This window comes from Bradyrhizobium sp. WSM1743, assembly GCF_000473065.1.
Lineage (GTDB): Bacteria > Pseudomonadota > Alphaproteobacteria > Rhizobiales > Xanthobacteraceae > Bradyrhizobium.
On record NZ_AXAZ01000061.1, the window covers coordinates 1 to 53,207 of the forward strand.

General features: G+C 64.3%; 52 protein-coding genes and 1 pseudogene. 24 read left to right on the forward strand and 29 right to left on the reverse strand.

Annotated elements, in window-relative coordinates:
- Nucleotides 1-222 (reverse strand): helix-turn-helix domain-containing protein (locus YU9_RS42765; protein ID WP_036018408.1); only part of this gene is annotated, 222 nt, incomplete at its 3' end.
- 100 nt (nt 223-322) lie between these two features.
- On the opposite strand from YU9_RS42765, the gene YU9_RS46295 reads away from it, so the two are divergent.
- On the forward strand, nt 323-493 hold the full coding sequence (locus tag YU9_RS46295) for a hypothetical protein (protein ID WP_245266558.1): 171 nt from the start codon (nt 323-325) through the stop codon (nt 491-493).
- A gap of 163 nt (nt 494-656) precedes the next feature.
- Here YU9_RS46295 and YU9_RS0128870 read toward each other — a convergent pair whose 3' ends face one another.
- Nucleotides 657-1,217, reverse strand: coding sequence for an SET domain-containing protein (locus tag YU9_RS0128870; protein ID WP_027575927.1), 561 nt, complete (start codon nt 1,215-1,217; stop codon nt 657-659).
- Nucleotides 1,218-1,380: 163 nt separating this feature from the next.
- On the opposite strand from YU9_RS0128870, the gene YU9_RS0128875 reads away from it, so the two are divergent.
- Nucleotides 1,381-1,983 (forward strand): hypothetical protein, encoded by a 603-nt coding sequence (locus YU9_RS0128875; RefSeq protein ID WP_027575928.1) that lies wholly within the window; start codon nt 1,381-1,383, stop codon nt 1,981-1,983.
- A 20-nt stretch (nt 1,984-2,003) separates the two neighbouring features.
- Here the strand turns inward: YU9_RS0128875 and YU9_RS0128880 are convergent, their stop codons facing one another.
- Entirely contained in the window at nt 2,004-2,732 is a 729-nt protein-coding gene (locus tag YU9_RS0128880; RefSeq protein ID WP_027575929.1) for a TetR/AcrR family transcriptional regulator, read from the reverse strand.
- A 106-nt stretch (nt 2,733-2,838) separates the two neighbouring features.
- Here YU9_RS0128880 and YU9_RS0128885 point away from each other — a divergent pair, with 106 nt between their 5' ends.
- The 7 genes and pseudogenes from YU9_RS0128885 to YU9_RS0128915 all read left to right on the forward strand — a co-directional run bounded on the left by YU9_RS0128885 (nt 2,839) and on the right by YU9_RS0128915 (nt 8,316).
- The gene (locus tag YU9_RS0128885) at nt 2,839-4,236 is read left to right on the forward strand and encodes a carotenoid oxygenase family protein (protein WP_027575930.1); all 1,398 of its coding nucleotides are present in this window, start codon (nt 2,839-2,841) and stop codon (nt 4,234-4,236) included.
- A 126-nt stretch (nt 4,237-4,362) separates the two neighbouring features.
- On the forward strand, nt 4,363-4,626 hold the full coding sequence (locus YU9_RS0128890) for a hypothetical protein (protein WP_027575931.1): 264 nt from the start codon (nt 4,363-4,365) through the stop codon (nt 4,624-4,626).
- A gap of 76 nt (nt 4,627-4,702) precedes the next feature.
- Nucleotides 4,703-5,278, forward strand: a complete 576-nt coding sequence (locus YU9_RS0128895; RefSeq protein ID WP_027575932.1) for a hypothetical protein — start codon at nt 4,703-4,705, stop codon at nt 5,276-5,278.
- A gap of 12 nt (nt 5,279-5,290) precedes the next feature.
- Nucleotides 5,291-5,845, forward strand: a complete 555-nt coding sequence (locus tag YU9_RS0128900; RefSeq protein WP_027575933.1) for an inner membrane-spanning protein YciB — start codon at nt 5,291-5,293, stop codon at nt 5,843-5,845.
- Nucleotides 5,846-5,950: 105 nt separating this feature from the next.
- On the forward strand, nt 5,951-6,247 hold the full coding sequence (locus YU9_RS0128905) for a hypothetical protein (RefSeq protein WP_027575934.1): 297 nt from the start codon (nt 5,951-5,953) through the stop codon (nt 6,245-6,247).
- 14 nt (nt 6,248-6,261) lie between these two features.
- Nucleotides 6,262-7,181: pseudogene (locus YU9_RS51190) on the forward strand (SH3 domain-containing protein).
- Nucleotides 7,182-7,341: 160 nt separating this feature from the next.
- Entirely contained in the window at nt 7,342-8,316 is a 975-nt protein-coding gene (locus tag YU9_RS0128915) for a DUF3616 domain-containing protein (protein ID WP_027575935.1), read from the forward strand.
- Between the two features lie 54 nt (nt 8,317-8,370).
- Here the strand turns inward: YU9_RS0128915 and YU9_RS0128920 are convergent, their stop codons facing one another.
- Nucleotides 8,371-10,026, reverse strand: a complete 1,656-nt coding sequence (locus tag YU9_RS0128920; RefSeq protein ID WP_027575936.1) for a fumarate hydratase — start codon at nt 10,024-10,026, stop codon at nt 8,371-8,373.
- Nucleotides 10,027-10,238: 212 nt separating this feature from the next.
- On the opposite strand from YU9_RS0128920, the gene YU9_RS0128925 reads away from it, so the two are divergent.
- The 3 genes from YU9_RS0128925 to YU9_RS0128935 all read left to right on the forward strand — a co-directional run bounded on the left by YU9_RS0128925 (nt 10,239) and on the right by YU9_RS0128935 (nt 11,966).
- Nucleotides 10,239-10,712 carry a hypothetical protein gene (locus YU9_RS0128925; RefSeq protein ID WP_027575937.1) on the forward strand — a complete coding sequence of 158 codons (474 nt, stop codon included), beginning with the start codon at nt 10,239-10,241 and terminating at the stop codon, nt 10,710-10,712.
- Nucleotides 10,713-10,999: 287 nt separating this feature from the next.
- Complete coding sequence (locus tag YU9_RS49245; RefSeq protein WP_194393053.1) at nt 11,000-11,173, forward strand: hypothetical protein; 174 nt, start codon at nt 11,000-11,002, stop codon at nt 11,171-11,173.
- Between the two features lie 118 nt (nt 11,174-11,291).
- On the forward strand, nt 11,292-11,966 hold the full coding sequence (locus YU9_RS0128935; protein ID WP_027575938.1) for an isoprenylcysteine carboxylmethyltransferase family protein: 675 nt from the start codon (nt 11,292-11,294) through the stop codon (nt 11,964-11,966).
- Between the two features lie 32 nt (nt 11,967-11,998).
- Here the strand turns inward: YU9_RS0128935 and YU9_RS0128940 are convergent, their stop codons facing one another.
- From YU9_RS0128940 to flgB, 10 genes are all read right to left on the reverse strand, one after another.
- Nucleotides 11,999-12,706: a glutathione S-transferase gene (locus YU9_RS0128940; RefSeq protein ID WP_027575939.1), complete on the reverse strand. Its 708-nt coding sequence runs from the start codon at nt 12,704-12,706 to the stop codon at nt 11,999-12,001.
- A 181-nt stretch (nt 12,707-12,887) separates the two neighbouring features.
- A complete protein-coding gene (locus YU9_RS0128945) occupies nt 12,888-13,568 on the reverse strand; it encodes a lectin (RefSeq protein ID WP_027575940.1) in 681 nt (226 codons plus the stop codon).
- A 143-nt stretch (nt 13,569-13,711) separates the two neighbouring features.
- Complete coding sequence (locus tag YU9_RS0128950; protein WP_027575941.1) at nt 13,712-14,725, reverse strand: Tim44 domain-containing protein; 1,014 nt, start codon at nt 14,723-14,725, stop codon at nt 13,712-13,714.
- A gap of 357 nt (nt 14,726-15,082) precedes the next feature.
- Nucleotides 15,083-17,665 (reverse strand): cell cycle histidine kinase CckA, encoded by a 2,583-nt coding sequence (gene cckA, locus YU9_RS0128955; RefSeq protein WP_027575942.1) that lies wholly within the window; start codon nt 17,663-17,665, stop codon nt 15,083-15,085.
- A gap of 154 nt (nt 17,666-17,819) precedes the next feature.
- Nucleotides 17,820-18,899 carry a flagellar biosynthesis protein FlhB gene (gene flhB / locus YU9_RS0128960; protein WP_027575943.1) on the reverse strand — a complete coding sequence of 360 codons (1,080 nt, stop codon included), beginning with the start codon at nt 18,897-18,899 and terminating at the stop codon, nt 17,820-17,822.
- A gap of 13 nt (nt 18,900-18,912) precedes the next feature.
- Entirely contained in the window at nt 18,913-19,683 is a 771-nt protein-coding gene (gene fliR, locus YU9_RS0128965) for a flagellar biosynthetic protein FliR (RefSeq protein ID WP_027575944.1), read from the reverse strand.
- An 18-nt stretch (nt 19,684-19,701) separates the two neighbouring features.
- The gene (gene fliQ, locus YU9_RS0128970) at nt 19,702-19,965 is read right to left on the reverse strand and encodes a flagellar biosynthesis protein FliQ (protein ID WP_011088555.1); all 264 of its coding nucleotides are present in this window, start codon (nt 19,963-19,965) and stop codon (nt 19,702-19,704) included.
- A 139-nt stretch (nt 19,966-20,104) separates the two neighbouring features.
- A complete protein-coding gene (gene fliE, locus YU9_RS0128975) occupies nt 20,105-20,413 on the reverse strand; it encodes a flagellar hook-basal body complex protein FliE (protein ID WP_027575945.1) in 309 nt (102 codons plus the stop codon).
- A gap of 16 nt (nt 20,414-20,429) precedes the next feature.
- Entirely contained in the window at nt 20,430-20,855 is a 426-nt protein-coding gene (flgC, locus tag YU9_RS0128980) for a flagellar basal body rod protein FlgC (protein ID WP_027575946.1), read from the reverse strand.
- 36 nt (nt 20,856-20,891) lie between these two features.
- A complete protein-coding gene (flgB, locus tag YU9_RS0128985) occupies nt 20,892-21,296 on the reverse strand; it encodes a flagellar basal body rod protein FlgB (RefSeq protein WP_027575947.1) in 405 nt (134 codons plus the stop codon).
- A gap of 355 nt (nt 21,297-21,651) precedes the next feature.
- On the opposite strand from flgB, the gene YU9_RS0128990 reads away from it, so the two are divergent.
- Both YU9_RS0128990 and fliP read left to right on the forward strand, forming a co-directional pair.
- Nucleotides 21,652-22,626, forward strand: coding sequence for a flagellar biosynthetic protein FliO (locus tag YU9_RS0128990; RefSeq protein WP_027575948.1), 975 nt, complete (start codon nt 21,652-21,654; stop codon nt 22,624-22,626).
- Nucleotides 22,623-23,381, forward strand: a complete 759-nt coding sequence (fliP, locus tag YU9_RS0128995; RefSeq protein WP_027575949.1) for a flagellar type III secretion system pore protein FliP — start codon at nt 22,623-22,625, stop codon at nt 23,379-23,381. Before YU9_RS0128990 ends, fliP begins: the two co-directional genes overlap by 4 nt.
- 191 nt (nt 23,382-23,572) lie before the next feature.
- On the opposite strand, the gene YU9_RS0129000 is transcribed toward fliP, so the two are convergent.
- The 3 genes from YU9_RS0129000 to YU9_RS0129010 all read right to left on the reverse strand — a co-directional run bounded on the left by YU9_RS0129000 (nt 23,573) and on the right by YU9_RS0129010 (nt 29,106).
- The gene (locus YU9_RS0129000) at nt 23,573-27,286 is read right to left on the reverse strand and encodes a lipopolysaccharide assembly protein LapB (RefSeq protein ID WP_036018411.1); all 3,714 of its coding nucleotides are present in this window, start codon (nt 27,284-27,286) and stop codon (nt 23,573-23,575) included.
- 230 nt (nt 27,287-27,516) lie between these two features.
- The gene (locus YU9_RS0129005; RefSeq protein WP_051380558.1) at nt 27,517-28,371 is read right to left on the reverse strand and encodes a tetratricopeptide repeat protein; all 855 of its coding nucleotides are present in this window, start codon (nt 28,369-28,371) and stop codon (nt 27,517-27,519) included.
- Between the two features lie 108 nt (nt 28,372-28,479).
- On the reverse strand, nt 28,480-29,106 hold the full coding sequence (locus tag YU9_RS0129010) for a FecR domain-containing protein (protein WP_371259212.1): 627 nt from the start codon (nt 29,104-29,106) through the stop codon (nt 28,480-28,482).
- A gap of 393 nt (nt 29,107-29,499) precedes the next feature.
- Between YU9_RS0129010 and YU9_RS42775 the strand changes: the two genes are divergently transcribed.
- Nucleotides 29,500-33,600 carry a VCBS domain-containing protein gene (locus tag YU9_RS42775; RefSeq protein WP_245266564.1) on the forward strand — a complete coding sequence of 1,367 codons (4,101 nt, stop codon included), beginning with the start codon at nt 29,500-29,502 and terminating at the stop codon, nt 33,598-33,600.
- Nucleotides 33,601-33,620: 20 nt separating this feature from the next.
- On the opposite strand, the gene YU9_RS0129020 is transcribed toward YU9_RS42775, so the two are convergent.
- The 5 genes from YU9_RS0129020 to fliL form a co-directional block, all read right to left on the reverse strand.
- Entirely contained in the window at nt 33,621-33,818 is a 198-nt protein-coding gene (locus tag YU9_RS0129020; protein WP_027575953.1) for a hypothetical protein, read from the reverse strand.
- Nucleotides 33,819-34,352: 534 nt separating this feature from the next.
- Nucleotides 34,353-35,114, reverse strand: a complete 762-nt coding sequence (locus YU9_RS0129030; RefSeq protein ID WP_027575955.1) for a MotE family protein — start codon at nt 35,112-35,114, stop codon at nt 34,353-34,355.
- Between the two features lie 9 nt (nt 35,115-35,123).
- Nucleotides 35,124-35,570, reverse strand: coding sequence for a DUF6468 domain-containing protein (locus YU9_RS0129035; RefSeq protein WP_027575956.1), 447 nt, complete (start codon nt 35,568-35,570; stop codon nt 35,124-35,126).
- Complete coding sequence (gene fliM / locus YU9_RS0129040) at nt 35,567-36,769, reverse strand: flagellar motor switch protein FliM (protein WP_027575957.1); 1,203 nt, start codon at nt 36,767-36,769, stop codon at nt 35,567-35,569. Before fliM ends, YU9_RS0129035 begins: the two co-directional genes overlap by 4 nt.
- 19 nt (nt 36,770-36,788) lie before the next feature.
- A complete protein-coding gene (gene fliL / locus YU9_RS0129045) occupies nt 36,789-37,286 on the reverse strand; it encodes a flagellar basal body-associated protein FliL (protein ID WP_027575958.1) in 498 nt (165 codons plus the stop codon).
- A gap of 381 nt (nt 37,287-37,667) precedes the next feature.
- On the opposite strand from fliL, the gene flgF reads away from it, so the two are divergent.
- From flgF to flgH, 4 genes are read left to right on the forward strand one after another with little or no spacing between them, the layout of a single operon-like run.
- Entirely contained in the window at nt 37,668-38,429 is a 762-nt protein-coding gene (gene flgF / locus YU9_RS0129050) for a flagellar basal-body rod protein FlgF (protein WP_027575959.1), read from the forward strand.
- 16 nt (nt 38,430-38,445) lie between these two features.
- Nucleotides 38,446-39,234, forward strand: coding sequence for a flagellar basal-body rod protein FlgG (gene flgG, locus YU9_RS0129055; protein ID WP_027575960.1), 789 nt, complete (start codon nt 38,446-38,448; stop codon nt 39,232-39,234).
- Between the two features lie 10 nt (nt 39,235-39,244).
- A complete protein-coding gene (gene flgA, locus YU9_RS0129060) occupies nt 39,245-40,384 on the forward strand; it encodes a flagellar basal body P-ring formation chaperone FlgA (protein WP_027575961.1) in 1,140 nt (379 codons plus the stop codon).
- Between the two features lie 3 nt (nt 40,385-40,387).
- Entirely contained in the window at nt 40,388-41,149 is a 762-nt protein-coding gene (gene flgH / locus YU9_RS0129065) for a flagellar basal body L-ring protein FlgH (protein WP_027575962.1), read from the forward strand.
- 313 nt (nt 41,150-41,462) lie between these two features.
- Here flgH and YU9_RS0129070 read toward each other — a convergent pair whose 3' ends face one another.
- From YU9_RS0129070 to YU9_RS0129080, 3 genes are all read right to left on the reverse strand, one after another.
- A complete protein-coding gene (locus tag YU9_RS0129070) occupies nt 41,463-42,242 on the reverse strand; it encodes a 2-keto-4-pentenoate hydratase (protein WP_027575963.1) in 780 nt (259 codons plus the stop codon).
- 461 nt (nt 42,243-42,703) lie between these two features.
- Nucleotides 42,704-43,069, reverse strand: coding sequence for an RNA polymerase-binding protein DksA (gene dksA / locus YU9_RS0129075; protein ID WP_085966600.1), 366 nt, complete (start codon nt 43,067-43,069; stop codon nt 42,704-42,706).
- Between the two features lie 216 nt (nt 43,070-43,285).
- Entirely contained in the window at nt 43,286-43,897 is a 612-nt protein-coding gene (locus tag YU9_RS0129080; protein ID WP_027575964.1) for an NAD(P)-dependent oxidoreductase, read from the reverse strand.
- A gap of 176 nt (nt 43,898-44,073) precedes the next feature.
- On the opposite strand from YU9_RS0129080, the gene YU9_RS0129085 reads away from it, so the two are divergent.
- Nucleotides 44,074-44,445 (forward strand): helix-turn-helix domain-containing protein, encoded by a 372-nt coding sequence (locus YU9_RS0129085; protein ID WP_027575965.1) that lies wholly within the window; start codon nt 44,074-44,076, stop codon nt 44,443-44,445.
- Nucleotides 44,446-44,616: 171 nt separating this feature from the next.
- Here the strand turns inward: YU9_RS0129085 and YU9_RS0129090 are convergent, their stop codons facing one another.
- The gene (locus YU9_RS0129090) at nt 44,617-45,030 is read right to left on the reverse strand and encodes a flagellar assembly protein FliX (protein WP_027575966.1); all 414 of its coding nucleotides are present in this window, start codon (nt 45,028-45,030) and stop codon (nt 44,617-44,619) included.
- 298 nt (nt 45,031-45,328) lie between these two features.
- Here YU9_RS0129090 and YU9_RS0129095 point away from each other — a divergent pair, with 298 nt between their 5' ends.
- The 4 genes from YU9_RS0129095 (at nt 45,329) to YU9_RS0129110 (ending at nt 47,847) form a co-directional block, all read left to right on the forward strand.
- Entirely contained in the window at nt 45,329-46,453 is a 1,125-nt protein-coding gene (locus YU9_RS0129095) for a flagellar basal body P-ring protein FlgI (RefSeq protein WP_027575967.1), read from the forward strand.
- Nucleotides 46,453-46,821 (forward strand): flagellar assembly peptidoglycan hydrolase FlgJ, encoded by a 369-nt coding sequence (flgJ, locus tag YU9_RS0129100; protein ID WP_027575968.1) that lies wholly within the window; start codon nt 46,453-46,455, stop codon nt 46,819-46,821. The genes YU9_RS0129095 and flgJ overlap by 1 nt, the downstream gene beginning before the upstream one ends.
- Before the next feature lie 11 nt (nt 46,822-46,832).
- Entirely contained in the window at nt 46,833-47,330 is a 498-nt protein-coding gene (locus tag YU9_RS0129105; protein WP_027575969.1) for a hypothetical protein, read from the forward strand.
- Between the two features lie 157 nt (nt 47,331-47,487).
- The gene (locus YU9_RS0129110; RefSeq protein WP_027575970.1) at nt 47,488-47,847 is read left to right on the forward strand and encodes a hypothetical protein; all 360 of its coding nucleotides are present in this window, start codon (nt 47,488-47,490) and stop codon (nt 47,845-47,847) included.
- 46 nt (nt 47,848-47,893) lie between these two features.
- On the opposite strand, the gene flaF is transcribed toward YU9_RS0129110, so the two are convergent.
- The 3 genes from flaF to YU9_RS0129125 form a co-directional block, all read right to left on the reverse strand.
- Nucleotides 47,894-48,262 (reverse strand): flagellar biosynthesis regulator FlaF, encoded by a 369-nt coding sequence (gene flaF / locus YU9_RS0129115; RefSeq protein ID WP_018642830.1) that lies wholly within the window; start codon nt 48,260-48,262, stop codon nt 47,894-47,896.
- A gap of 295 nt (nt 48,263-48,557) precedes the next feature.
- Nucleotides 48,558-50,846: a DUF1522 domain-containing protein gene (locus YU9_RS0129120; protein ID WP_027575971.1), complete on the reverse strand. Its 2,289-nt coding sequence runs from the start codon at nt 50,844-50,846 to the stop codon at nt 48,558-48,560.
- Nucleotides 50,847-51,065: 219 nt separating this feature from the next.
- Nucleotides 51,066-53,207 (reverse strand): DUF1522 domain-containing protein (locus YU9_RS0129125; protein ID WP_027575972.1); only part of this gene is annotated, 2,142 nt, incomplete at its 5' end.

The following is a 53,207-nucleotide window of genomic DNA, read 5'->3' on the forward strand; positions in this document are numbered from 1 at the left end:
TGCTAGCGGCTTGAGCTTGCGGGGGCCAGGTTTGGGTCCGGGCTTCCGGTTCAAACCGTCCGGCCCATCGGCGCTCCAGGCTTTGATCCAGTCATGAAGAATCTTGCGGGATATCCCAAGCTCGCGGGCCACAGGAAGGACGCCTTCGCCCCGCTCAACCCGCTTGATCGCCTTCAATTTGTAAGCCGTCGGAAACTGACGCTTCTTTCCTGGTCCTGCCACAGGTCATCCTCGAAATGCCTGTCACTGTAATTATCGTGTCTCACTTCAGGGGTGCAGTCCAGTGCACTAAATCTGGCCGCTGTCGCGGCTATGCTGCGGCATGGCTCGTCTTGCCCGTGTCGTGATCCCCGGCCATCCCCACCATGTCACCCAGCGTGGCAACGGTCGCGGTCGCACGTTTTTCGAGGAGGGCGACTATGCGCTCTATCGCGATCTGCTGGCGGCGAATATGTGGGGATTGCGGAAGAGCGGGAGCGCGGTGGCGGCGTGAGGCCGCCATCCACAGCTGTCGTCGCCCGGCCTTGTGCGCAATTGCGCACCGGACCGGCGCGCCGGCATTCCAAGGACATTCGTGGGAAACGGAGAAGCCGCGGCGTACGGGATGCCCTGGTCGAGCCGGAGCAGGACGGCGGAGTTGGGGGCTCGCCCTGGCGCTACGCCCTTGCCCGGCCCGCCTTGCCGGGGAAGTGCTTGCCGTTCAACTTCTTCTTTTTCGCCGTGCTTTTCGCGCCCGCCTTCTGCGCCTTGCGCTCGGCGCGCGCCTTCACCTTGGCGGCTTCCGCCCTCGCCTCGGCGCGGAGCTTCTTGCGCTTCTTCTCGCAGGAATCACACTTGCAGCCGATCGGCTTCAGATAGGCTTTGAAATAGTCGGTGCCGTAATCGTAGTTGATCTCGTCGCCCGGCTCGATGTTCTTGATGGCGCGGATGAAGACCTTGCGTTCGCGCGGACGGACGTCGGATTCTGCGTTAGGGCGGCAGGAATGATTGATGTAGCGGGCGAGGTTCTTGCGCACCGATCCGTCGATGGTCCAGCGGCCGTTGAGCTCGAACAGATATTTGTTCTCGATCTCGTCCTGCTCGGGAATCCGCGAGTCCAGGATCGGTCCGAAATAGCGGATGATCCGGGTCCCCTTCTTGATCGGCTTGGTGGCGAAAAGGCCGAGTCCGGTCTTGGAGCGGCCGACGCGATAAGGTTTGTTCGAGGTAGCTGGCATGATCAGGAGAATGAGAACGCGAACGAGGCCGGATCGGCTTAAAGCGAAGCCGCTCTTCTAGAACGATTCCGCGCCGCTGTCAGGTATATCACGTCACTGTTTGAACCTTGCCCACAATCAAGACGTCTGATGGTACGGAGTTCCCACTGCATCGAAGCCACATATGAACCGCATTACCAGCATCGGCTTGGCCGTCTTGATGACTTGCATCGGCCCAAACAGCGCTGACGCCCAATCCGCGGGCAGCACCTACACCTCGACGGCACCAAAAGATTGCCGCCAGATCGGCAAGCCCAGCGCGCCCGCCGGCACCATGCGGCTGTGTCCGGGCAAGGACGGCCTGATGGTGCTGATCGCCGAGGACGATCTTCGCGAAATCGTCTCGGTCGGCCACAATCGCAAGGCCGCAGTCGAGGAACCGGCGGCGAAGATCTGGTTTGCCCCGTTCAATTCCTCGGAGACCACCGTCGAATGGCGCGCTGCCGGCGCAAAGCCGTTTGCGATCATCCAGCGCTGGCACATCGCCGACAATGCCGATTCCGACAAACGGGGGCGGCCGAACACCAAGGCCATGCTGGTCGTGACCCGGCTGCCGCCGGGCACGGTCTGCCACGTCGCCTATGTCGATGCCATCGCGAACCCTGATGCCAACGAGCTCGCGCGCAAGGCGGCGGACGATTTCGCCCGCGGCTTCACGTGCGGCAAGGACGAGGTGAAGATCATCGGTACGCGCGGCCGCGCCGTCGAGCTCGCGACCATGCACTAGCCGTCGCGGTTCACCAGCCGCTACACGGGAAGCTTCGAAGCCACGGGCGCCGTCAGCATCGCCTCGAGCAGCCTCTCCGCCGTCGTGCCCTCGGGCAGGCGCTCGAGGATGTCTTCGAGCCGACCGTCGAGCAACAGCATGGTGAAACCGTGCACCAACGACCAGGCACGCGCGATCGCGGCGCCCTGGTTCAGCGTCAGTGCGTCGCCACTGATCTGCTCCTGCCGCATCGCGCCGATCGCATTCGCAAGTCCGGCGAAAGAAGCTTCGGCCGCCTCGTGCAGCGAGGGCCTGGAATAATCCAGCCGCTCAGTGCGGAACATGATGCCGTACATGCCGGGATGGGCCTGCGCATAGGCGACATAGGCTTTCGGCCGCGCCAGCGCGCGCTCCAGCGGCGTGGTGGCGGTGTCACAGGCCGACCCCATCGCCGCGTTGAACTGGCGGAAGCCGACGGCCGCAAGCTCGCTGAGCAGACCGGTGAGATCGCCGAAATGGTGCGTCGGCGCGGCATGCGAGACGCCGGCCTCGCGCGCCACCGCGCGCAATGTCAGGCCGGCAAGCCCGTCGCGCTCAAGCACCCGTTCGGCGGCCTGGAGCAGCGCTTCGCGCAACGCGCCGTGATGATACGGCGTCTCGGTCTTCGCGCTTCCCGCGCGGCGCGCCGGACGCGATGCTGCTGTCTGGGTCGCTCTTCTGGGGGCACGCGAGCTGCGCGCCGCTTCGCCCTTGGTGTCAGTCTTGGCCATTTGCAAGCTATATGACGCAATATTGACAGTGTAAAGATTTCACTTGACGAAAGCTGCAATCGGGCTTATCCAATCTTTACGATGTAAAGATAAGCGAGGATTCGCCGTGCAGCACGACGCCATGGCCGAGCGCCGCAACAATCTCGCGCCGATCCCGTTCGAGGCCGACGCGCCCTTCCTGAAGATCATCGGCGAATTGCCGCGCGAGCTGAACGGCACGCTATATCGCAACGGCCCCAATCCGCAGTTCGATTCGCCCGGCGCGCACTGGTTCGTCGGCGACGGCATGCTGCACGCTTTTCATCTCGAGAACGGCCGCGCCAGCTACCGCAACCGCTGGGTCCGCACGCCGAAATGGCTCGCCGAGCACGACGCCGGCCGCGCGCTGTTCGGCGGCTTCGGCCGCAAGCTGCCGAATGCCCCGGCCCACCTCACCGACGGCGGCGTCGCCAACACCAACATCATCTTCCACGCCGGCAAGCTGCTCGCGCTCGAAGAAGCGCATCTGCCGACCGAGATCGAGCCTGGCACGCTGGCGACGCGCGGCTATCACAACTACCAAGACCGCATCGCCGGCAGTTTTACCGCGCATCCGAAGATCGATCCCGTCACCGGCGAGCTCGTGTTCTTCGGCTACAACGCGGCGGGTCCGCTGACGCCCGCCCTCTCCTACGGATCGATCGACGCCTCCGGCAAGGCGACGCGCTTCGAGCGGTTCGAGGCACCCTATGCCAGCATGGTGCACGACTTCATCGTCACCGCGAACCATGTGCTGTTTCCGATCCTGCCAATCACCGGCAGCATGGAGCGCGCGATGAGCGGACGGCCGCCCTATGCCTGGGAGCCGGACAAGGGCGCCTATGTCGGGGTGATGAAGCGCAGCGGCACGGCGAAGGACATCGTCTGGTTTCGTGCCGAGGCCTGCTACGTCTTCCACGTCATGAATGCGTGGGAGGACGAGAACCGCATCGTCGCCGACGTCATACAGTTCGAGGAAGCGCCGCTGTTTCCGCATCCCGATGGACGGCCGACCGACCCGGACAAATCGCGCGCCCGCCACTGCCGCTGGACCTTCGATCTCTCAGGGAATACCGACCGTTTCCAGCAAACATATCTCGACGATCTCACCGGTGAATTCCCCCGCATCGACGATCGCCGCGCCGGACTGAAGAGCCGCCACGGCTGGTACGCTTGCGCCAATCCGCGACTCCCGATGTTCGGTGCGCTGTCGGGCATCGTCCATGTCGACGGTAACGGCCGTCGGCTCGGCCATTATCTGCTGCCGGCCGGCGACACCATCTCCGAGCCTGTTTTCGTCGAGCGATCCAAGGATGCAGCCGAGGGCGACGGCTGGCTGCTCGCTGTGGTCTGGCGCGCGCGGGAAAACCGCAGCGACCTCGCCGTGTTCAATGCGACCGATATCGAAGCCGGCCCAGCCGCATTGGTGCAGCTCGGTCACCGCGTGCCCGACGGCTTCCACGGCAATTGGGTGGGTGCGGCATAGCGCTCGTCATTCCGGGGCGCGCCACTTGGCGCGAACCCGGAATCCATTTCGCGACACGTGTTGCTGCCCGATGGATTCCGGGCTCGCGCTGACGCGCGCCCCGGAATGACGAAAGAGGAGTTTTCGATGCACATGCCCTCGCTCACCGCAGTTTGCCTTGCCGTCCTCGCGCTGACCGGTGCTGCGCTCGCATTCCAGATGATCCGGCTGCGGCGGAGCCGCCATACCGTCTTCAACGGCGGCATCTTGCTCTGCCTCGGCCTTTTGATCGCCTCCGCACTGCCGCTCCTGTCGCGCCTGCCCTGGGCGGAATTGGCCGAGGAGGCCTCCGACCAAGCCGTTGCAGCCCTTTACCTTTTGGAGGTCGCCTACGTCATTTTGACACTGTAAAGATTTTGCTTGACCCGGGCCCGACCCGGAAGTAGTAATCTTTCCATTGTAAAGATCAGCTCGACCGAGGCGGCCCATGGCGATTTTCCTGATCCTCGCGCCTTACGGTGCCTACACCTTCCTGATGCTGGTGACTTCGACCACGATCAGCGTGTTTGCGGCATCGGCGATCTGCCTCGCCACCGTCGCGGTCGATGTCGCGCGCGGGCGTTCGGTGAAGATCCTGGCCGCGGGCTCCGCGATCGTGTTCGCCGCAATCGGCCTTTACCTCGCACTGATCGATCCCGCGCTCGGCACGCTCGGCGTCAAGCTGTCGATCGATATCGGCATCCTCCTGATCTCGCTCGGCTCGATGCTGGTCCGCCATCCCTTCACACTGCAATATGCGCTCGAGTCGGTGCCGGCCGAGACCGCGGCAATGCCGGGCTTTCTCCGCGCCAATTACATCATCACCGCCGCGTGGACAGCAGCAGCGCTGTTGATGGCGGCCGCCAATCTCGTGCTGCTTTACATCCCCGGCCTGCCGCTTTGGTCGAGCCTTGCGGTCGCCTTCGCCGCCCGCAACAGTGCGATCTACTTCACAAAGTGGTATCCCGAGTATCGCCAGATCAAGTACGGTACGCCGGCCCGCGCTCTTCCCGACGCCCGCTGAACAGGATCGACGATGAAGGACGTATTCGCCCGTCTCGCCTCCGACTTCCTCTCCGCCATCGTCTTCCTGGCCGTCTACCTGATCACCGACAACGTCGTCCTGGCGACGTCGGTGGCGATCGCCGGAGCGATCGCGCAGGTGATCTACGCCCGCGTCAAAGGACGAGAGCTCAACTACATGACCTATGCGAGCCTCGCGCTCGTCGTCGTGCTGGGCGCGATCACGCTGCTGACCAATGATCCACGCTTCATGCTGGCGAAACCCTCGATCGCGCATTTCGCGATCGGACTCATCATGCTGAAGCGCGGCTGGATGCTGCGCTACATGCCGCCGATCGTCGCCGAGACCGTTCCGGAATATGTCACGGCTGCAGGCTATGCCTGGGCGGGGTTGATGTTCGTGATCGGCGCCGGCATGATCGTGGTCGCCTCCACGGGCGATCTGAAGCTGTGGGCGTTCTACATCACCGTGGTTGCCGGCGGCACCAAGATCCTGGCCTTTGCCGTGCAGTACGCCGTTCTGCGCCTCATCGTCACCAGCCGCCGGCGTGCCGCCGCCCGCGCCTAAATGCCCTATCGCAGGGTTAGGCAGGAACTGCGAGTTGGGCTATAGGCTCGCTCAGGACGGCCGCGGATCGTCGCGGACCGCCGAAATTCGTTCGGGAGACGGGGAATGGCCGTAGACGGCAACTGGAATCTGACCATGACGACGCCGATGGGCGAGCGCCAGGCGACGCTGAGCCTGAAGGCCGCGGACGGCACGCTCACGGGCACGCAGGGCGCGGAAGGCAATACCGCCGAGATCTTCGACGGCACCGTCTCTGGCGACAACGTCTCCTGGAAGGTCTCGATCACCAACCCGATGCCGCTCACGCTCGAATTCACCGGCACGGTTTCCGGCGACAGCATCAGCGGCGAGATGGGCATCGGCCCGATGGGCAGCTTCCCGTTTACGGGCGCGCGGGCGTAACGCACGTTGCGCCGATGCGTGCGCTTCGTCTCATCGCAGCGACAATCCTGTGTGTCGCGACACAAGCAGCGCGCGCGGATGACAGCGAACCGGCGTGGCGCGCAAGCGCGCTCGCTCTGGTGCCGTCAGGCTATGTTGCCGGCACTGCTTATCGAACCGCAGGTGCGACCGGCTATCTCGCGGTCTACCCCGCGACATCGAACGATCCGAAGACACCGGCAAGCGCCTTTGCGGTGCGCCAGGCTCTGGTCGTCACGCTGACGGCGGATGGGACGCGAGCAACGTCAGCCGAGCTGAGGCCGCGCACCGAGCCGGATCCCGACAACGACGACAACGATTTCGCCAGGCTGCACGCCGAGCTCGCCGCCAAGCGCGCAACGCTCCCCGATGGCACCGAGCCCTGCGGTCTCGGCGCCTGGTCCATCGACAAGGACCCCAGCGGCCTCAACGTGCGCGCCGAGCCGTCGGTCAAGGCGCGCGTGCTCGGCACCTTGCCGCCGCCCTACCGGCTCAAGCTTGGCGGCGCTGAGAACACGCCCGAGGGCGGCTGGCTGACCGAATTCCGCATCGTCGGCTTTAGGGACGGCTGGTTCTGATCGAAGGCGCGAGGCCGCCCGGCAAGGACTACGAGGACGAGAAGCGATATCCGCGCAGCGCGCCAAAACCCTATGCCGGCCGCGGCTGGGTCGCCTCGAACAAGGTCGGCGCGAATTACGCCAATGGCTATACGCGCGCGGGCGGGCTATTCCAGGCGCCCTTCGTCGATGCCAAATGGATGCCGGCCCAGCGCGAGCTCGGCGGTCCGATCGACGGCGACGGCGGACCGAAGCGGCTCATGGCGTGCAGCGGCTTCTGGGGCCTGGTCGAGAGCCATGACAGCGTCCGCGGCTGGTGGCGCGCGCTTTGCTCCAACCAGGTCACGAATTGCAGCTGACCGAAGCGAGCGCTCCGCGACATTCTTTCCCTTGCCTTTTATGCAATTCAGGATTGTATCCTGGGATGACGCCCGGGAGGCAAGAATGTCCGATAGCATCGCGCGTTTGACTCACCGATCAGTGTCCGCCGCGTTCGTCTGCACTCTCTTGGTGGCAACCATGCCGGCCGCGCGCGGCGAGCATTTGCCGCCGAAGGTTGCTCCGGAGGCAACGACTTGGAAGCCCGCCTCGATTTTTGAAAAAGACAGCAACGACGAGCTCAAGAAACAGCCGCGCATGAACCTGAGCGGCGCAGCGTGCGTCCCGACCACGCCCAAATTCACGTCATGCCTGATTGCCAATGACGAGAAGAAATATGCGCAGTTCTTCTCGATCGAAGGCAACCTCCTCGTTCCGAAGGATCTCATCCGGTTGTCGGACGATGACGACGACCCCGATGCCGAGGGCGCCGCTTATAGCGAGGGCTTCTTCTATGTGACCGGCTCGCATGGCCGAAGCCGACACAGCGACGAGAAAAACCTGTCGAGTTACACCGTGTTTCGGATCGCCGTGGATCCGAACACCGGAGCTCCCAAGACCAAGCCTAACGCCGAAAGCGTGGACGGCGTGGAGGCGAGCTCGCGCCTGCGCAAGGTGCTCAAGAACGACGACCTCGTCGAGGCGTATTTCGACGAGCCGCTTGCGAAAGGTGGTATCAACATCGAAGGAATAGCGGTCAGAAACAACCGCATGTATTTCGGACTGCGAGACCCTTCGCTGAAGCATCACGCCTACGTCGTCAGCGTCGATGCAAATGCGCTCTTCACCAAGCACGACTATCTCAAACCCGACACCGCCGCGCTCGAACTCGGCAAGCATACCGGAATCCGGGACCTCGCGGCGGTCAGGGACGGCCTGTTGATACTCGCAGGCCCGACGCGCGAGGAAGAGGTTCCCTATACCGTCTGGCTGTGGGACGGACGCAGCGAGACGGCAGCCAAGCCCTTGGCCACGCTTGATCTGAGCAAGGTGGAGAAAGGCGCCAAAGCGGAAATTCTGCTTCCCCTCGAGGAGGACGCCACCAGCTTTCGCGTCCTCGTCATGTTCGACGGCGTCGAAAACGGCGGCGCCATATCGTTCAGGATCAAGCGCTGAGCGCAGGCCGCAGTCGTCCGCCGGTCCGGGACCGCCGGACGACGCTGAACCCGATCAGCCCAAATTCAACTCCTTGAAGAAGTCGTTGCCCTTGTCGTCGATGATGATGAACGCCGGGAAATCGACGACTTCGATGCGCCAGATCGCTTCCATGCCGAGCTCGGGATATTCGAGCACCTCGACCTTCTTGATGCAGTGCTCGGCGAGGTTCGCCGCGGCGCCGCCGATCGAGCCGAGATAGAAGCCGCCATACTTCTTGCAGGCCTCGCGCACGGCCGGCGCGCGGTTGCCCTTGGCAACCATCACCATCGAGCCACCGGCGGCCTGGAATTGGTCGACGAAGGAATCCATGCGGCCAGCGGTGGTCGGACCGAACGCACCGGAGGCATAGCCCTCGGGCGTCTTGGCGGGGCCGGCGTAGTAGACCGGGTGGTTCTTGAAGTAATCCGGCAGCGGCTCGCCCTTCTCCAGCCGCTCGCGCAGCTTGGCATGGGCGCTATCGCGCGCGACGATCATGGTGCCGGTCATCGAGACCCGCGTCTTGATCGGATATTTCGAGAACGTCGCCAGGATGTCCTTCATCGGCTGGTTGAGGTCGATCTTGACGACCTCGCCGCCGAGCGCCTCTTCGACCTCAGGCAGATATTGCGCCGGATTGTGCTCGAGCTCCTCGAGATAGACGCCGTCCCTGGTGATCTTGCCGAGCACCTGGCGGTCGGCCGAGCAGGACACGCCAAGCCCGATCGGCAGCGAAGCGCCATGGCGCGGCATGCGGATCACGCGCACGTCGTGGCAGAAATATTTGCCGCCGAACTGGGCGCCGACGCCGAGCGACTGCGTCATCTTGTGGATTTCCTTCTCCATCTCGACGTCGCGGAAGGCGTTGCCATCGGGCGAACCGTGGGTCGGCAGCGCATCGAGATAGCGGGCCGACGCCAGCTTCACCGTTTTCATGCATAGCTCGGCCGAGGTGCCGCCGATCACGATTGCGAGGTGATAGGGCGGGCACGCCGCGGTGCCGAGCGTCAGGATCTTCTCTTTCAGAAAGGCGAGCAGCCGGTCCTTGGTCAGCACCGACGGCGTGGCCTGGAACAGAAAACTCTTGTTGGCGGAGCCGCCACCCTTCGCCATGAACATGAACTTGTAGGCGTCATCGCCCTCGGCGTAGATCTCGCACTGCGCCGGCATGTTGTTGGCGGTGTTCTTCTCCTCGTACATGGAGAGCGGCGCGACCTGCGAGTAGCGCAGATTGCGGCGCAGATAGGCATCGCGCGCGCCTTCGGACAGCGCCGCCTCGTCGTCACCGTCGGTGATGACGTTGCAGCCCTTCTTGCCCATGATGATCGCAGTGCCAGTGTCCTGGCACATCGGCAGCACGCCGCCGGCCGCGATGTTGGCGTTCTTCAGGAAGTCGAGCGCGACGAACTTGTCGTTCGGGCTGGCCTCGCTGTCCTCCAGGATCGCGCGGAGCTGCTTCAGGTGTCCCGGACGCAGATAATGGTTGAGGTCGCCAAAGGCCGCCTCCGACAGCGCCCGCAGAGCCTCGCGCGAGACCACCAGCATGTCCTTGCCCAGGACCTTCTCGACCCTGACGCCCTCGGACGAGATCTTCTTGTACGGCGTCTCGTCCTTGCCCAGCGGGAACAGCGGGGTGTGCTTATAGGGCGGAACGGGCTTGGACGGGTCGGGGAAGGCGGTGGGAGCGTTCATGGGCGAATCTCGGGGTTTGGGGCCACGCGCGGGCCCTCGCGTAGAAGCGTTCTAAGCTCATTTTGGACGGAAAAGAAAGGGACCGGTACGCATGAGAGAGCGCGGCCAGGGGCTCGGGAAGGCATTGACACAGCACGTGGAAAGGCCGGGATCCCACCCTTGCGCTTCGCCTCCGCCGACGCTTGAATGCGCGTCCTAAGGGGCTTTTCATCATGATTTTGAAACTGAACGTCCGCGGCGCGATCCTGGTCGCCGCCGCCATCACCGGCCTTGTGACCCTCTCCTCGCCTGCCCGCGCCGATCGCTGCGACGACAGCGCCAAGGAGCTGGCGAACCAGATCGACCGCCTCAAGGTGAATTTCCGCGCTGCCAACATCGTCTATCTCTCGCATCCGGCGGCCAAGGAGCTGTCGGTCGGCTGCCGCGGCGACAAATATTCCATCGAGCTCTATGCCAAGGGTGATCGCAAGCCGAAGCCAGAGTTCTATGCGCTGGTCGGATCGATGGCGGCGATCGTCTTCACCGTGACGAAGGACGACACCACGACGGGCTCGACACGCTGCCTCAAGCGGATGGGCCTGTTGCGCGGCGACAAAATCAACATGCGCTACCGGCGCCTCAACATGGAATGCACGCGCACCAAGACGGAGGCTTCCATCGCGATCACGCGCGGCAAGGACGAATAGGCGGGACACTCGCCGCAAATGCGGCGCGAAAATGTCGCGATGCCGTCCGCCGCATACTCCGTCATTGCGAGCGCAGCGAAGCAATCCAGACTGTCTCCGCTGAGGGACTCTGGATTGCTTCGCTACGCTCGCAATGACGAGGAGACAGCCGCGGCCTCTCCAATAGTGTGCGTGCGGAAGCAAAACGGATCACTCCACCAATTTCCTCGCATTTTAGCGATTTCCTTGAAGGAAATTTCGCTCCTCGCAGGGCAGGCTCGATTGTTCCCATGTGTGAGGATTTGCGGATGAAGGTTTCCACCGTTGCGCCGCCGCCGATCGCGATCGTGGTACCAAACTACGACACGACCAAGCAGCAAGACGATCAGACCAAGGTCAAGGACGAGGATCCGACCTTTAAACCGCAACCGCCGGCGCCGCTGCCGCCAGGTCAGGGCACGCGGATCGATCAGCTCGCCTGACCAGGTTTGCCCAGGCTGAAAGCGCCCGATCCGCTCGGTCGGGCTTTTGGCGCGTCCGGCCGCATCTTTGCCGGATAGCTGAACCAATATCGTGCGCGCCCGCTTCTGGGAGCTGCGCATGATCGCACGCCTCTTGCTGCAGAATACGATCTTCACCGTTGCGATGGGCGCGCTGTTGTTCGGGGCCGCCGGCACGCTGTATTGGCCTTCGGCCTGGGTGTTCCTCATTACCTGCGCCCTGCTTGGTCCGCTTTGCGGCTGGTGGCTGTACCGGCTGGATCCAGCACTGCTGGCCGAGCGTCTGCGTCCGGTCATCCAGAGGGACCAGCCACCGGCCGACAAGGCCTTCATCACCGTCTTCATCATGGTGATGCTGGCCTGGCTGATCGCGATGGGGCTGGACAGGCGTTCGCTTGCATCCGACATGCCGCTTGCCTTGCTGATTCTCGGCTTCGTGCTGTTCCTGCTCTGCACGCTGCTCACCATGTGGGTCTTCCGCGAGAACTCATTCGCGGCGCCCGTGGTGAAGCTGCAAGCCGAGCGCGCGCAGCGCGTGATCTCGACAGGGCCCTACGCGTATGTACGCCACCCCATGTATAGCGGCATGATCCTGTTCTTCATCGGACTGCCGTTGCTGCTGGGGTCGTGGTGGGGACTTGCGATGATGCCGCTCTTCCTCGTCTTGTTCGCGGTCCGCATCCGGATCGAGGAGCGCACGCTGCGCGAGGGCTTGCCGGGCTATGCCGATTATTTCGCGCGGGTGCGCTATCGCCTGGTGCCGGGCGTGTGGTGAGGGCGGCTGGCGCCAGCCAGCGTCCGGACTGACTAATCGTCCAGCACGCGATAGCGGCGGAAGATGCCCTGCTCGTTGAAAGGAATGCGGCGGTCGCTCGCCAGATACGCCTTGATATTCGGCCGCGCAGCGACGCGGTCGTGCAGGCCGACAAGGCCGGGAATGTCCGTCTCGAACGCCTTCATGCGCTTCGGAAACGCGTAGCGCAGCCCGGCGACGATCTGGAACAGCGAGAGATCGACGTAAGTGAGCCGGCGGCCGGTGAGATATGCGCCGCCATTGCCGGCGAGCAGCTGCTCGAAATAGCCGAGATATTTCGGCACGCGCTCGTCCCAGAACTCGGCCGTGCGCTTCTTCGCCGGCGCCTTCTGGTCCTCATAATAGAGCGAGGGCCCGAGCGGATGATGGGTGTCGTGGATCTCGACGACGAGGTCGGTGATGGTGAGCTGAAGCTGGTGCACCCAGAGCCTGCCGGCTTCCGTCTTCGGCGCAAGCCCATGGCGAGCGCCGAGGTAGAGCAGGATGTTGGCGGTCTGGCCGATGACGAGCTTGCCCGCTTTGAGGAACGGCGGCGCAAAGGGCGGCGTGGCTTTCTGCGCGTCCATCATCTTCATCATCGCAGCCGTTCCGCGCGGACCGCGCGCGACATCGACGTAAGCGGCCCCCGCCTCCTCCAGCGCCAGCCGCACATATTCCCCGCGGCCCTGGATCTCGGGCCAGTAGTAGAGCTCGTATTTCATGGGAGACAGTCCTTTGAGACGCGCGCAGGACAAGCCTAGCACGCGACGCAAGTTCCGTCGTCATGAGGCGGAACACCGGCCCCGCGCGTCATTGCGAGCGCAAGCGAAGCAATCCAGAATCTTGCCGCGGAGACAATCTGGATTGCTTCGCTCCGCTCGCAATGACGGAGGAGAGAGCGCCTCAATTCGCCGCGAAACAATACAACAGGCCGTCGCCGCCCGTGCTCTTCAAGTCGGCCTGCGAGCAGCCGCCATCGGGACCGCGCGAGGGGTGAGAGCTGTTCCAAGATTTCGAGGGCTCGTCGTCACGCAGGCCCCGGCGATCGAAATGGCCGACCATCGCGGCGCCTTGCGTGCTCGACGTCCAGTTCTTGCAGGTGCGATCGTCCGGACCGGCAAACGCCGTACCGTCTGGTTGCGATCCCGTGAGGATGTCATGCCGGTTCGGCTGGTCGCCAGCACCAGTGATCCCCTCACCCTTCTCGGTGAGCGCGGTCTGCTTGGTCAGATTGTTGGCGGGGCCGTGCAGGTCAGCCACGTCCTTGGCGATGACCGCGCCCTTGGCGTTCTGCCAGGGTCCCTTGCCGATGCGATCGCGGGCGTTCACGGCCGGCTTGCCGTCGGCGGCCTGCGTCGAGAGGTAGGCGCGCCAGGTCTTGGTGCCGGCGCCGGCGGCCTGAGCGAGCTTCTGGCACTGCGCATCGGCTCCCTCCAGGCCGCCGAGATCGGCGCCCTTGCCCGGGCCGTTGGAGGTCACGAAGAACGTCATATCAGTTGATTGCGCGTGCAGGGATGGCGCCGCGAGCAACGCCAACGTGAGCGCGACCCCTGAAATCGTCACGGATCTCTCGATACGGAGCATCTTGTCCTCCCAGGAGTGTTTTTTGTTCGCCGCCTGACTTCAACCCGAGGCTCACCCGCTTATTCCCATCCCGCGATACGAGACGTCCAAAGAAAAAGGCGCCGTGCCGGAGCACGACGCCTTTGTCTTCAATCTCCAACCGATCAGTTGGTCTGCTGGATCGCCGACAGTTCCCAGCCGGTGCCCGGCCGGCGGGCGAAGGTCCAGATCTCGGTCGCCTCGCCGGGCTGCTCGCTGCCGGCGACGATTGCGCCGGTGTTGCGGTCGACCGTCTTATCGGTGAGCGCGAAGCGCAGCGCCACCGTGGCGTAGTCGGTCTCGCCTTCGCGCCAGGCTTCCGCGAGGTCGCCTTGCAACAATTTCACGTTGCTGACCTTGTTGACGACGTTGCGCGCGCGGTTCTGCGCAAGATCCTGCTCGAAATACGAGACCATTTCCGGCGTCGCGAGCGTGTGCAGCTTGGCCACGTCCTCGTTCGACCAGGCGGCCTGGATCTCGCCGAGCAGGCGCTCGAACGCCTCATAGTCGTCCGGCTTGATCTCGAGCGGCGCATTGTTCGCGCCGAAGCCGAAGCCGCCAAGTCCACTGCCAAGACCGCCACCGAGGCCGCTGCGATAGTTCGTCTGCGATCCAGGCGCTGCGCCTGCATCCGCATTGGCATAAGCCGCCCGCGGGGCGTGACGGCGCTGCCACCAGGACATTGCCAGCCGCACCACGAGCACCACGAGCGCGATCTGGATGATCAGGCCGAGGATAGAGGACAGGCCGCCGAGGCCACCGAACAGGCCGCCCCCGAACAGCATGCCGAGCAGGCCGGCGCCGAGGAAGCCGGCGGCAAGGCCGCCCAGGAAACCGCCGCCGCGGCCGAACAGGCCACCACGCGCAGGCGCGGAAGCAGCCGAATTCATGCCTGCGCCCGGCTGGGTGTAGGTGCGGTTGAACTGCGAGGTCGAGCCCGGCGCGGTCGTGGTCGACGGCGGCGCCGAATAGGTGCGCGAGCCGCGCGAACCCGACGACATGCCGCCACCAACGCGCGCGTCGGCGGACGAGATCGCCAGTGCGGTCGGCAGCGCAAGCGCCAGCACGACGGCGATCATCTTGAAGAGATTGCGGGAGCGTAGCGAGAAAGTCATGTGCGTTTCCCAAATCCCCGGCATGGGGAGGTGCGCCTAAGATGGGCAGACTTCCCGAAAAGTGAAGCCGGTTTCGGAACTTGTGGCTGCGGCCCTCAGTCGCGGGGATGCGGCAAAAGCCCATATTTGGCGGGGATTGGCCGCGTGCACGGGGGAACCGTGGTCGCGGGTTACCGGCGATTTAGGAGTGTTCTTCCCGCTTTTTCCCGCGTTATTGCGAGCGCACCTCACTCACCCGTCATTGCGAGGAGCCCTTGCGACGAAGCAATCCAGAATCTTTCCGCCGAGCAGTCTGGATTGCTTCGCTTCGCTCGCAATGACGGCGTTGAAGGAGTTGGGCGCAATGACGGAGAATGTAGGAACGGCGTGCCGCCCCTCGCCTCACCCCTGCTTCGTCATCGTCTCCTTCACCGCGGCCACGAGCTGGCTCAGTGTGAAGGGCTTCGGCAGGAAGTCGAACTGCTGGCCTTCGGGCAGGCTCTTCTCGAAGGCGTCCTCGGCATAGCCGGAGACGAAGATGAACTTGATGTCGGGGTTCTTTTCTCGCATCGCCTTCAGCAGCGTCGGGCCATCCATCTCGGGCATGACGACGTCGGAGACGACGAGATCGATCGCCCCACCCTGCTCCTCGAGCACCTCCATGGCCTCGACGCCGTTCTCGGCCTCGACCACGGTGTAGCCGCGCGAGCGCAGGCCGCGGGCATTGAGCGCGCGCAGGCCCTCTTCGTCCTCGACGAGAAGGATGGTGCCCTGACCCGTGAGATCGGTGCGCGGCTTGGCCTCCGCGGCCAGCGCGGCCTCCTTCGCAGCGTCGTTGGTCGCGCTGACCACCGCTGCGGGCTGCTCGACCTGCACCTCCGGTTCGGCGATATGACGCGGCAGGAAGATGTGGAACGAGGTGCCCTGCCCCGGCTCGGAATCGACGTAGATGAAGCCGCCGGTCTGCTTGACGATGCCGTAGACGGTGGACAGGCCGAGCCCGGTGCCTTTGCCCACTTCCTTGGTCGAGAAGAACGGCTCGAAGATCTTGTCGCGGATATCGGCGGGAATGCCGGTGCCGGTGTCGGCGACCTCGATCCGCACATAGTCCGCCGCGGGCATGCCCTTATAGGCGAGCTTTGCCGCTTCTTCTGCGGTGACGTTGGCGGTGCGGATGATCAGCTTGCCGCCGTCGGGCATGGCGTCGCGCGCGTTCACCGCGAGGTTGACGATCACCTGCTCGAACTGGGAGACGTCGACCTTCACCGGCCAGAGGTCGCGGCCGTGGACGAGGTCGAGCTTGACCTTCTCGCCGATCAGCCGGCGCAGCAGCATGGTGAGATCGGACAGCGCGTCGCCAAGATCGAGCACCTGCGGCCGCAGCGTCTGCCGCCGCGAGAATGCCAGCAGCTGCCGCACCAAGGTCGCGGCGCGCGTCGCGTTCTGCTTGATCTGCATGATGTCCTGGAACGACGGATCGGTCGGCTTGTGCGCGTTCAGCAGGAAGTCGTTCGCCATCATGATGGCGGAGAGCACGTTGTTGAAGTCGTGAGCGATGCCGCCGGCGAGCTGGCCGACCGTCTCCATCTTCTGCGACTGGTTGATCTGGTTCTCCAGCGCACGCCGCTCGGTGGTCTCGAGCATGTGCACGATGGCGGCTTCCGCCTCGGTCTCGGCCGAATCCACCGGCGTCACGAAGAACTGGCCCCAGCGCTCCTTGGCTCCTTCCAGCGCCACCTCGACCGGCGCGATGTCGGCCTTGCCTTCGGCAGCCTGGTTGATGGCCGCGATCAAAAGGTGCCGGTCGCGCGAATTGACCGCGCGGAAGATCGACTTGGAGGCGCTGTCCAGTCCCAGGGCCTGACTGAGCTTGGCGTAGCGCGCGTTGGCGCGCACCACGTTGCCGCCGCGATCGACGGTCGCGATCGCCATCGGCGTGTGGTCGAAGAAACGCATGAAGCGCACTTCGGCGGCGCGGTCGGGATCGCTGCGCTCGTCGCGGGCACGGCTGATCACGAGCGTGCGCGACGGCCCCGGCGCGCCGTCGGCGCCGAAGGCGAGCTTGTGATACAGCCGCACCGGCATGGTCTTGCCGGTGCGTATGCGCAGGTCGATGTCAAAGACTTCGGTCTTCACCTCGCCGGGCACCGCGACGATCGAGGTCAACAGCGAGGCGCCGTCGCCAGAGACGATGTCGGTGAGCTTCAGGCCGCCCGAGCCGATCTCGGCGAGGTCATAGTCGAGCCAGTTCGCCAGCGTCGCGTTGACATAGGCGAGCTCGCCGGCCGGATTGACCGAAAAGAAGCCGCAAGGCGCGTGATCGAGATATTCGATCGCGTGCTGGAGCTCCTGGAACACGTCCTCCTGGCGCTCGCGGTCGCGGGTGATGTCGGCGATCGACCACACCGCATATTTCGCCTCGCGCTTGCCGGTGCCGAGGGGGCGCACGCGCATGCGCAGCCAGCGGCCCTGGTTGCCGTCATGGCCGGAAATGCGCACCTCTTCCTGCTGCCGCTTGCCCTCGCGGGCGGCCTTGAGCAGCCGGAACACCGCTTCGGAGACGTCAGGGTTGCCGATGAAGACTCGCTCGACGGGGCGCACATCCTGCGGGCCGCTGGCGCCAGTCAGCGTCAGATAGGCGGCATTGGAATAGACCACGTGTCCGCGTGCATCGGTGACTGCGAGCCCGTCGAACGCGTGGTCGGAGATGCGGCCGATGATGGGATCATCGAGATTACGATCGGCGAAGCGGATGATGCCGGCGGCGAAGGCGAACAGGTTGAACAGGCCGACCATCGCCAGCACGGCGAGGATGCCGAGGATATAGGGCTGCGCCTGCGCGCGCCCGAGCGTCATCAGCCCGACGGCGACCGCAACGAGGCCGGCGGCCACCAGCAGCACCAGCGCAATGCTGCCCGAGCGCGGCGACGGCTCGTGCGCCGCAACGGGCTCGCGTGTGAGGTCGTGGTCGGTCTCGGCGGTCATCTCAAGCTGGCGCGGCCTGTCGGCAGAGAATCAACGCGCCACGGGGCGCGTGGGGTCCTCCCTGCCTGAATCGGACCCTGAGGTGCAAGGGCAGCAGGGGCGAAAGGTACGCTGATTCCCAGATTACGGCCATTTCCGGTATTTTTCGGGACTTTTACCCCCGCCCGGCGCTGAATCCGCGCTTCAGCCGCATGACGTAGCCGATGACTTCGGCGACGGCATGATAGTGCTCGGTCGGGATTTCCTGGTCGATGTCGACCGTGGCGTAGAGCGCGCGCGCCAGCGGCACATTCTCCACGATCGGAATGTCGTGCTCGCGCGCGATCTCCCGGATCTTGAAGGCGAGGTTGTCGACGCCCTTGGCGACGCAGATCGGCGCGGTCATGCCGCGCTCGTAGGACAGCGCCACCGAATAGTGGGTCGGGTTGGTGATGATCACGGACGCCTTGGGAACCGCCGCCATCATGCGCTTCTTGGCGCGCTGCTGCCGCAGCTGCCTGATCTTGCCCTTGATGTGCGGGTCGCCTTCGGACTGCTTGAACTCTTCCTTGATCTCCTGAAGCGACATCTTCTGCCGCTGGAACCAGCTGCGGTACTGGAAGAAATAGTCAGCGATGGCCACGATCGCGAGCGCCGCGACCACCGCGCCGAGCAGATGGATGGTCATGCTGGTGGTGGCGCCGAGCATGGCCGCCGGATCGAGCCTGACCATCGCCTCTATGCGATGCCGCTCCGGCCACAGGATCATGGTCATGACGACGCTGACGGCGACCAGCTTGCCGATGCCTTTGAGGAAATTAGCGGCCGCCTGTTTGCCGAAGATGCGCTTGAAGCCGGCGCCTGGCGAAATCTTGTTGAATTTGGGTTTCAGGGATTCGGCCGACCAGACCAGGCGGTGCTGGAGCATGTTGCCGGCAATGGCCGCCAGGACCAGCATCAAGAGAGGCACGCCGACCGCGGCGAGCACGGCGAACTCGATCTGCTGCGTCAGCGCCAGCAGGGCCCTGCCGTCGGTCTTGATCATCCAGGAATTGGCGAGCAGGTTGCGCATCGGCGTCAGCAGCCCGCTGCCGACCGAGCCCGAGAAGGTCGAGACCACGAGCGTGCCACCCGCCATCATGAACCAGGTGTTGATCTCCTGGCTCTTGGCGACGTCGCCGCGCTCGAGCGCATCGTCGAGGCGCTTTTGCGTCGGGTCTTCTGTTTGACTTTCGGGATCGTTGTCGTCCGCCATCGATCGACCCCTGTTATTTGAGCGGCATCATCTGGTGCATGACACCGATGAAATAGTCGAGAAAGGTGCCCATCATCGCGGTGAGCACCACGGCGAGCACCAGGAAGCCCGCGAAGATCGACAGCGGCACGCCGACGAAATAGACCTGCATCTGCGGCATCAGCCGCGCCAGCACGCCAAGGCCGATGTTGAAGACGAGGCCGAACACCAGAAACGGCCCGGAGAGCTGCAGCCCCAAGCGGAACGCGGCGGCGAAGGCACGCGTCGCCAGCGAGGCGACGTCGCCGCTCGATACGGTCTCGCCCGGCGAGAAGATCGTGTAGCTGTCGTTCAGCGCCGCGATCACCAGATGGTGGCTGTCGGTGGCGAACAGCAGCGTCACTCCCAGCATGGTCAGGAAATTGCCGACCAGCACGCCCTGCTGTCCCTGCGTCGGATCGACCGAGGTGACGAAGCCGAGGCCCATCTGCTGCGCGATCACGGAACCCGCGACCTGGAGCGCCGACAGCGTCACGCGCGCGGTCGCGCCCAGCACGATGCCGATCGCGATCTCATGCAACATCAAGACCAGCAGCGGCGCCAGCGAGCCCATGTCGACCTGATAGGCGTTGCGATGCAAGGGAAGGATGATCAGCGTGAGCAGCAGCGCGATCGACAGCTTGATCCGCGTCGGGATGTTGGTCTCGCCGAGGCCCGGCAGCAGCATCACCATCGCGCCGACCCGGGCGAAGGCGAGCATGAAGGAAGCGGCGAGCGCCGGCAGCAGCGAGACGTCGATGCGCATGGTTCACGCATCTTAGCCTCAGCCGCCGATGATTCGCGACGAGATCCGCAGCATGTGGGCGTGGAGCGAGTCGGCCATGAACGGCAGCGCCAACAGCATCGTGGCAAAGATGGCCAGGATCTTCGGCACGTAGATCAGCGTCTGCTCCTGGATCTGCGTCAGCGCCTGGAACAGCGACACGATCACGCCGACCACGAGGCCGACCACCATCAAAGGCGACGACACGATCACGATGGTCCAGATTGCGTCACGCGCGACGTCGAGGGTCTCGGGTCCGGTCATTTGGGAATTCTCACTGTAAGTTATTTCTGTCATTTTGGGGCTCGCGAAGCGAGAACCCGGAATCCATTTAGCCACAGCGTTGGTCGCACCATGGATTCCGGGTTCGCGACTTCGTCGCGCCCCGGAATGACGGCGCGAGTCAGATCGGCATCTTCATGATGTCTTCATACGCCGCGATCACGCGGTCGCGGACCGAGACCAGCGTGGACACCGCAACGTCGGTGTCGGCGACTGCCGTCACCACGTCCATCACGTTAGCCTTGCCGGCGGCCATCGCCACCGTCTGCGCATCGGATTTGCGGCCGGACTCCATGACGCTGCCGACGGCGTCTTTCAGGAGCGAGGCGAAGGACTGTCCGGTCGCTTCGCTGCCCTTGCCGGCACCGCTGTTTTCCAGCACGCGCGCAAGGTTGGCATAGGCGTTGGCTGCGATTGTCGGTGATGCCATGGCTCAAATGTCCTGTTCAGCTCTTGAGGATGTCGAGCGTGCGCTGGATCATCCGGCGCGTCGCACTGATGATGTTGAGATTGGCCTCGTAGGACCGCTGCGCGTCGCGCATGTCGGTCATCTCGACCACCGAGTTCACGTTGGGATATTTGACGTTGCCGCTCGCATCCGCCGCAGGATTGTTCGGCTCGTATTTGACGCGGAAGTTGGACTGGTCGGGCTTGACCCTGCCGAGCGTGACGACCTGCGCGTCGAGCGTGCGGTCGAGCGCGGAGGAGAAGGTCGGAACCTTGCGCCGATAGGGATCGCCGCCAGCGGTCTGCGCCGTCGAATCGGCATTCGCGATGTTTTCCGAGATCACCCGCATGCGCCCGGCCTGCGCGCGCAGACCGGAGGTGGCGATCGCCATCGAGCGGGCAAAGTCGCTGCTGTCATTGGCCATGATGCACCTCTCGCTCTCTTGGTTCCCCGATCACGCCTAGCCCTTGCCGATCGCGGTCTTGAGCAGGCGCAGGCTCTTCGAATAGAGCGAGGTCGCCGCCGCATAGTCCATCTGGTTGCTGGCGGCCTTCATCATCTCCTCCTCGAGATTGACGGCATTGCCCGCAGGGCGGGTCTCAAAGCCCGCATTCTTGTTCTGGTCGAAGGCGGAAGCCGCGCCCGATGGCGTCATGTGCGAGGCGCTGGTACGGGTCAGGGCCAGAGGCCCCATGGACCCCATGACCGCGCCGGTCTGGTCGAGCTTGGGCTCGACCAGGTCGCGCGGCCGGAATTTGGGCGTGTCGGAATTGGAGACGTTCTCGGACAGGACACGCTGGCGTTCCTGGTGCCACTGCATCTTGGTCCGAAGCGCCGACAGCACCGGGAGGTCGTTGATGGACATCGTCGCGGCTCCTTCCGCCCCAGACGGACCCCAAGGCCCGACGCTAGGCAGAATTTGCCGCCTGTATGGTTAACAGCTGGTTAAGGACGGCTCGCGACGCATGTCCCCGAGCGAGGCAGGATCTTGCGCCCCCGTGATTCTACGCCGCGAAAAGTGGCATTAACCCAACCATTTGGCGGCGCGTGGACGGGAGCAAGAAGTCGTTTTGGATCGGACGATTCATGGGTTATTAAGAGTTGGGGACGGCAAAACTTGCCGTGGAACGTTAAGAAATCGCAGTTTTGGGGCATCGTCCGCCGGTGGTTGGTGAATCTGACCATGGGCACGAGAAAAGCGCCATTTGTCGGGGACAAGTATGCAAGGCAGCCCTATCACCTTCATCGTCGCGTTCATCGTCGTTCTGGCGTTGATCGGCGTCGCTGCTTGGCTGGTTCGCCGATTCGCCTCTAGCCGGATCGGCGCCAATACCCAGCGCGGCCGGATGCCCCGCCTCGCCGTGATCGACGCTGCCGCGGTCGACGGCCGGCGCCGGCTGGTGCTGGTCCGGCGTGACAATGTCGAGCACCTGCTGATGATCGGCGGCCCGACTGACATCGTCGTCGAGCCCAATATCGTTCGCGCCGCGCCCAGCCGCGACCAGCTCCCGCAACGTCCGAGCGCCGCCGAACCGCCGCGCCTCGCCCCCATGCCCGATGCCGGCGGCTGGGCCGACGAAGCGCCGCGACCCGAACTGCTCGATCATCCCGAGCCGCAAATGCCCGAGCCGCCGCCGCGACCCGCGCGCCCATCCTTCGCCGACGAGGTGCGCCGGCCTGGTCCTGCACTGGCCGAACGCCGCAGCGAGCCGCCCCTGGGAGGCATTGCGCCGGAGCCGACCGCGCCACGCCCGGAGCGCGAACCACGGCCCGAGCCGCTGCCGCCGCGCATCCCCCGCGGCGAGCCGCCGCTGATGCCGCGTCCGTCGCGCGGGAGCGAACCGATGAAGATGCCGCCAGTGCGCGCCGAGCGCGCCGCTGCACCACCGCCTCCTCCGCCTGTGCCGCAGGCTCCACCGGTTCCGCCGCCGGCACCTGCTGCTGCGCCCTCGAGCGCCGAACAGAATCTCGCCGAAATGGCGCAGCGGTTAGAGGCTGCCCTGCGCCGCCCGGCCGGCGAAACGGTCGCGCCTCCGGTTGCGCCGGAGGCGCCGCCCGCTCCGCCGCGCGCCGCACGCAGCGAGCCGCCGGCTCCACCGGCCCCGCCTGCAAAGCCGGCCGCGGAAAAGACCAGCTTTGAAAATCTCGAAGACGAGATGGCTTCCCTGCTCGGCCGTCCGAAGCCGTCTTCGTGAGCTTGCCGGCCCTCCAGCGTAGAGTTCTTTTCCTTTCTGTCCTGTTCAGCGCGGCCTCGCTCGCGATGCCCTCGCATGCCCAGGACATCAGCATCAATCTCGGCGGCGGCGCTGGCGGCGGCGGCGTCACCGAGCGCGCGATCCAGCTGATCGCGCTGCTCACGGTGCTGTCGCTCGCGCCGTCGATCCTGATCATGATGACGTCGTTCACGCGCATCGTGGTGGTGCTGTCACTGCTGCGCACCGCCATGGGCACCGCGACCGCGCCGCCGAACTCGGTGATCATCGCGCTCGCAATGTTCCTCACCTTCTTCGTGATGGGACCGGTGCTGCAAAAGTCCTACGACGAGGGCATCCGCCCGCTCGTCGCCAACCAGATCGGCGTCGAGGATGCGCTGCAGCGCGCCTCCGTCCCCTTGCGCGGCTTCATGCAGAAGAACGTCCGCGAGAAAGACCTCAAGCTGTTCCTCGACCTCTCCGGCGAGCAGCCGCCCGCTACCCCTGACGACCTCGCCTTACGCATCCTCGTCCCCGCCTTCATGATCTCCGAGCTGAAGCGCGCCTTCGAGATCGGCTTCCTGTTGTTCCTGCCCTTCCTGATCATCGATCTCGTCGTCGCCTCCGTGCTGATGTCGATGGGCATGATGATGCTGCCGCCGGCGACGATTTCGCTGCCGTTCAAGCTGATCTTCTTCGTGCTGGTCGACGGCTGGTCGCTGGTGGCGGGGAGCCTGGTGCAGAGTTACGGGGGGTGAGGCGCGGTTTCGAGCGCTGCCCGCGTCCCCTCAGCTCTCAGCGATCGCCTCCGGCCCCTCCCCGTCATTGCGAGGAACTCTTGCGACGAAGCAATCCAGACTGCCTCCGCGGAGCGACTCTGGATTGCTTCGCTACGCTCGCAATGACGGAGAATGTGGCGCTGTCCCGGGCGCGCTTCGCGCGACACTAGCTACCGCGTCATCTTGATCTGCCGGACGACTGGAATCGTGGGCAGCGAGCCGGTGTGGTCGCTCTCGTCCTTGGCCTGCGGCGCGCTGGGTCCGCGCGCCGTGGCATCGGGGAAGCGCTGCTTCATCTCGCGCAGGAAGCCGTCGAGCGTATCGACGCTGGCAGCGAGCTTGGCGATCTCGGCGAATTCGGCGCTGGAGGCTGCGGCCGGCTTGCTGGCGATGTCGAAGGCGAGACGGTCGGCGCTCTCGCTCATCAGCGGCGCGTATTTCTCGCGGAAGCGCGACAGGCCGATCGAATCGTCGGCCAGGGCATAGCCGACGGCGGCGCGGATGATGTCGCTCTTCTCGACCGCGTTGAGCGGCTTGAAGTCGCGGAAGCGCTCGCCGTAATAGAGTTCGATCTGCTCGGCGGACTCGCGCCAGCGCCGCGCAGCCCAGAAGATGTCGGAGCGCAGGCGGAGCACTTCGCGGCCGGAGACGTTGGAGACGATGTCGAGCGCGAGATCGTGACGGCCGACATCGCTCTGCGCGCGCGCCTCCAGCAGCAGGCGCTGCTGCCGGAGCTCGCCGGAGAGGTCGCTGATGCGGCTCGCGCGCAGCGCGGTGATCGCCATGTCGGGCTTGCGGTTGGCGAGATAGACCATGGCAAGGCGCGCGGCGACCTGGGCGCGCGCCGCGCCTTCAAGGCGATGATCGACCTGATACTGCAGCAGCTCGGCGGCCTGGTCGAGCAGATCGATCGAGGCGAGACGGTCGGCGAGCCGGCGGATCAGCTCGTCGCCGCGGCGGCCGATCGGGGTCAGCTCGCGGAACTCGTAGAACATCCCGAGCGCCTCGACCGGCGGCAGCTCGTCGCCCTTCGGCCCGAGGAAGATCTGGGTGAACAGGTCGGAGGCCAGATCCTGCGCCTGACGCGAGGCTTCGGCGTTCGGCTGGAGCCTCGTCGCGGTGCGCGCGGCGGTGAGCGCATCGCGGTAACGGCCGTTCTCCGCATACAGCTGCGAGAGCATCTGCAGCGTCTTGACCTCGATCGCATCGCCGCGCCAGGTCATCGACAGCGTCTCGAGCTCGCGCAGCGCCTCCTCCTTGCCGATCTCGTCGCGCTTCTGACGCAGCGCGACCTCGAGCTGCTTGGCCTCGGCCGCGGCCGGACGGTCGTTCGAGGCGACCGCGAATTGGTAGTCGTCAAGCGCATCCTTGTCGTGGCCGAGCGCCTCGGCGAGCCGGCCGCGCAGCACGGCGAAGGCGGGTGCAGCCTCAGGTGGGACACCGACCACCTCGAGCTCGCTGCGGCGCTTGGAGGCGCCGGGATAGTCCTTCACCTCGAGCGATGCGCGCATCGCGTCCATCGTCACGATGCGCTGGATATCGAGCGGCAGAGAGGCGATGGCGAATTCGACGTTCTTGAACTTCTCGCGCGCGTCCGCCCATTTGCCCTGGCGCGCATAGGCGAGCGCCTTCCAGAGCTGGGAATCGTGGCTGTTGCCGATCACGGGATTGGCGAGGTCCTTCAGGCCCTGCGCCGGCCGGCCGATCAGGATGCTCGCGATCGCATGCATGATCAGCGCGCCGCTCTCCTCCTTGTTGAGGGGATCGTTCAGCATCACGTCGGTCACGGCCTTGGCCTCGTGATACATGGCGCGCGACATGTAGAACTGCGCAAGGTCGAGACGCGGCAGCGAACGCAGCGCGGGCTCGACGGCCGAGATCGACGTCATCAGCTCGCTCTGGCGCACCATGAAGTTTTCCGACTGGCCCTTGCGCCAGCCTTCGGGGCTGAAGATCGGGCGCACCGCGGTCGGCGCCCGCTCGGCCGAGATGTCGACCGGCGACAGCGTCAATCCACCCTTCTTGCCGAGAATCACCTTGTCGGAGCCGACCTCGACGCCGACCTCGTCGGAGTTCAGCCGGATCGCGATGCCGTGCGCGGATTCCAGCAGCGAGAGATCGACGAGGTCCTGTCGCTTGATGAAGCCGCGCACCGGCCGCTGCGCGGTGACGACATAGAGCGTATCGCCGGCATCGGGGTCGGTGAGCTTGTGCAGGAGGCCCGGATTGGCGAAGGGGATCGCGATATTGGCAAGCGCGGGATCGGTGATGTTGCGCGACATCATCAGCGGTAGCGGCGTCGCCTGGATCTTGTCGGCGAGCGTCAACATCCAGTTGGTCTCCTTGCCGACCTCCTCGCTTGTCAGCGAGTAGACCAGCGGACGGGTGAGACGGATGCGCACCGCCTGCCCCTTGTCGAGCGGGATGCGGCCGACCTCGCCGATCATAGCGCCGCCCTTGCTGCGGATCGCCTCCACATCGACGGGCTTCGACGTGTCGAACACGAGCCAGACAGTATCGCCACGGCGGAATGCCGCCGCAGGGGTTGAAACCTGAAGCGGGAACGTGACGCGCAAGCCGTCGCTGTCGCGACGCGCATCGACACTGGCCACGGCCGGCTGAGGGGCGGCGGGCGTCTCGGCGGGGGCGGCCTTCGGGGATTCCTTGACTGGCTCCTTCGCCGCTTCCTTCACGGCCTCCTTGGGCGCTTCGGCAACCAGAGGCTTGGCAGGCGCGGGATTCGGGGCTTCCTTGGATATCTCCTTGGGCGCTTCCGCAGCGTGCGCAGCCTCGGTCGCGGGCTCCGGTTTCGGCGCTTCGGCGACCGGCATTGCGGCGTGCGCTTCCGGCTTCGCCCCGGGCTTCACCTCGATCCTGGCTTCGCGTGCGATCGTCTCTGACGTGGGCGGCGCGATCTCGCGATGGGCGTCCTTCGGCTTCTCGGCCGCCGGCTTTTCCGGCGCGGGCGCGGGTCCCTGACCGGCCGGCTTCATCTGCGCGATCGCCGCCTCGCGCGTCGCGGCCGACTTGCCCTTGTCGGGCTGGAAGGAGACGTCGACGACATAGTTCTTCTCGTCGCGGAACGAATGCACGTCGGAATCGCCGATCAGCGCGATCTCGACATTGGTCTGGTCGATGTCGGACTTCTGCTTGATCGAGGCGACGTTCGGCGGCGCTGCGACGACCGCGTCCGCCAAGTCGAAATTGAGGTTGGCGTTGAAGACGAGCGTGAGCTTCTGCTCGTTGAGCACGGAGGAGACGCCGACGCCATCGGGCATCTCGAACACGAAGCGCACGAAGGTCGGCTGCACCGAGGCACGCACGCGGATCTGCGGACGTTTCTTGGCCTCGGCGGCGGCGCGCTGGGCGCGTAGCGCGCGCTCGGCCACGCGTGCGCGCTCGGCGAGTTCCTTGACCACGTCCATGGGCAGGCTGGGCGGCGGTCCCTTCCACCCCTCGGGCAAGAGGTCGACAAAGGTACGCTCGCCGGCGTTCATGGTGTTGACGGTGACGCGCCGCGCCAGCGACAGGCGGATGGCGCCGCCGTCAGGGTCGCGGCGGGCGGAGTTGACGTAGTCGGGCGCGCCTTCCGGAACCCGGTCGACGGGAACATCGACGGGCCGGTCGAAGCGGATGATGAGGATGGAGCCTGCGGTCGTCACCTCGGAGGGAACGTCCTCGCCGAGCTTGATGATCAGACGGGCAAAGCCGCCGCCGGCGGAAAACGTCGCCTCGCCCCTTATCGGATCGGCTGCCCGGACCGGCGCCGCGAGGCCAATCAGGAAACAGGCCGCGAGCAAGGTCGCGCCGCGGACATGACGCGACAAGCCCCATGCCAATGCGCGAGCTCGCGACACAAATCCGGCGGCAGCCTCTCGCGCCATTGGCGGCATTTCTTCCAGTTCGGCGGTCATGCCGGCAATGGCGCCGGCGGTGCCGTCGACTGTAGGTCTCGCCAATTAAGGACTTGTTAATGCTATATCTTGATTTGCGCTGCGGGCAGCACGCCGTGCCGGACCGAGCGGGGGCCGATCGGCCAGTTTTGGATTTGAGACGCAGGCGGTTAATGAGTTGTTAACACCTGCACCAGTGCCGTCGCGGTTGGTCAGTCCCTTCACGGCACCCCATAGCGGACAAAGTCCTCGCCGATTCCAGCGTCGATTCTTCTGGCCGCCGAGATATCGCTATTGCCGCCATCTCTGTCGCCGAGCTTGAATCTGGCTATCCCGCGACCGTAGAGCGCGCTCGCCAGCTTGGGCGCGAACCGCAGCGCCGAGTTGTAGTCATCGATAGCCGCGGAGAGCTGTCCCATTTTCAGATTGATCAGGGCTCGCGAGTCGTATGTTGCGGCATCGTTTGCTCCCGATCGAAGCGCCATGTCGCAGTCCTCCAGCGCAGCCTGCAAAGCGCCAAGCACGGCTCGGGCCCAACAACGTCCGCTCCACGCCGCCTCCAGCTTCGGGTCAAGGCGAATTGCCTCGTCATAGTCCTGCGCTGCACGGTCGTACGCATTCCTCTTCAAGTGGGCTGCCGCACGGTTGGCAAAAGCAGCGCCATAGTTGGGGTTGAGCTTGAGCGCCTCCTCGAAAGCGCCAAGAGCGAGGTCGTGCGAGCCCGTTCTCAGATAGGCCACGCCGAGGTTGTTAAAGGCTTTCGCATAGTTCGGGTTAAGCCTGGTCGCTTCAACGAAATCCTTGATCGCGCGTTCGTAGTCGGCTTTGGCGCTGTAGGCATTGCCCCTGTTGTTGTGGGCGACGGCGAAGCCGTTTGCGCTCCCCTCGCCCGCATCGATGAACGCCGTGCAGCCATCGATCCGAGCTTCGGGCGACACGCGATCTGAGCCGTTACACAGTTCAACATTCTTGAGTGAGCTGCCCTTCTTCGGCTTCTGCGCCAAGCTCGACGAACCCGACAGCACAACGACGAGAATGAGCATCACTGCCTTGATGACACCGGCTCTTGCGGTCATTTTCACACCAGCCGTCAAACTCCGCGAGTGAACGAAGCGCTAATGCCAGTCTATCTGCCCGGCCGGCGTTGCGCCGGCATCACGGCGGCTTCAGGTCAGGCAAACTTCTCAGCATCCCCGACAGATGTTGAGCCTGCGATCGGCGCTTCGATCGGGCCCCGGCGCCGCGGATGTCGGCGGCTTCCTCGGGAGCTTACTTTCGCCCTCTTCGATCAGGGTCGAAAATTTGACTGACCCATCATCCAAAATCTCGATATGCGGCGTCGTGCCTCGGATCCCCAGCGTGGCGACGGGAGTATCGACCTTCATGTCACCGGTCTTGGCGACACTGCCCGCGACAAAGGTGAACGTTCCCCTGGCGAGATTGAACAGGGTCGCATTGGACTTGCCGGCCGGCTCATACACATATTGATCCAACTCGATACGGGCGTTGTTCGATAGATTGAACGAGCTGCCGTCGGTAAAGTTGATTCCGACCCGGCCATCGGCCCCGGTCAGCACCACGTCACCGAGATATACGGGATCGCCTGTTTTAGCCCGGCCGGGCTCACCCGAGACATTCGCCTGAACGACCACTGCGCCCGCATGTTCGATCGTGACCGAGCCTGTGGCCGCCACCACCTTCCCGATCGGTTTCAACGACGAGCTAGCGACGGCGGGCTTGGCGGAATCGATTTGCGCTTGAGCCGCACCCGGCAAGATATAGGCAAGCGCCAAGACAAAGCCGGTCGCCAAAACGGCTATCGTAGGTCTGCACATGATCCGCCCTTCCCGAGAAGATCTTGTCGCCATCGGCGGCCCATTTCTTGAGCCGCGAAGCGCAGCCACAATAAATATAATTCTTGTTTAATTCGTTTAATCAGCCTAATTTACCGCAGCGCTACGGAAGCGCCACAAATTAACTACGTCTCGTTTGTCAATTTAATCACTTTAGCGGGAGGGATACGCCGGGAATGGCATACGCGCTGCCGTCCCCGCGCAATGCGTCTCTCTGGATCACACTTGATGATTTCGGCGGGCAAGCCTTCGGCTGCCAGCGCTTAGGATATTTGTCCCTTGGCGAGGGTCGCCCCGAACAACCATGGCAGCACGCTGAGCCTGAATCGATCACCCAGGCGAGGTCGAGCCATGTTGGTTGCATCCGGCGTCGAGATTGATAATGGGGCCGCCGCGGCCCTGCCCGTCCAGATCATTGGCCATATTCATACAGCGATCGGCTGCGGCACGCTCACGCGAGGCGGTGGCGTCGCCACGCAAGCCGTAGCCGGCGCGCCTGTCTATCGGGCTGACGTGATCGAGACCGATGCCGACGGACAGATCACGATTCGCTTCATCGACGGTACTTTCTTCAACATCTCCCGCGACACTCGCGTCGCGCTGAGCGAATTCGTCTTCGAAGTCGAAGGCGCGTCACCTACAGCCCTGTTCGACGTGACCCGAGGAAGCTTCAGTTTCGTGCCAGGTCGGCTGGCAGAGACCGGGTCTCTCCAACTGAATACGCCGGTTGCAGGCATTCGCGCCCGGAGTCACGCGGGCGGTTTCGGAATGCTGACGCTTGCAGCATTGACTTTCTCGGTCGCGGAGAATGCCGAGGCCGCAGACCCGGATGTCACATTCCTGGATGACGACTCCATCACCTACAAGGACCTTGCGCACGGCGCATTTGAGCTCGTGACCAAGGAGCGGATCCCGCGGCACATCATCGTCGAAGATCCCGGCGAGACGATCGTCGTCAAGAAGGTGGGATCCACCATCAGTGTGAATCAGGTCACGAACACGGCCGCTCGTATGGACGAGTTGCGCGCCGCGCAGCAGGACCTGCTCGCCAATCTGGAAGGACATGGGCCGCATGGCTCGAGCACACCTCCCTTCGTCAAGACCCAGTCACTGCAGCCGATCAATTTCATTCCGCCCGACGCGCCCGCGCTGCAGAATTTGCTGGCGCCTGTGTCACCATTCGTTATTCCCATTTTCGACCCTGTACCGCCGACGCTCAGCACCGGAGCGGGGCCAACCGAGCTCGATACGGTGGTGTTTGATACATTCACTGCGACGAGCGGAATTTTCGCTGCCAGCAGTACCAGCAGCGCCAAGCTGACCTTTGGCGTCATAGGGGCGACCGCCGGCGAGACGGTCCTCGGCGGAGTGACATACGATCTGTCAAAGCCAGGTCCGTACGGGACGCTCTACGTCAACAGTACGAGCGGCGCCTACACCTTCGTGCCTGACAGCGTCGCGATCAACGCACTGAAGGCGCCCACGACCGACGCATTCGTTATCACGGTATCCGACGGCCTCAATTCTGCGAGTCAGACGTTCACGATCACCATTAACGGTGTCAACGACGCTGCAATCATCTCCGGCACCACGACCGGCTCGATCATCGAGGCTGGCGGCATTGCCAATGGAACGCCCGGCACGCCGACTGCGACCGGAACCCTTTCCGATACCGACGTCGACGACCCGCCAAATACGTTCACCACAGTGAGCTCGCCAACAGCGAGCGCCGGTGGCTATGGCACGTTCACGATGACGGCCGCCGGGGTGTGGACCTACACTCTGGACAACGCCAACGCGGCTGTGCAGAGGCTCAATGTCGGCGAGACGCTGACCGACAGCTTTACGGTGACCACGATCGGAGGCACCGCCCAGGTGGTGACGATCACCATCCACGGAGCCAGTGACGCCGCGATCATCTCCGGCGCGACCACCGGCGCAGTGATCGAGGCTGGCGGCATCGCCAATGCAAGCCCCGGCACGCCCATCGCGACCGGCACCCTCACTGACATCGACGTCGACACGATCGCAAATGCCTTCACGGCAGTCGGCTCGCCGACGGCGAGCGCCGCCGGCTACGGCACCTTCACGATGACGGCTGCCGGCGTGTGGACCTACACGCTCGACAATGCCAACGCTGCCGTGCAGGCGCTCAATATCGGGGAGACGCTGACCGACACGTTCACAGTGACCACGCTGGACGGAACTGCCCAAGTGGTGACGGTCACCATCCATGGCACCAACGATGCTGCCATCGTTTCCGGCACCACGACCGGTTCGGTGACCGAGGCAGGCGGCATTGCCAATGCGACGCCCGGCAGCCCGAGCGCAATCGGTACGCTCTTTGCCGCCGACGTCGACAATGCGTCCAATACCTTCACAGCGGTGAGTTCGCCCAAGGCAAGCACGAATGGCTATGGCACCTTTACGTTAACTGCTGCCGGCGTGTGGACCTACACGCTCGACAACGCCAGCGCGGCGGTGCAGGCTCTCAATGTCGGCGGCACGCTCAGCGACAGTTTCACTGTCACAACCCTCGACGGCACGCCGCAGGTGGTGACGATCACCATTCACGGCAGCAACGACGCGGCCATCATTTCCGGCACCACGACCGGCTCAGTGACCGAGGCAGGAACTTTCTCGCCCGGCGTTCCCATCGCGACCGGCACGCTCACCGATACAGACGTCGACAACGCGCCGAACACGTTCACCGCAGTCTCTTCGCAGAGTGCGAGTGACGGCGGATACGGCACCTTCACGATGACTGCAGCCGGCGTATGGACTTACACTCTTGACAACAACAATAGCGTGGTTCAGGCGCTCGACGTCGCCGACACCTTGACCGACACTTTCACGGTAACCGCCATCGACGGTACGATGCAGACGGTGACCGTCGCCATTCATGGCGCCAGCGACGCAGACCCCAACGATTTTGACAACCTGGCCACCGGATTCGTCGTGATCACCGATCCCCCGAACGTGTATGGAACGCCGGGGAGCGAAACCATCGCAGGCGGCGGCGACACGGGCCAGATTATCTACGCGGGCGCCAGCAGCGATACCGTCAACGGCACCGGCAAAGCCGACGTCCTCTATGGCGGCTCCGGCAATGACACGATCAAGGGCAACGATGGGAATGACGTCATCTATGGCGGCTCGGGCAACGATACAATCAACGGCAACAACGGCGCCGACACCATAACCGGTGGATTTGGTGCGGACCAACTCACCGGCAGCAATGGGAACGACCGTTTCGCATATTTGTTCGTAGCCGATTCCAACGCAAGCCAGTTCGACACCATCACCGACTTCGCATCGGGAGCGGACAAGATCGACTTGACCGCCTTTGGTGCGCTTGGGTTCGCCATCCTGGCGTTGAGCTCAACCAGCACGGCGGTGCCGGCACATACGATCGCCTGGCTCTATGACAGCGCGGCGAATGAAACCATCGTGTACGTCAATCCCACGGACCAGACCCTGCACATCGGCGATTCCAGTCTGCTCGAAGTCCATTTGCAGGGCATTGCAACCATCGACGCGTCGGAATTCATCCTGGCGCCGGCGGCGGCACCTGTGATGGCGGCTGCCGGCGAATTGCTCGACCTCACCGCAACCGCGCAGAGTGACGCCACCGCTGTGACAGTGACCACTTCCGGAGTCTCAACCGATGCCAGCAGCGGCGACGGCTCGCTTCTCGCTGAGGGGAGCTCGACAACCCAAACAACCGATCCGACCTACAGCCTCGATTCGAGCTGGGACCAGATTGGATGGACCGAATATTCCAGCCTCTCCAGTTCAGACGAGGTGCAAACGCTCGCGACCGAAACGCCCCGCAGTGACGCGGTAGCTCCCTCGGCGGGCGGACTGTCTACGATCGTGCAGCACATGGCCGCACCGACGGAGGCCAGCTTTGTCTTCGACCACTTGACGGGGCTCGACACAACCTTGGCAGTTGGCAAGAATGGCGCGATTGCCGGAGGTGGCCAGATGCCTGATATTGCCATCGCCGCGCTGAATTTTGCCCACAATGCCGCCGAACAGCACGCCGGGCGCGGGCTTGCGCTGGGGAACGATGCCGGCAATCACGTCGTCTCGCCCCCGGGAAACGCCGACCAGGCGGCTCATGCCCATGGTCGTAGCAGCGATGAAACGGCGGACACAGCGCTCAAACCAAGCCTTCAGAAGTCATCGATCGGAGACACCAGCCATTCGCCTGCAAGCGAGACACAGCAGCTCGGCGAGTCATTCCGATTCAAGGATAACACTTCGCAAGGCTCACAGCACAGCGCAGTGCCGGATCATCTCTCAGACCTCGCCGGGCCTCACGACCACGCTGGAGGAGTCCACGGATCCGAGCCGGCGATCATGGCTGAAACATCTCCGCCCGAGGTTGATCCACATTATGGGGCAAGTACAGCTCACGGCCATGTGTTGCACGATCTGATGGTGTGACGTCTCAGGCCGATTGCGCTTCAATGTTGCTTGCTGGCGCCTTCCGGCGCCGAGGCGTTCGCTTCGTCGAGAGAAGATTCATGATCGTTGCCGTCGTCGCCTTCTGGCGGCGCTGCGTGCTGATGGCTTAGCGCGGATGTCCATGCGGACGTCATCGCCGCTATGAGCAGCCGGTTGACGGCCTCGATGACGCGTTCTGCTGCGGACGAGTAGTTCATGGCCTCCTCCTGCGCTGCCGATTGCGACTGGCCGAAGCGTAGGACGGTGCCTTGAGCGCCACTGTACGCCACTTCACACCTGCGCGCGTCAACTCATCGCAGTCTCAGAGGATGCCGCCTGCTTCGGCTGCATCCGCCGCGGGAGTGTGATCTGCTGCCTTGACGAGTTGCTGAGCGCGCGCACTCACAACCTTCGGGGCGTTGCGGTTCGCGCGCGACTCTGAATCAGATGTGATCTCGGCGATGCAAATCGCATTGGTTAGCTTTGGGGGTAATCAATGAGCGGAGAAGCCGGTTGCATTGTGTGTAGCAGGGAAAGAGCGGTCGTGGCGATCGTTCCGATCGCCAGAGGATATGCCCTGAAAACATATGAGTGTTCCTGTTGCCACAGCACCCTGCAGCTCGTGACGCGCGTCACAAAGGCGCCGCTGATCAAGCAGCAGGTCAATATCCTTCCTCGGGTGGAGAAGCAGTTGCGCCCGACCGCTCGCAGGGTGCAACAGGCCTGCGCGAACTAGCCACGCAAGGCGTCTCTCAATTCGGCTTTTGCGTCGGCTTGCCATCAATCTTGGGCAGATCGCCGGCCGAGGCCGACTGATCGCCGCCACCATTGGCGCGGCGGGCCATCTCGACCGTCAGCCGCTCGGCGGCCTCCGGTGACATCAGCCCCAGGATGTCCGCCATTTTTCGTGGCGCTATGGCCGAGGCGATCTCGATCAGCACGCCCATCTCGAGCCGGTCGAACACCCGCGCGGCATCCTTGGGCTTCATGCCCTCGTACATGGTCACGAGGCCCTTCATGCGCTGGGCTTCGGCGGCCTTCTGCTCGGCCTGCGTCGCAGAGATGCGGGTCTCCACCGCCTTCATCTCCTCGACCTTGTTCTCGATGCGCTTCTCGGCCGATTTGAGCAGGCTTTCGCGAATGTCGATCTCGCGCTGGCGGGCCTCGATCTCCTGCCGCCGCGCCTGCAACCGTTCCAGGATCGCACGCTCCGAGACCGAGACCTGCGGCTGGCCTTCCTCCACCTTGATCACGGTGCCCTCGGGCTTGGTCTCGGGCGCGGCGGGCTTGGGCGCCTCCTTCGGCGCACCATGGGTCGATCCGGTGATATCCGGATCCTCGCGGCCAGTCGGGAAATTCAGGTTCTCCTGCGCCCAGGATTTCCTGGTCTGGTTCGGCTTGTAGTCGAAGACATAGCCGCCGTTGATCACGAGGCCCGCCACCTTCAGCGTGGCAAGGCCCGCGACGGCAACCAGGACGACCGGAATGACGCGGATGTTACGAAAGGACTTCATACCCAGGCTTCATGCGGCAAGGCCGTTGGATCGTCGGCGCTCGGAGAAGGCTTCGGCCGCGGCGGCCACCGCCTTCGCCGACGAGGGCTTTGCCGCGGGTGCGGCAACCGTCTCCGGATTGGTCACGGGACGCGCGGCGATTGCGATCTTGGACAGGCGCCGCACGACGTTGTCGGCCTCGCCGAGCTGCTTGTAGAGCTGATCCGACATCTGCGTCGCGGCGGCGAGCTGGCTGCCCAGGTTCTCGTTGACGTCGCGCACGGCGAGCTTCAGCCCGCCGATCGCGCGCTCGGCGATCTCGGTCGCGGTGATCAGCTCGCCGATCACCGCCTTCAGCGAATGCTCGTCCGCCTTCAGCCGCGTCAGCCGCTTGTTGAGCATGACGCAATAGATGATCGTCAGCATCAGCAGGATAGCCACCAGCGTCTCGATCGCCATTCCCAGGGAGTGGTTCATGGGGCCTCCATCATCTTGTTCTGCTCGTCCACCTTCTCGAACATCGCAAGTGTCGTACTTGGCTTGCGCAAGGGTTTCGTCACGCGGATCGCGACGCGGTCGCCGACCCGGCCCATCCGTCCCTCGGTCAGCGTGACGTCGCCGCAGCGCACGGTGACGTTGGCGTCGGCGCGCATGTCCAGCGGCAGCGTGTCGCCGACCTTGAGCCGCATCAGCTGCTTGAGCGGAATGTCGGCCTCGTACAGCACGGCGTCGACGGCGATCTCGGCCTGCACGATCTCGGTGGCGAAATGGCCCTCCCAGACCGGGTCGCGGCCGAACTTTTCGCCCATGAACATCTGGAGCAGGACGCCCCGGATCGGCTCGATGGTCGCGTAAGGCAGCAAGAGCTCGATATTGCCGCCGCGGTCTTCCATGTCGATGCGCAGGCGGACCAGGATCGCGGCGTTGGCGGGACGGCTGATCGCGGCGAAACGCGGATTGGTCTCGAGCCGGTCGATCGTGAAGGTCACCGGCGACAGCGGCCGGAACGCCTGCTCGGCGTCGGACAGCACCACCTCGACCAGCCGCTTGACCAGCTCGGTCTCGATCGTGGTGTAGGGCCGGCCCTCGATGCGGAGCTGGCTGGTGCCGCGGCGGCCGCCAAGCAGCACATCGATCATCGAATAGATCAGATTGGAATCGACCATCGCCATGCCGAAGTTCTCCCACTCCTCGGCCTTGAAGACGGTGAGGACGGCGGGCAGCGGGATCGAGTTCATGTAGTCGCCGAAACGCACCGAGGTGATGCGGTCGAGAGAGACTTCGACGTTGTCCGAGGTGAAGTTGCGCAAGGACGTCGTCATCAGCCGCACCAGGCGGTCGAAGACGATTTCGAGCATCGGCAGACGCTCGTAGGAGACCATCGCCGAATCGATGATGGCGCGGATGCCGGAATGATCGTCGAGCGTGACGTCGCCGACGGTGAAGCCGAGGAGATTGTCGATCTCCTCCTGCGACAGCACCCGCTCGCCGGAATTCTTGCCGTTGCCGAGATCGCGGCTGCCGTCCTCGACCATGGCCGCCCATTGCAGGGCCATGGTCTCCGATAGCTCGTTCTCGGCAGCAGCCTTTGCCGCCTCGGCGGGATCCTCGGAATCGAGCGAGGCCTCCCACTGGGCGGCAATTGCATCCTGGTCGACTTGGTCGTTGCCCGCCATGATCCCTAGTCCGTCATGCTCACTGGACCACGACTTCCTTGAACAGCACCGCACTGACCTGGATCGGGGCGACCGCCGCGTTGACGCGCTTGGTCAGCTCCTCCTTGAGGCGGAAGATCCCGGCGGAGCCGTTGAGGTCGGAGGGACGCAATTCACGCACATAGGTCTGGAAGATGTCGGTGACGCGCGGCATCGTCGGCTTGATCGCCTCGATCTGCTTCTCTTCCTTCAGCTCCAGCACGATCTTCAGCCGCAGATATTGCACGCGCTCGCCCGGCGCGCCGGCGAGGTTGACCATCATGTCGGGGACGTCGACGAAGGCCGGCGGCTTCGGCGGAGGCGCGGCCTCGGCATGATGCTCGTCGTCGCCATGACGGAAGAAGAAGAACCAGGTCGCGGCACCGCCGCCGAGGACGGCGAGCACGCCGACGACCATGATGATGAGCTTGAGCTTGTTCTTCGGCGGAGCGGCTTCCGCGCCGTCAGCGGCTGCGCCGCCTTCCTCATTCTCTGCCATGGTTGCCGCGCTCGTTCATCTCAAAGGGTCGAAAGAGCGAAGCCTCCTGGCAGACAATGACGCGATACAAATGCCCCAGCGCAATGCGCTCCTCTAATGCGCAAACGCTACGGTAATAATGGTTAACGGATTCTTTCGATTGGGCCCCAGCTAGGAAAAATCTGCCGGGCAAACATGGCTAACAGAACCTTTCTGCCGCCCTCCCGGATCCATCGAAAATCTGCAAGCCATTGAAATTGCGTAATTTTCCTAGTTGGCATGGCTTTCGCTGAGAGAGGGCCGAGACTGAACGGTTTGGGAGAACCCGACGGTCTCGGTCACGGGGTCGGCCAAGGCGCTTGGGAGAGCGAAATGGCAGATCTCACTCAGGGGAGATTTCCGATGCAGAACGCGCTTCTGATCGGTTTGTCACGGCAGATGACGTTGGAACGGCAGATGGATGTCATCGCCAACAACCTCGCCAATGCCAATACCAACGGCTTCAAGGCCGACCATTCGCTGTTCGAGGAGTATCTCAACTCGAACGCGCGTGAGGACAATTTCATCGGCTCCGACCGCCGGGTCTCCTATGTGCAGGACCGCGGCACCTTCCGCGACGTCGGCCAGGGGCCGATGGAGCCGACCAACAACCCGCTGGACATGGCGATCAACGGCAGCGCCTATTTCGCGGTGCAGGCCAATGGCGGCGAGCTCTATACCCGCGACGGCAAGTTCTCGCTCAACAGCACCGGCCAGCTCGTCACCTCCGACGGCAACCTCGTGCTCGGCACCGGCGGCCCGATCACCTTCCAGCCGACCGACCACGACATCAACATCGCCCCCGACGGCACCGTCACGGTGCTCGAGGGTACGGCGCGGACCGACTCGATCCGCGGCAAGATCCGCATGGTCTCGTTCGACGATCCGGCCAAGCTGACCAAGCTCGGCGCCAATCTCTATGGCGCAGGCTCGGCAAACCAGCAGGCCGACACCAAGTCCACCTTGCAGCAGGGTTACATCGAGAAGTCGAACGTGAATGCCGTCGGCGAGATGACCCGCATGGTCGAGGTGATGCGCAGCTACACTGCCATCGCCACCCTGCTGCAGCAGCAGAGCGACCTCCACAAGTCGGCGATCGAAAAGCTCGCCGACGTTCCGGCCTGATTAGGAGAGAACTGACATGCAGGCGCTTCACACCGCAGCGACCGGAATGGCGGCACAGGAACTCAACGTTCAGGTGATCTCCAACAACATCGCGAACCTGCGCACCACCGGCTTCAAGAAGCAGACCGCGGCGTTCCAGGACCTGATTTACGAGCACGTGCGCCGCGTCGGTGCGCAGGCCTCGGACCAGGGCACCATCCTGCCTGTTGGCGTCGACATCGGCGGCGGCGTCAAGACCGTCGGCACGCCGCGCAGCATGACGCAGGGCACGCTGTCGCAGACCGGCAACGACCTCGACCTCGCGATCTCGGGCGAAGGCTTCTTCAAGATCCTGATGCCCGACGGCACCTACCAGTACACCCGCGACGGCACCTTCCAGATGGACAATCAGGGCCGCGTCGTCACCGCGCAGGGCAACCCGGTGCAGCCGACCATCACCGTGCCGCAGAACGCCTCGGGCCTGACCGTCAACGAGCAGGGCCAGGTCTCGGTGACGCTGCCGGGCTCGTCGACCTCCTCGATCATCGGCACGATCAACGTGACCCGCTTCATCAACAAGGCGGGGCTGCAGCCGGTCGGCAGCAACCAGTTCACCGAGACGCCGTCCTCGGGCCCACCGCAGGACGGCACCGCCAACACCGAAGGCTACGGCAAGATCACGCAAGGAAGCCTGGAGCAGGCCAATATCGACGTCGTCTCGGAGATGAGCGACCTGATCGCCGCGCAGCGCGCTTACGAGATGAACGCCAAGGTGATCAGCGCCGCCGATCAGATGATGCAATCGACCACGGCGCTGTTCCGCTGAGGTGACGACCATGATCCGCGCCACCCTCGCCACGATCTCCACCCTTCTCGCGCTGGCATTGCCGGCAGCGGCCGCCGACGATTTCATCGCCGCGCCGACGCTGCGCGCGAGCGTCACGGTGATCTCGGACGTGGTGCGGGTCGGCGATCTCATCGACAACGCCGGATCGGCCGCACTGATCCCGGTCTACCGCTCGCCCGATCTCGGCACCACCGGCACGCTGACGGTCGGCCAAGTGCTGTCGGTGCTGCGGGCCAAGCAGGTGATCGGCGTCATGACCGGCGACATCAAGGAGGTCCAGGTCACCCGCCTCGCCCGCACGCTCGCGAGCAAGGATATCGAGAATGCGGTCGCCGCCGCGCTCGAGCGCCGCTTTGGCCTCGGAGAAGCCGCCAACATCACTGTCACGCTCGACCGCAGCGTCGCCGAGATGCGTCTCGATGCCTCCAACACCGGCGCGCTCCAGCCGGCCGCAACCCGCTACGACGCCCGCAGCGGCCGTTTCGATATCGCCTTCGAGATTGCCAACGAGAGCAATCCCGCGCCGACCAAGCTGCGCTTCACCGGCACGGCGATCGAGACGGTGGAGGTGGCCGTGCTGACTCGCGACATCGACCGCGCCGAGCTTCTGAAATCCTCCGACCTTTCGTTGGAACGCCGGCCGAAGGCCGAGGTCGCCGGCGAGCCCGCCGGGCGCGACCGCAGCATCGGCATGCAGCTGCGCCGGCCGATGCGGGCGGGCACGCCGATCCGCGCCGCCGACATCGTCAAGCCCGACTTCGTGGTGCGCGATCAGGCCGTCACCATCATCTATCAGGTGCCCGGCCTCTATCTCACCACGCGCGGCAAGGCAATCGAGAGCGGCGCCGAGGGCGACACCGTCAGCGTGCTCAATCTGCAGTCCAAGCGCACGCTGACCGGCACCGTCACCGGCCGCGGCCAGGTGACGGTTCAGGGCGCGAGCCAGTCCGCACCGATGGCGCCGGCGGTCGAGCAGACCTCCTCGTTCAAGCGCGACGAGGCGCCCGCATCGGTCGACACTGCAGCCCTCGTCCGGAACCTGATCCAGCCTCCCGCGTCGCCGGCTCAAGTCGCACAAGCCCAGATCCCGCAAGCCCGCATCTCGCAAGCTCCAGCCAAGTCAGAGTAAGTCATGTCCCCGTTCAGTTCGGCTTCCCGTCTTCGTCGCATCGCGATCTCTGCCTTGCTGCTGGCCTCCTGCGCACTGGGCGGCTGCTCCTCGATCGACCGCCTGTCGCAGATCGGCGAGCAGCCGAAGCTGTCGGCGATCGACAATCCGACGACGCAGCCCGGCTACAAGCCGGTGCAGATGCCGATGCCGAAGCCGGAAGTCGCCTCGTACAATCCGAACTCGCTGTGGCGCAACGGCAGCCGCGCCTTCTTCAAGGACCAGCGCGCCCGCCAGGTCGGCGATCTCCTGACCGTGAGCGTGAACATCACCGACAAGGCCAACATCGAGAACGACACTTCGCGCAGCCGCACCAACAAGGAAGATTCGGGAATCACCAACTTCATTGGCGCCCAAACGATCACCCAGGCCAACAAGATCCTGCCCGGCCGCATCCTGACCGCCGACTCGACCTCGTCGAGCGAGGGCAAAGGCAGCGTCGAGCGCAAGGAAGCCCTGCAGACCAACGTCGCGGCGGTGGTGACCCAGGTGCTGCCGAACGGCAACCTGGTCGTCGAAGGCAAGCAGGAGATCCGCGTCAACTTCGAGATTCGCGAGCTGATCGTCGCCGGCATCGTCCGCCCCGAGGACATCCAGAGCGACAACACCATCGACTCCACCAAGATCGCCCAGGCCCGCATCGCCTATGGCGGCCGCGGCCAGATCACCGACGTGCAGCAGCCGCGCTACGGCCAGCAGGTCATGGACGTGCTGCTGCCCTTCTAACCTTCTTCAAGAGCTCCCACATCGTGTTCGCGAACCTAGGCGCGAACGACGATGTACGACGCGGCCTCCGGTAGCTCCCCTGCCGGAGGCCGCATGTATTTTGGCGATAATGCCATAGCGCGCTGCGAGCCAGGTCGCGCAACAGGAGCGACGTCGCTGCCTCGGCACAGTATTCCAGCCACCCCCACTGTCATCGTCCGCGAAGGCGGACGATCCAGTACTCCGAGACATTCGTGGTTGTACTGATGCAGCGCGGCGTACTGGATTCCCCGCCTTCGCGGGGAATGACTACAGAGAGTACCGGCGCAGCCCCTCACGTAAACTCCGCCTCCACCACGCCCAGCCCGTCCAGCTCCATCCGCACCTTGTCGCCTGCCTTCAGCCACAGCGTCTTGACCAGGCTGCCGGTGAGCACGAGCTGCCCGGCATGCAGGCCCTTGCCCTCGGCGGCGAGATGGTTGGCGAGCCAGGCGAGTGCATTGTGGGGATGGCCGAGCACGTCGGCGCCGGTGCCGTGGCTGACCTCCTCGCCGTTGACGATGGCGCGGCCTCTGACTGCCTTCAAGTCAGGCACCGACGAGCGCGGAACCGAGGGACCCAGCACGCAGCCGGCGGCGAAGAAATCATCGGCGATCAGCGTCGGCGCGCCCATCGTCTCCCACTTCACGTAGCGGTCGTCGACGATCTCGATCGCGGGATGGTAGGCCTCGACCGCCTCTCCGACCCATTCGGCCGTGAACGGCGCCTCGCCAGCGGAAAGGTCCCGCTTCAGCCGCACCGCGATCTCGCATTCGACGCCGACCCGGACATAGTTGGAGGTGGCGAGCTTGGCGCCGCTGTCATGGACGCCCTTCTGGAACACGCCGCCGCCGCAAGGGTGCGGGATGCCGATGTACTCCTGCATCACCTGGCTGGTGCAGCCGATCTTGTAGCCGACAAGCGGGCCGACATGCGGCAGCAGGAGATCGTGCAGAGCCCTCTGGACCTGATAGCCCTCGGCCTCATCCGCGGGAGGGCGCTCCAGCGCCGCGAGCGGCGCATGATTGCGGCGCGCCAACGCGATCGCCTTTGCGGATGCGAGAATCCTGTCCATCGGCGCCGCCTCCCACGCTACGCAGTCGAAGGCGGCACTTCAGCATCCCCGCTCCGCCCTGACAAGCGCGCCCGGCCGGAAGATTACCGCCTCCTGCCCGCGCTTAAGGAAATATTGAGTGGGTGGAGGCTTTATGGAGCCGCGCCCCCGGCAGCTCTCGCAAAATGCGCACGAGGCGCGATTCCAGCAATGCTTGATGCAACTGGATCGACGTCTCAACTCCGGGGTCGATCTCATTGATGCGACTCGCGAAATCCTCCGCGCCTGAAGTGAAGGCTGTTTCGCATCCAAACTCACGTGAGCTCGGAGCAATCGAGTCTAGCCCATTGATCGCGATTCACTTTTCGCGATTGCGCTCTCGCGTTGATGGAGCGCAGCAAGCCACAGGCAAAATGCCGAGCGCGGCGCGAAGCGCCGCCCTGCGCCCAAAAACAAAGAGCCGCAACTCTGCGGCTCGGGCTCTATTCGTCGCGATAAACCTTCTCGCGTTTCTCGTGGCGCTCCTGCGCTTCCACCGAGAGCGTCGCGATGGGCCGGGCCTCGAGCCGCTTCAACGAGATCGGCTCCCCGGTTTCCTCGCAATAGCCGTAGGTGTTGTCCTCGATGCGCTGGAGCGCGGCGTCGATCTTGGCGATCAACTTGCGCTGGCGGTCGCGGGCGCGGAGTTCGATCGCGCGGTCGGTTTCGGACGATGCCCGATCGGCAAGATCGGGGTGGTTCACGTTCTCCTCCTGCAAAGCTTGCAGGGTGAGCTTGGACTCTTTGAGGATCTCATCCTTCCAGGCAAGGAGCTTCAAACGGAAGTACTCCTTCTGCCGGTCGTTCATGAAAGGCTCTTTGTCGGTCGGTCGGTAGTTTTTCAACTTTTCCAAGGGAGGCCTATCTTCTTAAGCAACGACTCGCGAACGGAACGAGGTCCGTTGAGCCGGGCCTTATATAGTGGCCTCCCGTGACAGACAATATTTCCCTCACCGCCCAGTCCTCGCCCCCAAGCCCTTGCACAGGAAGGTTTATCCTTGAGGGGCTCGGAGGCGGCTGACGGCTTAATAGCCGACCGTGAAGCGCTGCTTCAGATGGGCTGGCCGTTCGATCTCGTCGGCGAGCGCGATGGCGTAGTCGGCGAAGGTGATCCAGCTCTTGCCGTTCGCATCTGCGAGAAGCTGGTCGGTCCCAAGCCGGAACTTGCCTGTGCGTTCCCCCTCGACGAACAGCGCCGACGGCGAGATGAAGGTCCAATTCAGGTCCTTTTCCTGCCGCAGCAGGTCCAGGAAGGCCGAGCCTGCCTCCGCCTCAGCCTTGTATTGGGCGGGAAAATTGGGAGTCGTGACCAGCTTCACGCCCGGGGCAACCTCAAGGCTGCCGGCGCCGCCCACCACAAGGTAACGACCGACCTTGGACTCCTTTGCCGCACCGATCAGCTTGAGCGGGTCGCTGGCCAGGAAGTGCACGGAACTCACGGCGACGTCGTGCCCGGCCCACAGCTTGGCGAGGCCGGCCTGGTCGAGCACATCCCCCTTGGTCGGCGTGACGTTGGGCAGGGCTGCGATCTTCTCGGGGTTCCGGGCGATGGCTGTGACCGCGCGGCCGCGGCGGGACAGTTCCTTGGTGATCTCCGACCCGGCCCGGCCCGAGGCGCCGGCGACTGCGATTTTCATGGAAGGCTTCCTTTGCTTCTATAGTAACTAATGGAGACTAGATATCGCAAAGAATGCTGGTGTTAAGAGAGCACTTTGTGCTTACCTGATTACGCAAAGGTAACCTGGACGCGTAACCGATCACGTACAGCCGTCACGCGTACCGCCCCCGACGAGATGGATTCCAAGGCCCGACGATGAAACCCGACGTCTACGCAGCGAACTGCCCCACCCGCCAAATCCTCGATCGCGTCGGCGACAAATGGGCGGTGCTGATCCTCTTGCTCCTGCGCGAGCAGCCAATGCGTTTCAATCAGTTGCGCCGCACGATTGAAGGCATCTCGCAGAAGATGCTGAGCCAGGTTCTCAAGTCGCTCGAACGCGACGGCCTGATCAAGCGCCATGCCATCCCGACCGTGCCTGTGACGGTGGAGTATTCGATCACGCAGCTCGGACTGACGCTGGCGGCGGCGGTCGATCCCCTACGCGATTGGGCCGAGCAAAATTTGAAAGACGTGCTCGCCGCCCAACGTCGCTACGACGCGCAGCAGAAGGAGGAAGCGGCGTAGGGGCGCAAAGGACGTTATGGCAGTCCCGTCATCCTGAGGTGCGAGGCATGGGACGCAAGAAGGATGTACGGCCGAGGTGTCGCGCCGAACACTGACGTCGTCGCGGAAGCAGCGGGGCCGTCGCCCTTCGAGGCCTCCGCTACGCTCCGGCGCCTCAGGGTGACGGATCACTTACGCCCGCCCGGCCTTTGCCAGCTCGACCTCCACCCGCAGCTCGATCTCGGACAACACCGCATCGAGTCCGGCATCACCCGAGGATGATTTCAAATTCGCCGCAGCATCGCGCAGGCGCATCACGGTCGAGGCGTCGAGATTGCCGGACAACAGCCCCATCTTGAGATCGTCGAGCACGTCGAGCGCAGTCCTGCCGCGGGCGACCGAGCGCTTGCGGCGCTCGACCGGATCCTCCTCGACGCCCTGCAATGCCAGCAGCGCATCGATGTTGGCGGTGGCCTTTGGTGCCGCAGCGCTCCGCGTCTCCTGCGCCGATGAGGTGTCGGGCAGCACGAAGGTGCCGGAGCCCGTCCGCCTGGCCTGGCTGGCTGGCGTTCCAAGCGTGGTGCCGTTCGGTCCGTAGATGCGCATCGGAAGGAATCCGGGTGATCGATGCCTCACCTTCGCGGTTTCATGGTTAACGGTGCGTAAACGGCCCGGCAAAATCTGCCGAGAGGCGGCAGTTTCGCTCCTCAGGGCGAACGACCGCTGACACCGGTCGAAACAGATTTATTCAACCTATTCAGCCACCTACCCCGCTGCCCCGGGTTGGCACAGCGTTCGCAAGGAAAGCGCCGGACCAGCTCGTCATGGGAGTGTCGTGCAGGTCTTGTCGATTTGAGGAGCCGTTTTGAGGAGCCTTGGTTTGAGGGGTCTTGGGGAGCAGAGGATGCCAGGCGTTCGTTGGGTGAGGATTGTGGGGCTGGCCTGCGCCGCGCTGTCAGCGCTGACGCTCTCTGTCGCGTCAGCGGCTGCAACCTCGCGCATCAAGGACCTCGCCAACATCGAGGGCGTGCGGCAGAACCAGCTCATCGGCTACGGCCTCGTTGTCGGCCTCAACGGCACCGGCGACACGCTGAACAACATCCCCTTCACCAAGCAGTCGCTGCAAGCGATGCTCGAGCGTATGGGCGTCAACATCCGCGGCGCCACCATCCGCACCGGCAACGTCGCCGCCGTGATGGTCACAGGCAACCTGCCGGCCTTCGCCACCCAGGGCACGCGCATGGACGTCACCGTCTCCGCGCTCGGCGATGCCAAGAATCTGCAGGGCGGCACCCTGCTCGTCACTCCCCTGCTCGGCGCCGACGGCAACGTCTACGCGGTGGCGCAGGGCTCGCTCGCGATCTCCGGCTTCCAGGCCGAGGGCGAGGCGGCCAAGATCGTGCGCGGCGTGCCGACCGTCGGACGCATCGCCAACGGCGCCATCATCGAGCGCGAGATCGAGTTCGCGCTCAATCGGCTGCCGAACGTGCGCCTGGCGCTGCGCAACGCCGACTTCACCACCGCCAAGCGCATTGCAGCGGCGGTCAACGACTATCTCGGCATCAAGACCGCCGAGCCGATCGATCCCTCGACGGTGCAGCTGTCGATCCCGCCGGAGTTCAAGGGCAACGTCGTTGCCTTCCTCACCGAGATCGAGCAGCTCCAGGTCGATCCCGATCTCGCCGCCAAGATCGTCATCGACGAACGGAGCGGCATCATCGTGATGGGCCGCGACGTCCGCGTCGCCACCGTCGCTGTGGCGCAGGGCAACCTCACCGTCACGATCTCCGAGAGCCCGCAGGTCAGCCAGCCCAACCCGCTGTCGCGCGGCCGCACCGTGGTCGCGCCGCGCAGCAGTGTCACGGTCAGCGAAGACGGCAAGAAGTTGGCGCTGGTCAAGGACGGCGTATCGCTCCAGCAGCTCGTCGACGGTCTCAACGGCCTCGGCATCGGCCCGCGTGACATGATCAGCATCCTCCAGGCGATCAAGGCCGCCGGCGCCATCGAAGCCGACATCGAGGTGATGTGATGCAGACCGGCGCGATCAACACCCCGCGCGTCGCCACCTCCTCGGCCTTTTCGGTGGAGAGCCGCAACGGCCGGCCGGACTTCGAGCTCGCCGCCGCGCTGCAAAAGGTCTCGCCGCAGCAACAGAGCAAGGCGCAGAAGACCGCCACCGATTTCGAGGCGATGTTCCTCAACAGCATGTTCTCGCAGATGACCTCGGGCCTGAAGGGCGAAGGCCCGTTCGGCGATACGCCCGGCACCGGCGTGTGGCGCTCGATGCTGACCGAGCAATATTCCAAGACCTTCGCCAACGCCGGCGGGGTCGGCGTCGCCACCGAAGTCTACCGCACCCTCATCCTGCAGCAGGCGAAAACGATCCGCACGGCATAAGGTCAAACGAGATGAACCATTTCAACGCCTCACGTCAGCCGATGCAAGCCCAGCGTCCGAACACCGCGCCCGGCGGCACCGAGGCGCGCAAGCTCGCCGAAGACCTGATGGATGCGATGAGCGCCCTGCTCGGACTGATCGAGCGCGAGACCGAGCTCGTTCGCGCCGGCAAGGTCCGCGAGGCCATGACGCTCGAGAGCAGGAAGCAGGAGCTGTCGCGCAATTACGTCGGCGCCGTCAGCCAGTTGAAGGCGAACCAGGCCCAGCTCGCGAAATCCGCGCCGGAGCTGCTTTCGACGCTGCATCGCCACCACGATGCGTTTCGCGCGATGCTCCAGGTCAACCTCACCGTGCTCGCGACCGCGCATGCGGTCTCCGAGAGCGTCGTGCGCGGCGTCAACGCCGAGATCCAGAAGCGCAACGTGCCGAATACCTATACCGCCGCGGGACGTCGCGCTGCTCCCGGTCCGCGCCACATCACCCCGCTCGCGGTCAGTCGCTCGCTCTGAGCGCGCGAAAACCAGCTACAATTTTAGGAAAAACCGCGCGGCGATGTCGTCGCGCGGTTAGGCACGTTTGCTTACCCGGTCTTCAATCCTGGTGGTCCATGCTTGCGCGATTAGAGGGGTTGGGATTTGACTCACGTTAGGCAACCAGGAGGCTGCCATGAGTACAGATTTCAGCATCAGGCCGGTGGGGATCCCGGCCCCCATTCAGATCGTGACGACGTCCAATGCGGCGGCGAACGAGGCTGTGCAAACCGATCTTCCGGTGAGCCAGACGGTCGCCGCGGCCGATACGAGCGTGCCGGTACGCAATGATTTGCCGAACCACGAGAACATCTCGCGCCAGGTCGTGTTCGATCAGGCGGCCGCGTCCTTCGTCTTCCAGGTCGTCAACGACAAGACCGACACGGTGGTGAACCAGTTCCCGGACGAGGCGATGCTGCGCCGGCGCGCCTATTTCCATGCCCTGGACATGAAGTCCGAGCCGTCGCGTCCAATCAGCACGGACGTCAGCGCCTGACGGCTGGGGCCGCGGTCGACAAATGCTCGACCACGACAATGCTCCGTCACGGCCGTCCGGACAGGCCTGCGGCGATATTGCGGTTGATCTCGATCAGCGGGCGGAAGTGATCGAACTGCGGGCTCATCTGCAGCGCGGCGGTCTGGCTCAGCACGAACACGCTGATGTTGGCGATCTTCTGCCGGACATCGATCGGCTGCGGATTGCTGTCGCGCATCGCTTCGCTCAGGAAGATGGTCCAGAGCTTGCGGTTGAACATCAAGGCCTGCATGGTCTGCTCGCTGAGCGGATCGGCATTGTTCACCGCATCCTGGAGCTTGTTCGCGGCCTTGAGCAGGGTCTGCGCCTCGATGTCGCGGGGAGATGCGGTGGTCGTTGCAACACGCGCATAAGCCGAGGCAGCGGAATTCGACATCAATCACATCCTGGACGTTTACCTAGCGCGTTGGAGCGCTTAAGGATTTCTTTCCCAACCCTAGGCAGCACCGCTTAAGATTTGCTTACGTGTGTGCTTTGGAAGTACTCCGGACAATTACGGGGCGCGGAGCTCTTCGTCGGCGCAACGCTAGATGCACGCACGCACGATGTAAACGCGCTTGGCTTGATGCGTGTCGATCTCAGCTAATCCTGTCTTAGCGATCTCCCTCAAAAGAACGGCGGAGCGTTAGCCCCGCCGCGAAATCTCGAGTAGCGAACTCGCGCTATCGAAATTAGCGGAGCAGCTGCAGCACGCTCTGTTGCGACTGGTTGGCCAGCGACAGCGCGGAGACAGCGATCGACTGGCGAGTCGACAGCGCCTGGCTGTTCGCCGCTTCCTCATTGGTGTCCGCGAGCGTCAGGTTGGACGAGCCGGTCTGCAGCACGTTGATCAGGTTCTTGGAGAAGTCCTGACGCACCTGCACGATCGACAGATTCGAACCGAGCGTCGAGCCTTCCGAGCGCAATGTGCTCGAGGCCGCATTCAGGCTGGCCAGCACCTTGTTGGTGGCGCCGTTGTCGATGAAGTCGACGCCGTTGACGAGATTGCTGAGACCGAGGCCGGCCGCATTGAACACCACGCCGTTGATGCTCAGCGTGGAGCTGCCGGTCTCGTTGAAGACGAGCTTCAGCGTGTCGCCGTTGAGCAGGTTGACGCCGTTGAAGGAGGAGTCCTGCGACGTCGTGTCGATCTGGGCCAGGATGTTGTTGAACTGGTTGACGAGGTTGGAGCGCGCGGTCTGCGCCACGGGATCCTGGACCGGCGGCTGCGCGGTGGTGAAGGCCAGAACACCGGTGATCGTGCCGCCGACTGCGCCGCCCGCGATCGATGAACCGAGCGTCGAAGAGGCGTATTCGTTGACGGTGGTCACCGTGAGCACGCCGTTGGCATCGATCGTCGCCGTCAGGTGGTTGGCCTGCAGCTGCGCGTTGAGCTGGTCCAGCGTCTTGACGGTGCCGTTCGTGCCGTCGCCGAAAGTGACGTTCACCGGGGTGCCACCGTTGAACGAGGTGAAGGTCAGCGTCTTGCCGCTGATGCCGCCGACGCCGGAAGTGCGGGCCGCGGTGAAGGCGGTCGCCGTCCCGGTGTTGCCGCTGAGGCCGAAGGCGCTGAGCGCATTACCGGTGCCGGTGATCGACAGATCGGCGTTGATGCCGGTGGAGAGCGCAAGCTGGCCGCTGCTGTTGACCGACGACGGGATCTGGCCCGCAGTGGTCGACAACGTCGCCGCGCCGTTGAAGATGCTGGCTGTCTTGACGCCGGTCGCAAGGTCGACCGCGTTGAGCAGGTCGGTCAGCGTCGCGCTCTGGATGTAGACCGTCGAGTTGCCGTTGCCGTCAGTGACGATGTTGCCGCTCACGCCACCCGACGTGACGCTGGCCGCCGATTGCGGCGTCTGCGCGTTCTTGAAGGTGATGGTGTGGCCGTCGATGTTCAGCGTCGAGCCGTCCTGGACGAGGGTCCCGAGCGAACCCGCGGTGGTCGACCGGGCTGCGGTGACGTTGGCATTGCCGGCGCCGGTTGCGGATGTCAGACCGAGCGCCTTGAGGAAGTCGGCCTTACCTGTGACGCTCAGATCGGCACCGGTCGAGCTCTTCAGCGTGACCTGACCACCCGTGATCGATGATGCCACCTGAAGCGTGCCGACGGGACCGGCCGAACCGCTGACGGCGATGGTCGCGGCGCCGGCGCTGATCGTCGCGCTCTTGACGCCGCTCGCCAGATCGATCGCGCCCAACAGATCGTTGACGTTGGCAGTGGGAGCAGCGGCCGTGCCCATGTAGACGATCGAGTTGCCGTTGCCGTCGGTGGCGATGTGGCCGCTGGCATCCAGGCCCCAGCCGGTCGGCTGCGTCGCGGGCGCCGCGCCGGTCCGGAATGTAATGGTCTTGCCGTTGACCGTGATCGAATCGCCGTCGGCCGGCGACGAGCCGAGGGTGCTGGCTGCCGTGGTGCCGATCAGCGTCGCGGTGCCGGTCAGTGCAGTGGTGCCGTCGGCCGCATTGGCGACAGCGCCGGTCAGCGTGCCCGCAGTCGAGCCCAACGATGCACCCAGCGTGGCGGCGGCCGTCACCGGCGTCACGCCACCGGCCGCACCGGTATAGAGCACGTTGCTCTTGGCGGTCGCGCTCGCATAGGAGGTCGTGCCGCGCAGATCGGCCGGCGTCGCACCGGGAATCGTGGTCGAGACGTTGGACTTGGTGGAGTAGCCGACGGTGGTCTGCAGCGCCTGGTTGGCGATCGATTTCGCGCTGTCGATCAGCTTCTGCAGCGAGGTGATGCCGGTGTTGGCGGCCTGGAGCACCTGCACACCGTTGTTGATGCCGTCGAGCAGGTTGCTGATGTCGCTCGCCCGGTTATCCAACCCCTGCGCCGTGAAGAAGTTGGTGGGATTGTCGAGCGCCGTATTGACCTTCTTGCCGGTCGACAGCCGCTCCTGCGTCGTGGCCAGCAAGTCGGCCGTCGACTGCAGCGACAACAGGTTCTGGCGAACGGACGCCGAGAGAACGATGTTGGACATTGGCGAGTCTTCCTCTTGAACCGGATACGAATCGGCCGCGCGGTCTGCAAAGCGGGCTTTCGTCCAGTTTTAGGAGGTGTCCTTTAAAGTATGGTTAACGGCGGTTTAAGGGATAGGGTTAATGGCCGATGAACGCGCCCTGCCCGCCTCCAAACGCAAAAAGAGCGGCGGGGCAAATGGCCCCGCCGCTCGGTTTTTGTTCGCGATTTCAGTGGCTTATTAGCGGAGCAGCTGCAGCACGCTCTGCTGCGACTGGTTGGCCAGCGACAGCGCGGAGACCGCGATCGACTGGCGGGTCGANAGCGCCTGGCTGTTGGCGGCTTCGACGTTGGTGTCGGCCAGGGTCAGGTTGGACGAACCGGTCTGCAGCACGTTGATCAGGTTCTTGTTGAAGTCCTGACGGATCTGCACCACCGAGAGGTTCGAACCGAGGCTCGAGGCCTCCGAGCGCAGCGTGCTCGAGGCGGCGTTCAGGTTGGTCAGCACCCTGTTGGCGGCGGCGTTGTCGATGAAGTCGACGCCAATCGTCAGCGCGGCGAGGCCGAGACCCTTGGAGTTGTAGGTCACGCCGGTGATGCTCAGGCTCGACTTGGCGGTCTCGTCGAACACCAGCTTGAGCTGATCGCCGTTCAAGAGGTTGACGCCGTTGAACGATGAGTCCTGAGCCGTCGTGTCGATCTGGTTCAGGATGTTGTTGTACTGAGACACCAGGTTCGCACGGGCCGTCTGCGCAACAGCGTCCTGGACGGGGGTGGAAGCCGTCGAGAAGGTCAAGGCCGTCGTGAGCGTACCGCCGATCGCACCGCCCGCTGCAGTCGACCCGAGCGTGGAGGATGCGTAGTCGTTGGACGCCGTGATGGTCAGCAGACCGTTGGCGTCGATCGTGGCCGCCAGGTTATTGGCAAGAAGCCTCGTATTGAGTTGATCGAGCGTCTTGACCGTGCCGTTGGTGCCGTCGCCGAAGGTGACGTCGACCGCCGCGCCCCCGTTGAAGGAGGTGAAGGTCAAGGTCTTGCCGCTGATGCCGCCGACGCCAGAGGTGCGGGCGGCCGTGAAGGCGGTCGCATTGCCGGTATTGCCGGCGAGGCCGAGCGCGGTCAGCACATTGCCGGTGCCGGTGATCGACAGGTCGGCATTGATGCCGGTCGACAGCTTGAGCTGGCCCGAGGCGTTGATCGCCGAGTTGGTTTGACCCGTCGTGGTCGCGAGCGTGCCGCCGCCGCTGCCGTTCAGCGTGAAGGTCTGCACGCCGGTGGCGAAGTCGATCGCCTTCAGCACGTCGGCAATGGTGCCGGTCTGGAGATAGACCGTCGAGTTGCCATTGCCGTCGGTCAGGACGTTACCGGTCGCGCCGAAGCCGCTCGGAACGGCCGGCGCGTTGGTCGAGCCCGGAACCGGCGCGTTCTTGAAGGTGATGACGTGACCGTCGACGTTGAGCGTCGAGCCGTCCTGGATCAGCGAACCCAGCGAACCGGACGCCGTCGTGCGGGTAACGGTGACAACTGCGTTGCCGCCACCGGTCGCACTGGTGAGGCCCAAGCCCTTGAGGAAGTCGGCCTTGCCGGTGATGGACACATCGGCGCCGGTCGAGGTCTTGATCGTCGTTTGACCGGCGGCGATGGACGACGGGGTCGCACCGGAGGCCGCGCCGATGGTCGCAACACCGGTGTTGCTGATGGACACGGTCTGCACGCCGCTGGCGAGATCGATCGCTGTCAAGAGATCGTCAACGGTGGCTTTCGGCGTACCGGTGGTGCCGAGATAGACGGTGGAATTGCCATTGCCGTCGGTGAGGATGCTGCCACTCGCGTTGACACCCGAGCCGCTCGGGATCGAGGTGCCGGTCGGCGCGGAGCCGGCGCGGAAGGTGATGGTGTGGCCGTTGACGGTAAGCGTGTCGCCATCAACCGGGGACGTTCCGGCAACGCCTGCACCGCCGGCGGTGCCGATCAGGGTCGCGGTGCCGGTCAGGTTGGTCGTACCGTCAGCCGCCTTCACCGCCGACGCGGCCGGAGTGGTGTAGCTGCCCTGGGCCGCGCTGCCCAGTAATGTCGATGACGTGGCGGCGGTCGTGCCACCGGCCGCGCCGGTGTAGAGCACGTTGCTGGATGCGGTCGCGCTGGCAAAGGAGGTGGTGCCGCGCAGGTCGGCGGCCGTGGCACCCGCGATCGTGGTGGAGACGTTGGACTTGGTGGAGTAGCCGACCGTGGTCTGCAGCGCCTGGTTGGCGATCGACTTGGCACTGTCGATCAGCTTCTGCAGCGAGGTGATGCCGGTGTTGGCGGCCTGCAGCACCTGCACGCCGTTGGCGATGCCGTCGAGCAGGTTGTTGATGTCGCTGGCGCGGTTGTCGAGCGACTG

What these genes read in the sequence shown, in the direction of transcription:
- YU9_RS46295 (WP_245266558.1), top strand. Translation starts at nt 323, where the DNA reads ATGGCTCGTCTTGCCCGTGTCGTGATCCCCGGCCATCCCCACCATGTC.
- YU9_RS0128870 (WP_027575927.1), bottom strand. Translation starts at nt 1,217, where the DNA reads ATGCCAGCTACCTCGAACAAACCTTATCGCGTCGGCCGCTCCAAGACC.
- YU9_RS0128875 (WP_027575928.1), top strand. Translation starts at nt 1,381, where the DNA reads ATGAACCGCATTACCAGCATCGGCTTGGCCGTCTTGATGACTTGCATC.
- YU9_RS0128880 (WP_027575929.1), bottom strand. Translation starts at nt 2,732, where the DNA reads ATGGCCAAGACTGACACCAAGGGCGAAGCGGCGCGCAGCTCGCGTGCC.
- YU9_RS0128890 (WP_027575931.1), top strand. Translation starts at nt 4,363, where the DNA reads ATGCACATGCCCTCGCTCACCGCAGTTTGCCTTGCCGTCCTCGCGCTG.
- YU9_RS0128895 (WP_027575932.1), top strand. Translation starts at nt 4,703, where the DNA reads ATGGCGATTTTCCTGATCCTCGCGCCTTACGGTGCCTACACCTTCCTG.
- YU9_RS0128900 (WP_027575933.1), top strand. Translation starts at nt 5,291, where the DNA reads ATGAAGGACGTATTCGCCCGTCTCGCCTCCGACTTCCTCTCCGCCATC.
- YU9_RS0128905 (WP_027575934.1), top strand. Translation starts at nt 5,951, where the DNA reads ATGGCCGTAGACGGCAACTGGAATCTGACCATGACGACGCCGATGGGC.
- YU9_RS0128915 (WP_027575935.1), top strand. Translation starts at nt 7,342, where the DNA reads ATGCCGGCCGCGCGCGGCGAGCATTTGCCGCCGAAGGTTGCTCCGGAG.
- YU9_RS0128920 (WP_027575936.1), bottom strand. Translation starts at nt 10,026, where the DNA reads ATGAACGCTCCCACCGCCTTCCCCGACCCGTCCAAGCCCGTTCCGCCC.
- YU9_RS0128925 (WP_027575937.1), top strand. Translation starts at nt 10,239, where the DNA reads ATGATTTTGAAACTGAACGTCCGCGGCGCGATCCTGGTCGCCGCCGCC.
- YU9_RS49245 (WP_194393053.1), top strand. Translation starts at nt 11,000, where the DNA reads ATGAAGGTTTCCACCGTTGCGCCGCCGCCGATCGCGATCGTGGTACCA.
- YU9_RS0128935 (WP_027575938.1), top strand. Translation starts at nt 11,292, where the DNA reads ATGATCGCACGCCTCTTGCTGCAGAATACGATCTTCACCGTTGCGATG.
- YU9_RS0128940 (WP_027575939.1), bottom strand. Translation starts at nt 12,706, where the DNA reads ATGAAATACGAGCTCTACTACTGGCCCGAGATCCAGGGCCGCGGGGAA.
- YU9_RS0128945 (WP_027575940.1), bottom strand. Translation starts at nt 13,568, where the DNA reads ATGCTCCGTATCGAGAGATCCGTGACGATTTCAGGGGTCGCGCTCACG.
- YU9_RS0128950 (WP_027575941.1), bottom strand. Translation starts at nt 14,725, where the DNA reads ATGCCGGGGATTTGGGAAACGCACATGACTTTCTCGCTACGCTCCCGC.
- cckA (WP_027575942.1), bottom strand. Translation starts at nt 17,665, where the DNA reads ATGACCGCCGAGACCGACCACGACCTCACACGCGAGCCCGTTGCGGCG.
- flhB (WP_027575943.1), bottom strand. Translation starts at nt 18,899, where the DNA reads ATGGCGGACGACAACGATCCCGAAAGTCAAACAGAAGACCCGACGCAA.
- fliR (WP_027575944.1), bottom strand. Translation starts at nt 19,683, where the DNA reads ATGCGCATCGACGTCTCGCTGCTGCCGGCGCTCGCCGCTTCCTTCATG.
- fliQ (WP_011088555.1), bottom strand. Translation starts at nt 19,965, where the DNA reads ATGACCGGACCCGAGACCCTCGACGTCGCGCGTGACGCAATCTGGACC.
- fliE (WP_027575945.1), bottom strand. Translation starts at nt 20,413, where the DNA reads ATGGCATCACCGACAATCGCAGCCAACGCCTATGCCAACCTTGCGCGC.
- flgC (WP_027575946.1), bottom strand. Translation starts at nt 20,855, where the DNA reads ATGGCCAATGACAGCAGCGACTTTGCCCGCTCGATGGCGATCGCCACC.
- flgB (WP_027575947.1), bottom strand. Translation starts at nt 21,296, where the DNA reads ATGTCCATCAACGACCTCCCGGTGCTGTCGGCGCTTCGGACCAAGATG.
- YU9_RS0128990 (WP_027575948.1), top strand. Translation starts at nt 21,652, where the DNA reads ATGCAAGGCAGCCCTATCACCTTCATCGTCGCGTTCATCGTCGTTCTG.
- YU9_RS0129000 (WP_036018411.1), bottom strand. Translation starts at nt 27,286, where the DNA reads ATGGCGCGAGAGGCTGCCGCCGGATTTGTGTCGCGAGCTCGCGCATTG.
- YU9_RS0129005 (WP_051380558.1), bottom strand. Translation starts at nt 28,371, where the DNA reads ATGACCGCAAGAGCCGGTGTCATCAAGGCAGTGATGCTCATTCTCGTC.
- YU9_RS42775 (WP_245266564.1), top strand. Translation starts at nt 29,500, where the DNA reads ATGTTGGTTGCATCCGGCGTCGAGATTGATAATGGGGCCGCCGCGGCC.
- YU9_RS0129020 (WP_027575953.1), bottom strand. Translation starts at nt 33,818, where the DNA reads ATGAACTACTCGTCCGCAGCAGAACGCGTCATCGAGGCCGTCAACCGG.
- YU9_RS0129030 (WP_027575955.1), bottom strand. Translation starts at nt 35,114, where the DNA reads ATGAAGTCCTTTCGTAACATCCGCGTCATTCCGGTCGTCCTGGTTGCC.
- YU9_RS0129035 (WP_027575956.1), bottom strand. Translation starts at nt 35,570, where the DNA reads ATGAACCACTCCCTGGGAATGGCGATCGAGACGCTGGTGGCTATCCTG.
- fliM (WP_027575957.1), bottom strand. Translation starts at nt 36,769, where the DNA reads ATGGCGGGCAACGACCAAGTCGACCAGGATGCAATTGCCGCCCAGTGG.
- fliL (WP_027575958.1), bottom strand. Translation starts at nt 37,286, where the DNA reads ATGGCAGAGAATGAGGAAGGCGGCGCAGCCGCTGACGGCGCGGAAGCC.
- flgF (WP_027575959.1), top strand. Translation starts at nt 37,668, where the DNA reads ATGCAGAACGCGCTTCTGATCGGTTTGTCACGGCAGATGACGTTGGAA.
- flgG (WP_027575960.1), top strand. Translation starts at nt 38,446, where the DNA reads ATGCAGGCGCTTCACACCGCAGCGACCGGAATGGCGGCACAGGAACTC.
- flgA (WP_027575961.1), top strand. Translation starts at nt 39,245, where the DNA reads ATGATCCGCGCCACCCTCGCCACGATCTCCACCCTTCTCGCGCTGGCA.
- flgH (WP_027575962.1), top strand. Translation starts at nt 40,388, where the DNA reads ATGTCCCCGTTCAGTTCGGCTTCCCGTCTTCGTCGCATCGCGATCTCT.
- YU9_RS0129070 (WP_027575963.1), bottom strand. Translation starts at nt 42,242, where the DNA reads ATGGACAGGATTCTCGCATCCGCAAAGGCGATCGCGTTGGCGCGCCGC.
- dksA (WP_085966600.1), bottom strand. Translation starts at nt 43,069, where the DNA reads ATGAACGACCGGCAGAAGGAGTACTTCCGTTTGAAGCTCCTTGCCTGG.
- YU9_RS0129080 (WP_027575964.1), bottom strand. Translation starts at nt 43,897, where the DNA reads ATGAAAATCGCAGTCGCCGGCGCCTCGGGCCGGGCCGGGTCGGAGATC.
- YU9_RS0129085 (WP_027575965.1), top strand. Translation starts at nt 44,074, where the DNA reads ATGAAACCCGACGTCTACGCAGCGAACTGCCCCACCCGCCAAATCCTC.
- YU9_RS0129090 (WP_027575966.1), bottom strand. Translation starts at nt 45,030, where the DNA reads ATGCGCATCTACGGACCGAACGGCACCACGCTTGGAACGCCAGCCAGC.
- YU9_RS0129095 (WP_027575967.1), top strand. Translation starts at nt 45,329, where the DNA reads ATGCCAGGCGTTCGTTGGGTGAGGATTGTGGGGCTGGCCTGCGCCGCG.
- flgJ (WP_027575968.1), top strand. Translation starts at nt 46,453, where the DNA reads ATGCAGACCGGCGCGATCAACACCCCGCGCGTCGCCACCTCCTCGGCC.
- YU9_RS0129105 (WP_027575969.1), top strand. Translation starts at nt 46,833, where the DNA reads ATGAACCATTTCAACGCCTCACGTCAGCCGATGCAAGCCCAGCGTCCG.
- YU9_RS0129110 (WP_027575970.1), top strand. Translation starts at nt 47,488, where the DNA reads ATGAGTACAGATTTCAGCATCAGGCCGGTGGGGATCCCGGCCCCCATT.
- flaF (WP_018642830.1), bottom strand. Translation starts at nt 48,262, where the DNA reads ATGTCGAATTCCGCTGCCTCGGCTTATGCGCGTGTTGCAACGACCACC.
- YU9_RS0129120 (WP_027575971.1), bottom strand. Translation starts at nt 50,846, where the DNA reads ATGTCCAACATCGTTCTCTCGGCGTCCGTTCGCCAGAACCTGTTGTCG.